The 40,830-nt window shown below is 59.0% G+C and carries 28 protein-coding genes and 1 tRNA gene (1 of these 29 only partly in view); 13 read left to right on the top strand and 16 right to left on the bottom strand.

The genetic code is table 11. From position 1 onward, the window contains the following. Nucleotides 1-400: 400 nt before the first annotated feature. From J5N58_RS21545 to J5N58_RS21510, 8 genes are all read right to left on the bottom strand, one after another. Nucleotides 401-2,497, bottom strand: coding sequence for a 3'-5' exonuclease (locus J5N58_RS21545; RefSeq protein WP_244712983.1), 2,097 nt, complete (start codon nt 2,495-2,497; stop codon nt 401-403). Nucleotide 2,498: 1 nt separating this feature from the next. Then, a complete protein-coding gene (locus J5N58_RS21540; RefSeq protein ID WP_244712980.1) occupies nt 2,499-2,723 on the bottom strand; it encodes an HTH-like domain-containing protein in 225 nt (74 codons plus the stop codon). 888 nt (nt 2,724-3,611) lie between these two features. Next, nucleotides 3,612-4,025 carry a hypothetical protein gene (locus J5N58_RS21535; RefSeq protein ID WP_244712978.1) on the bottom strand — a complete coding sequence of 138 codons (414 nt, stop codon included), beginning with the start codon at nt 4,023-4,025 and terminating at the stop codon, nt 3,612-3,614. A gap of 1 nt (nt 4,026) precedes the next feature. Further along, the gene (locus tag J5N58_RS21530; RefSeq protein ID WP_244712976.1) at nt 4,027-7,002 is read right to left on the bottom strand and encodes a site-specific DNA-methyltransferase; all 2,976 of its coding nucleotides are present in this window, start codon (nt 7,000-7,002) and stop codon (nt 4,027-4,029) included. 14 nt (nt 7,003-7,016) lie between these two features. Then, entirely contained in the window at nt 7,017-7,355 is a 339-nt protein-coding gene (locus tag J5N58_RS21525; protein WP_244712974.1) for a hypothetical protein, read from the bottom strand. Nucleotides 7,356-7,394: 39 nt separating this feature from the next. Next, entirely contained in the window at nt 7,395-9,308 is a 1,914-nt protein-coding gene (locus tag J5N58_RS21520; protein WP_244712972.1) for a GmrSD restriction endonuclease domain-containing protein, read from the bottom strand. Further along, complete coding sequence (locus J5N58_RS21515; protein WP_244712970.1) at nt 9,308-12,340, bottom strand: BPTD_3080 family restriction endonuclease; 3,033 nt, start codon at nt 12,338-12,340, stop codon at nt 9,308-9,310. The genes J5N58_RS21520 and J5N58_RS21515 overlap by 1 nt, the downstream gene beginning before the upstream one ends. Before the next feature lie 217 nt (nt 12,341-12,557). After that, on the bottom strand, nt 12,558-12,782 hold the full coding sequence (locus J5N58_RS21510; protein WP_244712968.1) for a hypothetical protein: 225 nt from the start codon (nt 12,780-12,782) through the stop codon (nt 12,558-12,560). 307 nt (nt 12,783-13,089) lie between these two features. Here J5N58_RS21510 and J5N58_RS21505 point away from each other — a divergent pair, with 307 nt between their 5' ends. The 7 genes from J5N58_RS21505 to J5N58_RS21475 all read left to right on the top strand — a co-directional run bounded on the left by J5N58_RS21505 (nt 13,090) and on the right by J5N58_RS21475 (nt 22,225). After that, a complete protein-coding gene (locus J5N58_RS21505) occupies nt 13,090-14,268 on the top strand; it encodes a hypothetical protein (protein WP_244712966.1) in 1,179 nt (392 codons plus the stop codon). A 361-nt stretch (nt 14,269-14,629) separates the two neighbouring features. Next, nucleotides 14,630-15,718: a hypothetical protein gene (locus J5N58_RS21500; RefSeq protein ID WP_244712964.1), complete on the top strand. Its 1,089-nt coding sequence runs from the start codon at nt 14,630-14,632 to the stop codon at nt 15,716-15,718. A 125-nt stretch (nt 15,719-15,843) separates the two neighbouring features. Next, nucleotides 15,844-16,203 carry a hypothetical protein gene (locus J5N58_RS21495; protein WP_244712962.1) on the top strand — a complete coding sequence of 120 codons (360 nt, stop codon included), beginning with the start codon at nt 15,844-15,846 and terminating at the stop codon, nt 16,201-16,203. Nucleotides 16,204-16,294: 91 nt separating this feature from the next. Beyond that, the gene (locus J5N58_RS21490) at nt 16,295-18,064 is read left to right on the top strand and encodes an AAA family ATPase (RefSeq protein WP_244712960.1); all 1,770 of its coding nucleotides are present in this window, start codon (nt 16,295-16,297) and stop codon (nt 18,062-18,064) included. Nucleotides 18,065-18,072: 8 nt separating this feature from the next. After that, nucleotides 18,073-18,876 carry an ATP-dependent metallopeptidase FtsH/Yme1/Tma family protein gene (locus J5N58_RS21485; RefSeq protein ID WP_244712958.1) on the top strand — a complete coding sequence of 268 codons (804 nt, stop codon included), beginning with the start codon at nt 18,073-18,075 and terminating at the stop codon, nt 18,874-18,876. A 275-nt stretch (nt 18,877-19,151) separates the two neighbouring features. Then, on the top strand, nt 19,152-19,685 hold the full coding sequence (locus J5N58_RS21480) for a hypothetical protein (protein WP_244712956.1): 534 nt from the start codon (nt 19,152-19,154) through the stop codon (nt 19,683-19,685). 218 nt (nt 19,686-19,903) lie between these two features. Next, nucleotides 19,904-22,225 (top strand): hypothetical protein, encoded by a 2,322-nt coding sequence (locus tag J5N58_RS21475; protein ID WP_244712947.1) that lies wholly within the window; start codon nt 19,904-19,906, stop codon nt 22,223-22,225. A 21-nt stretch (nt 22,226-22,246) separates the two neighbouring features. Here the strand turns inward: J5N58_RS21475 and J5N58_RS21470 are convergent, their stop codons facing one another. The 4 genes from J5N58_RS21470 to J5N58_RS21455 all read right to left on the bottom strand — a co-directional run bounded on the left by J5N58_RS21470 (nt 22,247) and on the right by J5N58_RS21455 (nt 26,124). Continuing rightward, complete coding sequence (locus J5N58_RS21470; protein WP_244712992.1) at nt 22,247-24,370, bottom strand: site-specific integrase; 2,124 nt, start codon at nt 24,368-24,370, stop codon at nt 22,247-22,249. 243 nt (nt 24,371-24,613) lie between these two features. After that, nucleotides 24,614-25,144, bottom strand: coding sequence for a hypothetical protein (locus J5N58_RS21465; RefSeq protein WP_244712945.1), 531 nt, complete (start codon nt 25,142-25,144; stop codon nt 24,614-24,616). Between the two features lie 63 nt (nt 25,145-25,207). Continuing rightward, nucleotides 25,208-25,699, bottom strand: a complete 492-nt coding sequence (locus J5N58_RS21460) for a hypothetical protein (RefSeq protein ID WP_244712943.1) — start codon at nt 25,697-25,699, stop codon at nt 25,208-25,210. Between the two features lie 107 nt (nt 25,700-25,806). Further along, nucleotides 25,807-26,124, bottom strand: a complete 318-nt coding sequence (locus J5N58_RS21455) for a hypothetical protein (protein ID WP_244712941.1) — start codon at nt 26,122-26,124, stop codon at nt 25,807-25,809. A gap of 533 nt (nt 26,125-26,657) precedes the next feature. Between J5N58_RS21455 and J5N58_RS21450 the strand changes: the two genes are divergently transcribed. After that, nucleotides 26,658-31,031: an NACHT domain-containing protein gene (locus J5N58_RS21450; RefSeq protein ID WP_244712931.1), complete on the top strand. Its 4,374-nt coding sequence runs from the start codon at nt 26,658-26,660 to the stop codon at nt 31,029-31,031. Between the two features lie 200 nt (nt 31,032-31,231). Here the strand turns inward: J5N58_RS21450 and J5N58_RS21445 are convergent, their stop codons facing one another. Then, nucleotides 31,232-32,362, bottom strand: coding sequence for a PGN_0703 family putative restriction endonuclease (locus tag J5N58_RS21445; protein WP_244712929.1), 1,131 nt, complete (start codon nt 32,360-32,362; stop codon nt 31,232-31,234). A 376-nt stretch (nt 32,363-32,738) separates the two neighbouring features. Between J5N58_RS21445 and J5N58_RS21440 the strand changes: the two genes are divergently transcribed. Then, nucleotides 32,739-33,605, top strand: coding sequence for a hypothetical protein (locus tag J5N58_RS21440; RefSeq protein ID WP_244712919.1), 867 nt, complete (start codon nt 32,739-32,741; stop codon nt 33,603-33,605). On the opposite strand, the gene J5N58_RS21435 is transcribed toward J5N58_RS21440, so the two are convergent. Together J5N58_RS21435 and J5N58_RS21430 are read right to left on the bottom strand one after the other, a co-directional pair. Next, complete coding sequence (locus J5N58_RS21435) at nt 33,602-35,341, bottom strand: tyrosine-type recombinase/integrase (protein ID WP_342346013.1); 1,740 nt, start codon at nt 35,339-35,341, stop codon at nt 33,602-33,604. The genes J5N58_RS21440 and J5N58_RS21435 overlap by 4 nt on opposite strands. Nucleotides 35,342-35,446: 105 nt before the next feature. Continuing rightward, nucleotides 35,447-35,520: transfer RNA gene (locus J5N58_RS21430), tRNA-Gln, on the bottom strand. Between the two features lie 265 nt (nt 35,521-35,785). Between J5N58_RS21430 and J5N58_RS21425 the strand changes: the two genes are divergently transcribed. Genes J5N58_RS21425 through J5N58_RS21415 form a run of 3 tightly spaced genes read left to right on the top strand, consistent with a single transcriptional unit; the run spans nt 35,786 to nt 38,521 of the window. Then, nucleotides 35,786-37,381 carry a Ppx/GppA phosphatase family protein gene (locus tag J5N58_RS21425; protein ID WP_113442119.1) on the top strand — a complete coding sequence of 532 codons (1,596 nt, stop codon included), beginning with the start codon at nt 35,786-35,788 and terminating at the stop codon, nt 37,379-37,381. A 4-nt stretch (nt 37,382-37,385) separates the two neighbouring features. Beyond that, nucleotides 37,386-38,129 carry an RlmE family RNA methyltransferase gene (locus tag J5N58_RS21420; RefSeq protein WP_112828349.1) on the top strand — a complete coding sequence of 248 codons (744 nt, stop codon included), beginning with the start codon at nt 37,386-37,388 and terminating at the stop codon, nt 38,127-38,129. A gap of 8 nt (nt 38,130-38,137) precedes the next feature. Continuing rightward, nucleotides 38,138-38,521, top strand: a complete 384-nt coding sequence (locus tag J5N58_RS21415) for a VOC family protein (protein WP_113442164.1) — start codon at nt 38,138-38,140, stop codon at nt 38,519-38,521. 13 nt (nt 38,522-38,534) lie between these two features. Here J5N58_RS21415 and J5N58_RS21410 read toward each other — a convergent pair whose 3' ends face one another. Beyond that, nucleotides 38,535-39,944 carry a DHA2 family efflux MFS transporter permease subunit gene (locus tag J5N58_RS21410; protein ID WP_113439287.1) on the bottom strand — a complete coding sequence of 470 codons (1,410 nt, stop codon included), beginning with the start codon at nt 39,942-39,944 and terminating at the stop codon, nt 38,535-38,537. A gap of 203 nt (nt 39,945-40,147) precedes the next feature. On the opposite strand from J5N58_RS21410, the gene J5N58_RS21405 reads away from it, so the two are divergent. Continuing rightward, nucleotides 40,148-40,830, top strand: the 5' portion of a protein-coding gene (locus J5N58_RS21405) for an MBL fold metallo-hydrolase (RefSeq protein WP_425314481.1). Its footprint extends 295 nt past the window's final position; the window shows 683 of its 978 coding nt (coding positions 1-683); its start codon is at nt 40,148-40,150; the stop codon falls past the right edge of the window.

Genomic DNA, 40,830 nt, shown 5'->3' with positions numbered 1-40,830 from the left:
TACCTCAGCCGCAGACGCTCTCCCGCGCAGCGGGTTCGTTCTCCGGCCCCGTTGCGGTCATTGATCGCGGGTCCCCAGCCAATTTTCCTAGCCGCCTTCGAACAAGGAGGATGGTCCAAGGAACTGCGGCCAAAATCGCTAACATCTTGAGATGACGCGACTTTTCCGTGCAGGAGATAGTCTTGCAAAAGCGCTGTGGCCGCCCGGCACAATGGCAGCTCCCCATTTCGACTTCTTGGAAGCCGCCAGCGCGCTACCAGCCCCAAGACAGCCACTTGCTACTAATGTGTCACGCGGACCTCAGTTTTGCCCACAGACACTGACCGACAACGCATGCCATCGTCGGCCTCGTAATACTCGTTTTATGAGACACTCAATCGGTAATTATTTCCGCCGGTATTCACCTGCCGATCAACTCGTCCAGAAACTCGGATCCCGGCGCCACGCCCGAAATAAACAGGTGATCCCGTGCGCGGGTCGCTGCCACATACAGCAGTTGACGTTCGGTCGCGACCACCTCGTCCAGTTCGAACTCATCGGCAACCTCGGCAATTCTGCTGGAAAGAGGCAACACCCCCTCATCGCAGGCAAGGATGATGACAGCGCGAAATTCCAGCCCCTTCGCAAGATGCATCGTCCCGATCAGAATGGCATCGTTCAACCGCTCGCCTTGAAGCGAGGAGGCGGTCGGCAATGCGAGAGCCTCCGCCACGCGTGCCGCGCGTGCCATCTGTGCGTTCGAGCGGCAGAAGATGCCGATTTCGCGCAGCGGCATGCCGGCATCGAGCAGGCTCTGGAGAAAGGCGGTTGCGGCGCCCGTCTCTCCGTCTTCGTCAGGTGCGACCACGATGACCGGCTCGACGCCTTCGAAGACGGAGATTGTCCCCTTGCGCTCATCCTCCTCGCCATCGACGTCACGGACATTGGCCGGCAGCAGAAGGTCAGCCAGGCGTCGTATCTGCTGTGATGTGCGGTAATTCACCTTCAGCGTGAAAGAGCGGCCCCGGATATCGATGCCCAGTCCCTTCCATGAAAAGGGCTGCTGGAAGATCCGCTGGCCAATGTCGCCCGCGAAAAACAATGCATCCCCTCGATCCGGAACGATGGATCGCAGGAAGCGGAGTTCCGCCACGCCAAGATCCTGGGCTTCATCCACGACAACATGGCTATAGGGCTTTTGATCGCGGCGCGTGAAGTGTTCGGTGACGGCGGTAAACAGGTCCGCGGTGGTCATCAGCGCCTTGGCGCGGATCTGCCGGCGCACCTCGCTGAAGATCGTCCACAATTCCTCGCGCTGTTTCGCCCCGAGACGGTTCTTGCGGCCCATGCGCGGCACGGCCGCATAGGCTTCGGCGCTGTCGATCTGCCAGGCATCGATGACATGCTGCCATTCGGATAACAGGAATTGCGGTGTGTAGCGCGTCAATCCGACGGCACTGGCTGCATCGCGAAGAAGGCCGCGCAATGTCTCCCGGCTGATCAGATAGGTCTGGCGCCCGGTCATCAAGGCGTGCAGGTCGGAGGCGGCCCTGTCGAAAGAAGAAACGGTCACCCGGTCGAGAAGAGGAGAGTGCGTGCCGAACAGAATGGCCAGTTTCCGCGTCAGCGCCTGCGCAAGCGGTTCGGAAAAGGTTGTCAGCAATACACGCGCTGCGGGATCTTCGCGAAGAATCCGGGCGACGCGGTGCAGGGCCACAACCGTCTTGCCGGTCCCGGCAGACCCGATGACACGGACGGGGCCGGAATAGTCCTTCTCGACCAGAGAACGCTGCGATGGATGCAGGAAGACGGCCCATTTCTCGAAAGGCTGATCGAGCGCGGCTGCCAGTTCCTCGTGCCCCTCGAGAATGCGGAACCGGCGTTTTGCATCCGGGTGGTCCACAGGTGCCGCAGCGGCCACGGGCGCCGGCTTCAGAATGCCCGTTGCTGCATAATCCAGCAGGGCTTCGGCGGCCTCCTGCGGCAGATGGTTGGCCAGGGCAAAGAAACGCTCCTCGCTGGCGCTCCGCACATCTTCCACCCAATCCGCCGGCACCCCAAGCGACAGGATCTCGTCTGCGGAGAGTTTTGCAAACAGTGGAAGGTTCGACGTGACGGGAGCAACCGGTATCTGAAAGGGGAGGTCCGGTTGGCGTGGCGGTTCGGCGGGCGCCGTAATCTGCTCAACCAGCTCGCGCACCTCGACGATCTGCAGAGCCCCCGTGCGCGGGTGCGCCTCGATGCGTCGCCGCTCCGCCCAGGCATAGGCATCATCGTGATGATCCACATAGGCAAGCATCACGCTGTCGCCTGTCTTGTGAATGATGATCCGGAGATCGCGGTTGACCCGCACTGACCAGAAGTTGGGGTCCTTGGATGCCTCGATCCGATGCATCTGCAGGCCGGGACGATCCGGATCGGTCTGCAGATCGAACGCCGTCAGCTTCGCTTGCTTCTGCTCGTCATTGGTCAGCTTGGCGAGGGAGGCGGTGAAGCTGTCGGCGAGGATGGTGGTCATATCAGTCCCGCACGGTCACATACTGTGCTAGTTTCATGCCCTTGCGAATTTCGGTGGCGTACGAAGGCCGCATGCCGGCTCTTTCCAAAATTGCTGGGACGGACAGCGCAGCGAGTTCTTCCGCATATTTAATGCCGAATAGGTGAATGGCGGTCACCTGTTCGCGCCTCGCAATTGCTTCGTTGTAAGCTTCCGAGAGAAGTTGTGCTGCTTGTGCTTCGTTCATAAAATACACTCTCATCTTCAGTTACTGAGACACCGGAAACGTGACTCGGTTTTCCGCACATAAAGTCAGCATGAGCTTTATCGCAGACCGTTCAACGAGGCTGTCACTCCGGCTCAGACCAATCAAGCAGTGAGATGTTAAGAAACCATTCTGGGTTGTGTTGGCAATCCTCAGCATTTCGATGTTCTCGTTGAGTAGGAAACTGCTTACGTCAGGGGTCTTCATAGCAACATGTGATTCCGAATGCGCCGGGGCTATTGCTGTACATCGAGACGTTCCCGTCGGTTGTTACCAACCAAACTTCAGATGCGGGATTGGCTGGGACGTAGGTTACAGAACTGCCCGCAGTGTGAGCTAGAATTGACGGGCAAGGAAAATGTAGCAAGCTGAGCTCCCTCCTGAGGCCAAGCATTCCCCTGATAACAGCCTTGGGGAGCGACACGACCGCCTTGCACTCCACAGCAAGAGCGACATCAGAATACGCAGGCCGTATATTGTCTAGTCCGTGCCTGAAGACGCCAATATCAATCTCGTGGTGGGCACTGAGATCAGGACTTACAGTGTGAGCGCCGAGAGAACTGCCCAGTGTCTGGAATTCTACGTCTACATAGATATCGAAAGACGGACGGTTACCGGGTAGAGAAACGGAAAAATGAGGATCGCTCGCCTTCAAAAGCCCCGGACTTGACTTGAATTGCACAGCTCCGCGAGGGTGAGAAAAACTGATTGTGTATCCCAGACGCCGAAGATACTGGATCACCAGCGTCAAGACATAGAGCTCATAGACCTTGCCACGCGCATGAGAGCTGGCTCCCGCTGGTATAGCTGACCTTCCAATACCATATCTTCCGAAAACGGAATTGATTGCCGCTTCTGCATTCACCCTATTCATTTCAGCCCCCTTGTCGGCGACGGCTCGAAATCCTCACCTCTCAGCGCAATAATCAAATCATCAAGCTCTTTACGAAGAGGACCAAGTGCTGGGAGTTCGGTGAGGTAAACGCGGCGGCTGTCCCCGCGATCCGGGAGCTCCATAAATGCGTTTTCCGGAGCTTCCTCAACGGCTTCGGAAAGACGCTCTAGGCTGCGCTTCACCGTGTCCACATCAGTCCACTTGAGATGAAGTTGGAATGCTTCCAGCAGCAAGATCAAATGCTTCTGGGGCGGGGGAAGCTTGGAAACCCCCTCGGTAAGCAGGTAAGGGTCTAGGAAATTGCTGTCGTCCGCCAAGTCGGAAAGATCATATTCCCGCATGTAGCCTTTGACGATTTCGATCAGGTCCTCGTAATCCTTCTCCTCCATCTCAAACCCCAAACACCTTCAACACCTCGTCCCCGAAGTGGTTGATCACCTTCACCGCGATCCGCCCCGTGCTCGGCCGCGGGAAGGGCCGGGAGGTGTCGGAATACAGCGTCTCCCAGGCATCCGGGTCGATCTCGGCCTTCAGCGCCGTCTTGAGCGATTTGTAGGGGTCGTTCGCGCCGAGGAAATAGGCGTGGCGGACGAAGAAGCTTTCCTCGTCGTAATCGGTATCGATGAACCAGGCGGCGATGCCTTTCACGTCGTCGGAGCGGATTTCGCCGCTGGAGGGGTCAAAGACGTCGACACCGTGGACCTTGACCTTGATCTCGCCGCCGGGCGCATCGAGGATTTCCACGTCCGGTTCGCCGAAGACGACAAAGAGGTTGCCCTTGCCGGTGTTCTTCAGGTCCTCGGCCATGTGCAGGTCGGGGTTCATCCGGGCCTTGAGAATGGCGAGCGGGCCCAACCGGTTGAGGTCGGTTGCCTGGGCGTCGAAGTTGAAGGCGCAGGCGATCAGCACGTCGAAGCGCGCATCCGATGCCTCGCGAGCAGCAGCCGTGATCTGACTGCGGGTCAGCGTGCCGAATTCCGGGCCGATCAGGATCGCGGCCCGTTTTTCCACCGCGCCGCCATCGGCATAACGGCCTTCGGCGGCGATATAATTGCCCGGCCAGGGGGTGATGGCGCTGAAATGGATGGTGTCGCGCTTCTCCTGCTGGTGAACGCCGGCGGTGCGCAGATGCGAAAGCACCATCTCGCCGAAATCCGCCTCCGGCATGTTGGCTGGCGTGGAGGCGCGTGTGGTGATCGCGCCGGCGGCCGCTAGCTCTGCGCCCAGCGTATCCTCGCGGGCGGCGACGACGCGATGCGGCGACAGGCTTTCGACGGTGAAGGGACCGGCGACGCGCACCTTCGTCTTGTCTTCATAGGGGCGATCATAGAGTAGTTCGACATCGGCGGCGCGGGCAATCGAGGCGTCGATCTCCTTTTGGCGGGCAATACGGCCCTCCCACCAGTCGGCGTGCAGTTTGCGCGCTGCTTCGGTCACCAGATGCGCCTTGGCCTGTCCGTCTTTGCTGTCGAGCCAGACGTCAAGATCGCGGGGGATTTCCCATTCCTCGAATGTGGTGGAAAGGGCATCGTTGAGCCTCGCCCTAAGCGGTTCCACAACCGCCTGCCATTTGTCCCAGATCACGTCGATCTCGGCATTGTTTGAAATGCTCTTGAGTTTAATGTGCGGGGCACGATCATAGACAAACCCCTGACGCACATCAGCGGATGTCGTAGTGGATGGCGCGACACGACCTGTAAGGAACTGCTCTTTAGCGCGGCCCTCAGGGCTGTCGGACAGGATATAATAGGGATATCGTGCACTCATAAGGCGTGTGCGGGCGAGAGCGAGGGCTACACGTGAAGTGTCGATGGTGATCCATCGCCGTCCCCATTGCTCAGCGACATATGCCGTAGTGCCAGAGCCGCAAGTTGGATCGAGTACAAGATCACCGGGGTCAGTAGTCATGAGTATGCAACGCTGGACAACCTTTAATCCAGTTTGCACTACGTACGCCTTTTCCCCTCCAAATTGGTTCTGACCGACAGTGTCCGTCCACACATTAGTTATGGGGTAAACATCAAAGTCTTCTAAGAAGCGCATATAACTAAGTCCGCCCGAGGTCGCCCAGACTCTGCCTGCTTTGATGACCCTCGGCATTCCCACCTCACCGGTGCTCCAGAAACGCCTTCCGGGATGGTATTTTTTTCCCTGAAAATGGATATCAAAACTGCCCGGCGGGCGAGAGGAGGTAAGATCACCAGTGCCTGCTACTCGCCACCCCTCAGGAACCAATTCAGGGTTGGCCTTTTCGGCAGCCGTAAGTGGGCGCTTCTCATTATACAAGGACACTGCCGAGGTGAACGCGGTGCCCCCTGTGCCGCCAATTATCTTCTTTTCGAGTAAAGGCCGTGCTTTTACCTGAGTTGCATCCTTCGAGTACCAAAGCAGAAAATCCAGAACTGAGGGTGTAAAGTCACCAGACCCAGTTGAGGTCTTGGAAAACGCGATCTCCCGAACAAAGTTTTCTGGCCCGAAGACTTCATCCAAAACCGCCCGCACGCGATGCACATTCTCATCCCCGATCTGTACAAAGACGGAGCCGGTGACGGATAACAGTTCCCGGGCCACCATAAGCCGGTCGCGCAAGTAAGTCAGGTAGGAGTGGATACCGTCCTTCCAGGTGTCGCGAAAGGCTTTCACCTGTTCCGCTTCACGGCTGACATCTTCCTTCTTGCCGTCTTTTACGGCAGTGCTCATTGTTGAGACCTGCCAATTCGAGTTGAACTTGATCCCATAGGGTGGGTCGAAAAAGATGCACTGCACCTTGCCGCGCATCTCCTCCCGCTCGGCCAGGCTCGCCATCACCTGCAGGCTGTCGCCGAGGATCATGCGGTTCTGCCAATGCTTGGTGTGCTGGTAGAATTCGGCGCGCGCCTCCGGATCGGCAATGCCGTTGAAATCGGCAAACAGATCAGGCGCATCGGTGTTTTGCTGGCGGGTGCTGGTGGTTCGGCGCTTCAGATCGTCGATGATCGCCTTGGGATGCACCTTTTCCTGAATGTAGAGCGGCGGCGCATTGACCACGAGGTCAGACCAGTCCTGCCGATCCTTGCCGCGCCAGACAAGCTGCGCATCGCCAATCTCGATCTCGCCGGTCTCGGCAAGCTTGCGCATCTGCTCAGGCGTGATCTTGATCTTAGCGCCGTTCCAGATGATCTGCGGATCGCGGTCCATATCCCTGTCGCGCACCTCGCCGTCCGCCAGCGGCCGATTCCGCGGCACCCGCATCTCGCGCTCCGCCTCGCCCAGCATTTCCTCCTGCTGCTCATAGAGCGACGCCATCTCGGCGGTGGGATTGTTGAGCCGGACGGCCTTGTCGTGGGTGAGGGTAGACACGTCTTTTTCGCGCGGGGTCTTGGCCATTTACTTGAAGTCTTTCAGAGGAATTTCTTGATCAGAAAGTGATACACGGCGACAATCTCGGCATCATATTCCCGTTCGATGCCTTTGATGGTGTAGTCGGAGACTTTGCCTCTGACTGTCCCGGCTCCAAGTGTGCTTCCGGTTCTTACGACCCCATCTTTGACGTTACCGATGGCATTACCCGATCCCGGAGTCGACCCGTCGCGAATTATGCCGCTTTTAACATTTCCCAGGGCTCGGCCTGAACCAGCAGTCGATCCATCGCGGATAACTCCGTTTTTGAGATTTCCGAGCGCCTTACCTGCTCCGAGAGTGCTGCCGTCCCTAATGACGCCATCCTTATAGTTCGCCATGTTTTCCCTCCGCTTGTTTCACTATGCCCGGCATAATCGTCATTGTGCAGCCACCGTGAATTCAGCCTCCTCCTCGTCCTCATCCAACTCTTCGGAATAGTCGCCGGTGCTGGCAATGGCTGCAGGCGACTGTTTCCCCATCGCATGCTCAATCAGGTTCAAGAGGGCTTTCTGGCGCGCATCCATGAAGGCGGCAAAATCGTCAGCACGAAGAAGGGTCGGTTCGATCAGGTGTGACGTCAGAAACCCGTCGAGCTTGGCAGGATCGATGGCCGAGGCATCGGCACTGCCTGTCTCCAATTTGGAAAGGTAGATCGAGGGTGCCACACCACCGATGATGCGGTTCGTTCGATAGGACAGGGGGGTCTTGTTGATGATGGAGTCATAGATGTCCGATTTGATGCCTCTGTCCTCGCACCATTTCTTCGGGAAGATGTGGTGGATATCGACACTTTCGCCGAAGAAGACTGTGTGGTCGAATTCCTGGCCGGAGCGAAAGTCCTTCGCCTTTTCCTTCATCAACAGCGCATTCACGCCCTTGTAGGCAGCAGAAAGACGCATGCGCATCGTTTTCAAGCGCTCAGGCCGGAATGATGCTTCGGACACCGTCGCAGGCGCTTTGCCACCGGCAAGCCAGGCCGGCACTTCCAGAAAATCGCGCGATATGCGGGTCTCGACCGCCGAGCCATAGAGCTCGCCTAGGACGCCGCACCAATACCACTTTTGCAGCTTATCGCGGTTTGCCTCAAGTTCCCATGCATCGCCTATATCAGCAAGGATGGCAGCGAGGGGGATGATCTGCGTCTGGTAGGGCAGATCAAACAGTCGGTAGACCCGTTGGGTGAAGAGAAACTTTGCGGCCTTCAGGAATCCCTGCTCTGCCAAATCCTGGTACTGCTCGTAGGCAGTCAGAGGCAGATTGAGGAGCGCCTCTCGCTTTCCAGTGACCTGAGGAAGGTCCTTGCCCTCCTTACACAAGGCTTCGGCTGCCCGCCTGAGGTCACGGGTGTAGAACAGCGAGACGACATGCAGGAAATCGGTGTTGGCGACGTTGGCCAATATGCCTTTTTCGGCGTCGGCCAATTTCTGGGCATTCACGAACCGGCCGTGGCGGCCTTTGTTGTCACGTCCGTCGCCGTACCAGTCTTTCCGCAACTCGTAGCCATCAGCGGCATAAATGGCGGTGACGAGCTCGAAGGCATCAAGCGGCTTGCCTCCCGTGTTGACCTTCTCGAAGACTGTGCAGACCGCTTCTTTCGTGGTGGTCTTGTCGAGCGCTATGACGGGCACCTGATAGCCCGTGAAGTTTGCAAGGACATCATTGTAGAACTGCTGGACAACAGGCCAGAGTTCCTGCATGCGCCCGTTGGCATTCGCCCAGGTGACAAACTCCATCTGCCAGGCCATGCCATCGAAGACACGGGAAAGTGGGAATACCAGATTCTCGAATTCTCTCTCGGTGGTGGAATAGTCGCTATCGATATTACGGTTGAAGTCTGACCGGATGATCTTGTCCGCTGGCACCGAGAGGATTGCATCCTCTCGATCCGAAGAGGCATCCAGCGATTTCCTGATGTCGATAAAAAACCACCGCTCGACCGGCTGCTTCTTCGGTGTGATGGTCTTCACCACCTGACCGCGAAGGGTGACCTGGTAAAGTGAGGTCATGCGTTGCTGGCCATCCAGCAGCAGCTCTGCGGGCAAAATCTTGCTCGCGGCTTCCGGCGCACCCTCGATCGTCCTTGGTTTGAAGTTGACGCTGCCGCCAGTTTCCAACGTCATGAGCGCACCGACAGGGAAAGCGCGGGAAATAGAAGCGATCAAGCTCTTGATGCGATCTTCGTCCCAGACCCAGCTTCTCTGGAAGTCGGGTAACTGCAGTTTGCCGTCGTTGCAGCTTCTGAGGAGGTCGTGAAGCGAAACTGGGTTCGTTCGAAATGTTGAGCCGGCCATTATGCGACTTCCTCTGCCACCGTCAGAAACGATGCAATCAATTTCTTGTATTCTTCTTCCATAGCGAAGGCGTCGCGGAATTCTTTAAAGGCCCAGCGGCCGTAGCTCTTCAGGTTGTTAACCCCCGGCACCCACATGCTTTCCATGGTCTGCGCCTTGATTTGCGCGTCCAGCCCCCGGAACCCCTTCACCTCGATGATCAGGTTCAGCGGGTCCTCCGGACCACGGCCGTCATCCACTTGGATGATGAAATCCGGCAAATAGCGACGCGGCACGCTGCCTACGCGGTAGGGCACTTCGAAACCAAGCGCTTGATTCTTGACGTAGGAGATGGTGGAGGGATGGGCTTCCACCACGCGCGCAAACTCCGCCTCCCAATCGCTGTCGCAGACCACGTAGTTCACCTGGGACCGGCTGGTGCGCCAGAGGTTCTGCTTGGTGGTGATGAAGGAAACGAAATCCGTATAGCCGTGCGGGTTATAGGGATCGAGCATGGCCTTCACGACGCCGGTTCCTTCCTCGCCCGCACTGCGCACGATCGCCTGGTAGATCAGTTCGCAGGCCTTCTCGGCCAGCTCCGCATAGGTCAGCATGCCGGCCTTGGTGCCGCCGGTCAGCTTCAAGCATTCATTCACCCAGCGCCGGGTGATTGGCTGGAGCTGGTTATAGAGGTAATAGGGAACGTCCTGGTCGGTTTCCCGGAAATAGAGCTCAATCAGTTTCTTCGTCAGGTGGATGGCGACCGTGTTTGGCCGCATGTCGTTCAGCGCGTCGGGCGAAATGTCATGGCCTTCTCCGACCAGACCCTCCAGCCGGACCTTGCACGGACCCACGAGCTCCGGCGTCAGCGTCAGGACGGAATCCTCGTTGAAGCTTGCCGAAAAGCGATCCGACGGCAGTTCGGTACGGTAACCAGCGACGCGCGGGAAGCGGATGGAAAGGTTCGCCCGCTCCTTCATTGCGTGAACCCGAGTGACGGGCTTCGGCGGCGTGCGAACCACCTCCTGCGGTTCGGTGGCGAAATCGAAGGGAATGCCGAGGATATCGGCATATTCGGTGTTGAACAGGCCCTTGTCATTCAGCTCGTAGGACTGCCGGCGCAGGCCGCGGCCGATGACCTGCTCACAGAGAAGCTGCGTGCCAAAGGCACGCACGCCGAGAATATGGGTGACGGTGTTTGCATCCCAGCCTTCAGTCAGCATCGAGACGGACACCACGCAGCGGATCTGCTCGCCGAGCCGTCCCTTCTGGCCGACGGTGTTCATCACCTCGCGCAGGATTTCCGTGTCCGAGAGCTTGTCAGCCTCGGCGGCTCCTTCGCGCTCTGCCTTTTCGCGACGGAAGCGCTCCAGTTCGAGAGCTGCAATCTCGCGGAAATTTGCGTCGAGCGCCTCGCCGGATTCCAGTTGCTGGCTGTCGATCAGCAGGGTGTTCATCCGCGCCAGGGGATTGCCGTATTGATCGAAATTGCTGAACAGCTTCAGGTGGCCCTTGTGCTTGTTCTGGCGCTCGCCCTCAACCTCCCGCTCCCAACCGGAAATCCACTCATAGACAAGCTTGGAGCTGGCCGTGTTGTTGCACACGACGATGAAGACGGGTGGCACACCGATACCGGCCTTTTCCCAGGCCTCATATTCCTTCTCGTAATGGGAATAGAGCGAATAAAGCGCCGTTTGCAGCGGCGACGGCATCTTGAACGGATCGAGATCACCGGATTTGCCAGCACCCTTCTTCGGCATGTCCTTACCGATATGGTCCCACAGATTGCGGTAGACTGGCATCGCCGAGTTGACCGAATTATCGGAGACCGGCACGCGCGGCAGCTTGACGATGCCGCATTCGATGGCATCGACCAGCGAGAAATCGGAGACAACCCAGGGAAAGAGCGTGCCCTCCTCATAACCCGAGCCGCGCAGGAAGAAGGGCGTCGCGGAAAGATCGTAAACCGCCCGCACGCCGACCTTGCGCTTCAGAGCCTCGATGCCGGAAATCCAGAGACGCGCCGCCTCGTTGTTCTCCCTGGCTTCTTCCTTTTCCTGCCCCTTCAGCTCATCCTCTTCGTTGGTATTGGGCCTTTCGCGGTAGCAGTGATGGGCCTCGTCGTTGATGACGACGATATTCTTGAGCTGGAGGAGGTCGCCGCAGGCGCGCTGCAGCATCGCCCCCTCGGTTTCCAGTTCCTCGATCTCCTCGTTCTTCCAGCCTTTCATCAGACGCAGGCCGACGGCATTCAGCTCATGCGCCTTGCGGCGCTGGAAGACATGGTAGTTGACGATCTCGATCTTCGCCTTGTTCAAGTCCGGCATCATGTCCTGCGGCACCAGCTCGCGCGTGCGGTAGTAGCTGCTAGTGTCGGAGGGTTTGAGGACGCGCAGACGATCCTTGATGGTGATGCCGGGGGCGACGATCAGGAAGCCGCGGGAAAACAGGCTGGAGTTCGGCTGGCGCGCCGCATTGATCGACTGCCAGGCGATCAGCATGGCCATGACAGTGGTCTTGCCTGCACCGGTGGCCAGTTTCAGGGCAATGCGGAAGAGATCCGGGTTGGCGTCCTGGTTGGCCTCTTCCAAATGGCGGAAGATATGCGCGTATTGCTTTCGGTTGCGTGCGACCTCTGCAAGCCAGATCGCGGTCTCGACGGCTTCAACCTGGCAGAAGAACGGCCGAGGTCCTGAAAAAGAATGGTGGCGCCAGTGCTGAAGCAATCGCTGGGTTGTCGGGGTGACGCCCCAGTCGGCCGGATTGGGAAGCCTTCGCCAGCTCTCGACATGCCCCCGGATCTCGTTGATCAGCTTGGAAAGATTGTAGCGGGCGGCATTCGCATCCTGCTGATCGAGATCCAGGCTCGTCTGCTTCTGTGCAGACGCCTTGGAGCGGCGGCTCTTAGGGACAGGCGCTATGTATTCCGACCGCCGCCTTCCCTCGATCGGAGGATGGTCAAGCGGTTCACCGCTGGCCGACAGTGCATGGTGGCGCGTCGGAACTTCATAGGGCGAGTTGAGAATCGGCTCGGCGTAAAATGGCTTGGTCATGCTTCCCCCAGAATCGGAAAGGACTATTGCCCTTAGGCCCATTCCTTTCAACCTTGGATGTCAGAGAGTGCAATTTATCCGGAAATAATTTCCGCCTCTTCAGCCTTAAATTTCTCTCGATGAAACGGTGGGAACAGCGAAGGCGGTCATCGGCGCGACTCGAAACAAGCAGGCGCTACCAAAGACTCAGTGCTCGAGTCTAATGAGAGCACCGGCTCTAGACGGATCCTCGATGATATCTGTGATCCTGGCTGCGGCGAAATGGCTGCTTGCCTCCCGTCTTCATAAGATCGCCGCTTGGCCGCCGGGGCTCATAGTAGACGATCCAGTCACCGCGTGCAGCCTCGACCTGACGCAGATAGGTGCGCCGGAAATGGTACCGTTGCTCCGGAAGGTCGTCGTAGGTCGGGTCGACTTTCGTCGTCAGGACCGCTTTTGACATCGTTGCACCTCTATGAATCGTTCTGGTGTTACCAGGTCGGCCGGTGTTCGAAAACACGCACACGCGCCAGATGTTGCGTCCTAGGGTTGTGTATTGTTACTTGATGGAATGGAAAATAAAATTTCTCAAATTTGATGAATGCGAGGATTAATTAAGTAGTAATCATTGTATAGCCGAGACTTAATGAAGTAAATTCTCGATACGCAACTTTCGATACGCCTTGTCTTGCTTTTCGATCAGAGGGATAATGTATCCATCAATTGCGTGAATGCAGTTGATGAGTTTGCAACGTGCAAGGATCTTTGACATGACGAACAAGACAGCAAAACGGGCACCCGCCCGCTTTGACTACGGCGCGGCCGACATCGACGCCCGGAGCATGAAAGCGTTGGAAGCGACAGCCGCTGACATTCAGGCTTTGGGGCGCCGCTCCACGGACCAGGCGTTCGCACTAGGTGACCTGCTGGAGCAGGCGTCCGAACTCGTCGAACCGGGGACGTTCGAAAAATGGGTTTCGCAGCGATGCGACATCTCCTCGAAGACGGCACGGAATTACCGGGCCGTTGCTCGAAACCTTACCGCCTACCGTGAGCGTGCAGTCGAGCTTGCCATCAGCCCCACAGTGCTTTTCCATCTGGCGTCCGCGCCAGCGGAAAAGATCGAAGCCGCCTTTGCCCACGCGGAGGAGAACGACGGTATTCGAGTCAGCGAGGTGAAAGCTTTGCTGACGGACGGTTCCGAAGCAGCCTCCGAGGAAGTCTCCGCAAAGGAGCTTGCCGACGTCGGCGGTCTATCCGGACTGCGGGCGCTGATCGACCTCAAGACGAAGAGTGGTGTTGCCGCTTTCGTTGAGAGTGCGGCAGCTCTTGCCAAGGCAGTGGAAGACATTCTCGAAAGCAAACCGCAGGGCAAGCGTCTGCAGAAGAAGGCTGTCGTTCCGGTGCTTGAGCCCTTGGCCCGACTGGCCAAGCGCAGTCTGGGAAACGTCCTGCTTCTGGATGCGCCGGGTGACATCGACGTCCGCAAGCTCACCGCGACTGAACTTGTCCCCGGAAGCCGCTGGCACCAGGTCTTCGAGACGCTCGACGACGTGGGCGATCGGGAAGCCTGGCCTGAGGCCAAGGAGCTAGAGGTGTGGCTCAGCCAGTCGGTGCTGCCGCTCCTCGACTGGGCAACGTCCCGCACGAAGCAACCCGAATGGCCGCTTGCGACCGCGGATGCCTCGAGCTCACCGGACACGGTGATGCGCAGTGGGTTGGAGGCGCTGGGTGGCATCGTGCGGGTAGAGGCGCCGAGCATCGATCCGTCCGAAGACGCAGATGAAGCTCTGGAGGACTACGTGCCGCCAGCGATGTTCGCCCGGAGTGGGGGAGCCTCGGAGAGCGGTGAATCCAATGTCCTCCCTTTCGGTTTGACCGAGGGGCAGTCTGGACTGCGGAAGCCGAAGGCGCTGGTGCGCAAACTCGCCGGGGCGTCGGCGGACTGAACATAAGAAAGGGGCTTTTGAGCCCCTTTCTTGATTCCGATTGTCCGTTTGGCGCCGTGCTTATCGCGCTTTACTGCTCGTTTACCATCGAGTGCAAACCGAATTCGGACATGAGCCCGCTGTTAACCGTGTTCCGGATCCGTTCTCTTTTTGCCGTGGGGATCCTTGAGATCCGGTCCGGGTCCTGTCAGGACTAGGTGGCTCCACCAGAGAGGAGCGAAACGGCCCAAGGCAGCGCGCCAACGCTACCAAGGGCCTGACCCTCAAGCCTTGTACTAGAAGGAATCGGGCTTTGACCAACTTACACGCTTCATCCCCCGCCGGGGAAGTTCTGCGCGGCGCGCATGCGGCATCCCCCACCATGTCTTTTGCCGCTGGCTCGGCGTCCCGGCGCCACTTCGGTGAGCGTGCCGCTGTTCAGGCTGAACCGCCCGTGCTGCGGCGCCACCTGCATATGGTGCGTTACCCCGACGTCGAGATCGACTTCGACGTGCTGATCGAGAAGGCCATCGCCGCGATTGCCGACGGCGAGCCGGTCGAGGACGAAATCCTCGGGCACTATGTCAATGTCGCCTCGCTGGTCAGGGCGGTCTCGTTCCGCGAAGGCAAGCTCCTGGAGCAGGCCGTCGAGCGGCTCGCCAAGGTGAATCCGAATCTCGTCGTCCTGATGCAGTCGATCAAGCTGCCACTGGTTAAAGCCGCGATCGAAGCGGTGGCCGGCAATCACTGGCGCCAGCTCGAGGGCGTCCGTCTTGACTGCGAAGCGCCGGCCAAGGGCAGCTACACGCCGGATCTGATCGTCGTGAACCGCGCCAGGCGCGCCGCCTTCGTTCTCGACCTCAAGCGGTCGCTCGCGTCCTATGGCGACACCAGTCGGCTCGAAGAGCTGAAGCTCAAGATGTTGGCGTCAGCCATGGTGCTGCCGGACTGGCTCTACAAGACGCAGAAGCGGATGATGGTCGAGACGGTCGGTGTTGCGATCGTCGATGGCGCCAGCCGTCCGAGCGATCATGCGGCGGGCGTCTGGGCGCTGTCGGAAGTCGACGACCTTCTCGAGATCGATGGGGCGGCGGCTTGCATGGCGGAACTGCGCCTGCGTTTCGGGCGCCGCGTGCAGCAGCTTCTCGAAGCAGAGGCGCGCCGCGCACTCGGTTTCCCGGCGACGCCAGCCGTGACGTCGGTCCCGGCTTCCGAACCAATTATGCCTCTGACGTCGACATCCGCGCGTCGGTTCGGTGTGCTGCGGGCAATCCCGCGCGTCATGGTCTGCGACGACGTCACGAACGGTATCGAGGAGCACGAACTGGGATGCCGTTGTGGCTCCTGCGAAGCCCCGACCTTCGATGATGACGATGGCCGCGATGATCCAGAGTCACTGGCAGATGACCCTGTCTCCTGGCCGCCCGAGCACATCCGCATCGGCTTTGCCCGGCGTCTGCTCGACGCCTGACACTACCGAGCCTTCGCTCGAATGAGGCTATGGCCGCGGCGCGTGACGCCGCGGCAGCCTCTTCCCGTTCCCGTCATCCTCTGAAGACGCCGTCCATCAACGCTGGACCGGCGAGGAGATCCTGCATGTCCGCAGACATCATTCCCGAAACATCATCATCATCGACATCTGCCCGCCTCAAGCGGGGCAGCTCGGAGGCTCCCGAAACCAGTCAGCCTCCCGTGGCTCCGCGTCCGCAGGACGACCCGGCTCTGATCATCGGCCTCACGCTTGCGTTTGCCCGGCAGCGGCAGCGGGACAGGCGCACCATTCCCTCCGTGCTGCTCGACCGGCTGCGCCACCTGGCACGTTCAGGCGAGCCAGCCTGCCGCCTGGTTCTCGACTGTCTCAACAGGAGGGCCGGCGCCAATCATCGGACGGCCGCTCGTCAGGGCGTGCCGCCGGAAATTGTTTCCGTTCTCCCAGCCATGAAGGAGGATCGCTGATGGATCGCCTGTCCTCCTTTCTCATCCGCCGCCTGCATCATGTCGAGCGCCGGGCCGTCGGCGTCTGGCGGTCCGCAACGGCCTGCTGACAATGAGGACCGCGACCGTCGACGGTCATGTCGTCGGCCGCTTCAGCCCCGCCTTCGATCCCTCCCATCTCACTGGCGACCTGAAGCAGGACCGGCAGTGGATCCGCGATCATCTTGCGGGCTTTCTGATCGATGCACCGCAGGACGGTCACGGCCGACCCGTTCTCGTTCCGGCCGTGCCGGCGTGGCCGGCGCATGTCGCGCGGCGTGCAGCGAACGAAGCGGGCACCGACCCGGTCGCACGTTCTTACGCAGTCCGCGTCGTTGCAGAGGCTGGCTACAAACCCAGCGTCAAACCCATGGCCACTCTGCTGCTGCTTGCCGCGGCAATGGAACAGTCCGGCGTCACACTGCGCGATCTGGTCGCGCTTTTGCGGCAGCCGGCACCCGTCTTCTCTATCCAGATCCTCGCCGACGGCTTTGAGCGGGCATTGCCGCAGCTTATCGAAAACACCGGCATCGTGCCGTATGGGCCGTACAATGGCGCGGCGGTGGACTTTGCCTTCAACGACGATCTCTGGCGTTGGGTAGACAGCGAGACCAGACGCGTGTTCCTGCAGGTCCCGGCTGGCGAGACCAACCGCCCGAGCCGGGCCGCACTGCGCGGACAATTGCTGCGGGCGCTTGCGGATGGGACACCGGTGCTTGCCGTGTCGGAGACACACAATGGCGTGCCTGACCAGGTCGATCTGACATGCGATATCAGACTGACGGGCGCCGGGATCGATCGCCTGCTGATCGCCGACCTGCTCGAAGCGATCTACGGCAGCGAGGCGGTCATGCGTCATGACAGCAGCATCGCGAGGATCGACGCAGAGGCGCTGACGCTCGACGATCTAGCTATCGCAATCAGGCCCGGCCGTCCGATCCTGTCGAGCCTCGATGCGCTCACCGGACTGGCGGCGCTGAACCGCGACGATAAGAAAGATGGGAACGACGGAGACAAGGCGGCCTCCTCGCGGCGTCTCATCACGCAAAGCCCAAGCGAGCGCAGAGGAGAGAACTCGGGGGATGGCTGCGGGTCCGACGGTCGCACATCGACGTCGTCGACCTCGGCGTCAAATGACAGAGACAAACGCAAATCAAAAGCCAAGCCCACCGGCTCTGAAGTGATCCAGCCGGAGCCCATCAAGGATACGTCTGCGCTGACCGCGCTGCGAGTGGAGACGCTGACAGGTTATGGTGCGGCAAAAGACTGGGCGCTCGGCCTGAAAACCGATCTTGCGGATTATCTCGGCGGCGAGCTGGCGTGGTCACAGATGAGCACCAAGCTTCTTTTGTCCGGACCTCCAGGGACCGGTAAGACCACCTTCGCACGGGCGCTTTGCAATTCGCTGCAGGTACCGCTCGTCGCCACTTCCGTCTCGACCTGGCTGCAAGGCGAATACTTGCATGATGTGCTGGGCAGGATGGCAGATACTCTTGCCGAGGCCCGGCGCCAAGCGCCCTGCATCCTGTTCATTGACGAGATCGACGGCATCGGCAAACGGGCTTCGGCGTCTCGGTCTTATTCCGACTACTGGAACGCGTGCGTCAACAAGCTCCTCGAATTGCTCGATGGCGCCGTGAAAACCGATGGCGTCATTGTCGTCGGCGCCACCAACCGGCCGGCCGAAATCGATGAAGCCATTCGCCGCTCGGGACGGCTCGAGACCCATATCGAAATCCCGCGGCCCGACATTCCGACACTCGCTGGCATTCTCGCTCATCATCTGGGGAACGACCTCGACGTCGTCACCGCGTCGGACGATCTCCTTGGAGGTCAGCGATGACAGGCAATATGAAGATCGACAGCTTCTCGGACGAAATCGAGATCATTCTGGAGGATGGCGCCGAGCGCGACATCGATAGGCCAGAGACGGTCGAGCAGGACACCTCGGTGCTCCAGGCGTTGCGACGTCTCGCAACACGAGCGATGGGCCTGACTGGCGCGGACATCGAACGCATCGTGCGCGAAGCTCGGTTGAAAGCACGGCGCGAAAAGCGCCGCCTTACTTATGCCGACATCGAAGCCGGCATCCGCGATAACCGCCCACCGGTCCCGTATGACGTCGGGCGGCGTCTTGCGATCCACGAATCCGGTCATGCTGTCGTCCATCACGCATTGCGGCTCGGATCGATCATGGCTCTTACGATCGACACTAAAGAGGGTGGCCACAACGCTGTGACCTTCGCCACCAACCATCCGGATACCGAAGACTGGTACGGGCGGCTGTTGGCGATGCTCATGGCCGGGCGCGCGGCAGAAGCCATTGTGCTGAAGACCGTCTCAGGAGGCTCCGGCGGCGCCGAACAGAGCGATCTGGCGCGCGCAACCCGTGTTGCGCTCGATGTGGAGCAGGCGCTCGGCTTCGGGGGCCGCCATCCGCTGCTCTACCTTGAACACAAGGATCCGACCGTAATCCTCAGCCGCGATGTCGATCTGGCAGAGCGGGTGCATCGGCGGCTCGAGTTCGCCCAGGCAAGGGCAACGGAAGTGATCCTGGAGAACCGGCAGGCCTTCGACCGGCTGGTCCGCGAGCTGTTCGACGCTCAGGCGCTTGATGGTCAGGCGGTCGATGCAATCCTCAACGCCTCGGCGTAGCATTCGCACGGTCTGTCGCCGTGCCGAGCATGGCGGCGGACCGTCGAAATGGCCCTTGGCCTCCGTGGCTTCAGGTTGCCCGCACATCGACTCGATGTACGTCGCGTTACCCGCAACCTGAGACAAATTGCGCTGATTGGATTCAGGACCACCGAGCAACGATTCAAAGCTGCAGGCGAACGATTCCATTCCCGAGATTTTTGTTTCCAATCTCGGAGCGACCGATTCCGAGTTCGAAAAATCCGATTCAGGCAATCAACCCGGACGGTGCAGCAGTGACCAGCGCCGCCACCCGCATGCTCGCCGCCGCGATCGATAAGTTGCCGACAACGGCATTCAACGTGCCCGCAACTCAAAACAAATTGCGCTCATCCGATTCGAAACTCCGGAATTCCGATTCAAAACAAAATGATTCCGTTTCAGCGACAAACGCCTTGCGCCGTGCCGCCGGTCCTCTGACCATCATAGTGCCATCGATGACAACAAGGGGAGAAAACATGGCACGACAGACCTTGGAAGAGCGGAACGCCAGGCAGCGGGAACGGCAGCAGCGGCTCCGGGACCGGCATCGGGCCGAGCGGCGCCCGGACCGGGACGACGTCGCGAGGACACTGCTGGTCTGGACGGTCAGCGGCTATATCAATGAAGGTCGCCGCGATCAGCTCGACAAGCTAGCGGATTACTTGGTCACGCTTTTGGTCAACCAGGGCTTTGACGAGCGGGCTTCTTACGAAGTCTTCGACGATCTCGTTGATCGCTATGCCCACGATGACCAGCCTTTCCGCCGCAAGGTTCACCTGCAGGGCTGATGATTCCTGGCCATCGCCTCTGCTTGTTTACCAACTTGTTGCAAACGGCGTTATCATTCAGGGACTTCGTCCCCCCGTTACTACATGAAACGCCGTTTGCAGATGAATCGCTTTTATAAAGCCTTCCTCTTCCGGTAACCCGTAGTTACCGGAGGTTAATGCCAGTCCCATAGCTCGCGTGCCCCGCATCTGCGGGAACGACAACAACAGCTATGTGAATGGAAATGAACGAATTTTCTACCAAAGCCTTTCAACGCAAGATCGATGCCTTCTGCCAACTACGGCTGACGCCGCTTTTGGAGGACGACGAACTTTCTCGGTTGAAGTGGTATATGCACACGCTCATTCAGACGGGGCGACCAGCGCCGCGAGCCAGCGGCAAGACGGACTGGGACGTCGTCGCAGCAGCCTGCAGCGTGGACGCCAAGCTCCTCGCGAACAATGCACGGCAGATTGATCCGGCTTTCGATGCTATCGCTCGGTGGATTCGAGACACGCGCCTTTCAGCCAGTGCAGCAAACCCGGAAGTCGGTCGAAAACGGAAGACACCGAGGGCCAAGGTGGCCACTGCAGTTGCCCTGCGGATGCCGAAGCAGCCACCGTCCTCGCGGCCGGCTACCGCAGCAAGCACCCGCGTACATCTGGAATTTCCAGAAGCCCTGTTCGATGTTTGGGAGGAACCGGCGGACTTCTCGGAGGCTTTGCAGCTTCATCTACGGCGCCATGGCGAAACCTACTGGACGCTCTATCGCGGCATCATCGGTCCAGATGACGTCACGGATAAGAATACGCTTTTAAGCTGGATCGAAGGTCGGAGAGTGCCGCGCAGTACCGAGAGCTTTGAGATCTTATCGCGGATCGAGCGGCGATACCGGCTCCCGGCCGGTTACTTCAAAGCCAAGCTTCCGCACCCCTCACGATCGGCGTCAGGCTTTGAATTGTCCGGCATTGAACCTGCCGAGCGGCGTCGCATCGCCTGGCATTTGCCTGAGGATTTTAACACGCTGTCCTTCCAAAAGAGGGAGGAGATCGTCGATTGGGTGCGGCGTGTGATCATCAGCGGCACGACCGACTACAGGAAATATCAGGCAGCCGCCGCCAAGCAACGCTATGCCATCCGTTTCCCCGGCGTCTCCTATGGCGGTCGAGCGCCACGCGACGGAAAAATCATCGTGCCCGCGAACTACGAGGAGACCTGGGTCGAGGATCCTGACCTGCTGTCAGGCGTGATAGAAGCGCCACCGGCACTTGCCATGGAAATGGCCGACCTGGTTCGCTTCAAGACGTCGGCTTTGACGTCGGTCGGTTTTCAGCGAAACGGGGTCTGGGGCGAGGAGACCGCCTCTCAGAAGATCGAGCATCTCGGGCTAATGTTCGGCGCCCTTGCTGCGGCGAAGGATGGAGAGGTGAAGGGCTATGGGGTACCGCTTCGGCAGTTGACGTTCGGCCTTCTCATTTTTCCTGGCGTTTGGGATTGGTACCTGCAGTGGCGGGAGACACGCCGCGGCTTCTTCACTGCTTGGGAGGTCGACATGTTGCGGATCGCCTTGGCGATCACCAAGGAGGGCACGGGGTGGCTTCGACAGCATCCGGAGCTTTTGGCGCGGGTTCAACCGGTCGCCGGCCTCGTCTCACAGAATGAGATCGATTACGCCAACGCGGACTGGCACGGTGCCTGCGATGACTTCCACAAGCATGCAGCCCACCGCGTCAAGGAAATCCAGCGGATCGCTCGTGTCCATCGCGATCCATTCGAGCCGATCATGCCGGTCCTTGAGGCGGCAAGCCCTGTTGGCGAGTATCGCAAAATCACGGAGGAGATCATCCGCCTGATGCCGGATGAACATCGTTACCCTCGGCCGGCTGCCGAAGCGGTGCGATCATTTCTGATGCTGAGGCTTGGCTTGCACCTGGGGCTTCGCCAGAAGAACCTCAGGCAACTTATGCTCAATCCGAAGGGATCGATGCCGCGTTCGGAACGCGCGCTGGAAAAGATGAAGCGCGGCGAAATCCGTTGGAGTGATCGGGAAGGCGGCTGGGAGGTTTTCATTCCTGCCGTCGCCTTCAAGAACGCGCATTCGTCCTTCTTTGGCGACAAGCCCTTCCGGCTCGTGCTTCCGGACCTCCTGGATCTCTACAAGTACATCGACGCCTACGTCGACCGGCACCGCTCGGTGCTGCTACGGTCGGCCGCGGATCCCGGCACATTCTTCGTCAAGACGGTCAAGACGACGAGTACCGACGCGGCTTACGACACGACCAGTTTCTACGAGGCGTGGCGTCTCACGATCCAGCGCTACGGGATTCACAACCCCTATACCGGACGAGGCGCAATCAAGGGGCTTTTGCCTCATGGTCCGCACAACGTCCGCGACGTGCTGGCGACCCACATTTTGAAGCAGACCGGCTCTTACGAGCAGGCGAGCTACGCGATCCAGGACACCGCCGACATGGTGGCCAAGCATTACGGGCGCTTCTTGCCCCAGGACAAGGCCGCACTTGCCGCGCGCATCCTCAATCAGGTCTGGGAAGCCGCCTAATGCAGACGGAGACGTCGGAAATTATTTCCGGCGTCTCGCCTCGCTCTTCGCCTCGCGCGCCCACGGTGGTGGCAGCCGCTTTTCGACCCATGGGAGCAGTTTGATCGGCTTGGGTTCGATCCCGGCGGTGATGATCGGATACTTGCTGAGAGCATCGCGCATTAACGGCAAACCAGCGGGGTTGGTGTAGCGAAGGCTTGTCTCGCTGCCCTGACTGAGCCGTCCCGAGATGTCGTCGATGACCAAGGGCGGGACGCCCGCCTGAAGTAGGGTATCAGCCATGCCGTGGCGTAGGGCGTGGAAAGCTCGATCCCACATTTTCTCTCCCAAGGCCTGTTTCATGAGCGGGAGGAAAACGTCGTAGAAGCGGTCGCCAGGATCATTCAGCGTCTTGTCGGAAAAGAGGTCAGGGAATACGGCCTCATATCCCAGGTCCTGGAGCGTTGCACAGTAGTCCACGAAGCCCAAGCGAACCAGCTCTTCCGGCAGTGGCAACAGCCGCTCTGATTGCTCGGTCTTCAGCCGCCGGAATTTGTTTGTCCGCAGGATCAGCACGAGGCCGCCATCATCTTCAGCGATGTCGTCCAGTGCAAGACCAGCGAATTCGCGCCGCCGGGCTCCGAGGTAGGAGAACATGATCGGCAAGAAATAAGCCGCGTCATGAAAGACATGCGGTCCCGGCTTTTTACGGCCTCGATCGTGGTTCAGCGAACCAGTATAGATCGGGCTTGAAAAAATCGGTTTGATTTCGTCGGGCTTCGGCTTGTGCTGTTGTTTGCGAATACTGCCAAGCTTCGGCTTTTTCGGCCTCAAGCCGTCGAAGGTCCAATCCTCGACGTCAAACCCGTGGCCGCGGACATGTTTCAGGAAATGGTTCAAATTTCCGAAGTGTTTGCGGATGGTGGCTGCCCTCAAGCCCACGGCCGCCTCTTTGCCCTCCGTCTCGGCCTGCTCGCGCAGCCTCTCGCCCTCAGCGCGAAGCTCGGGTGCCGACATCGCCCTCATTCTGGCGCTCTTTCCCCAGCTAACGGGAATTTCATTGAAGTGCTGGCGAAGCTTGCCGAGATGGTACTGGGTAATCTGGCCGGTGTGTTCAACACCGTGTTCTTCGAGCACGCCCTTGAAGATGCGAACCAGCGCACGAGCGTCACGTGCGGTAGTCTCATCCCAAGCGTCCTTCATGTTCTTCACGAGCTTTTCGCACTCGGCTTCGAAATCCGCGAGACGAATGACGGGTCGGGTCTGTTCCTCAACCGGCTCTTTGAGGGTCGACCGCGGCAAGGGAGTGAGATCAAGCTCCCTGATCGACATTGCTTCGAGCGTAGGGGGCGCGACAACGTCATCGGCGGGATTTGTGATCTCCGACAATGGCTGCGCCGTTTTTAGAGCGGCAACTTCAACGATTGCAGGCTGCGTCCTCGAAGCCGAACCGCCCGTGAGTTCGCTGAGGTCGCGATCCGCGAGCGGATGCCGTTCTGCGACGTCGAAGAGAGCCTCTGCCCGCCCATTGAAATAGGCCTTCATGGCCTTTTCCTCGTTGAGCGGGTGTGGACTGATTTCGAAGAGGTGCATCAATCTTCGAATGCCTTCCTTGAAGCCGCGCGAGTTCGCCTCTTGTAGAAGTTCGACATAGTTCGAGTTGATCGCAAAAATATGGGACGCGGGCACCCCTTGTTTCCGGAGATAGATGAAGCCGGGGCAATTGGCCTTCAGCGTCAGGTGATGGGTTATGCCGAACATACCGAGCAGTCGGTAGGCCCATCCATTTTCCAGATCCATTTCCAGCTCTGAAATGTCGGCGGGACGGCCATAGCGCCGCGCTGCCATCGAGACATCTTCCAGATGCAGGAGCATCATGTCTCGTTCGTGTTCGCAAAGCTTTTGGAGCTGCGCCTTGGACATGGGTTCCTTCTGCTTCAACTTCACTTCGGCAATCAGCATGTTCAGCTTGCGGCCGATCGCCTGCGCTTTCTTATGATCAGAACAGTGAAGGCTCAATGAAAGCCGGCTGCCCGGTCGGCATTGCCCGAAGGCGCTTGGGACGCGCGCCCGCCAATAGAAGATATTTCCGCGGCGGATCAGATTCTCGACCTCGTGGCGCACGGCCATGACGAATGCCCTGTCTTTTGCCCAGGGCCTGTCCACCGCGCTCAAGCGCCGTGGGCATCACCTTTGGGCATCAGTTCTGGGCATCAGGTCGCCAATGATGCCAAAACGATATCCGGCACGACTGGAAAATCAAGGAATTAAGGGCTTTTAGGGAGAATTGGCTGGGGAACCTGGACCCTGCACCTGGCTGCCTCCCCAACCAATAACCTAATCAATTCAACGGCTCACGGTCTAAATCGGGCTATGTTTTGTAGCAAGAAATCGTATCAGTGGTCTGCGTCAAAATGCTCCACGCCTGCGCAACAATTCAATCTCACTTTGGATTTGGAATAGCGCGTTTTGCGCAATCCTAGGGTCAACCATCTCAGCATTGATCGCCATGGCGGTCACTGCTATTGCGCCGGAGGACAAGGCGGGGTCGTGGTTCACAATCTCCGAGCGCTCGTAGACCTTCATTTGAAACGCGACACTGTTGATGACTTGAGTCATTGGATCGACACGTGTCGTCCGTAGTACGAACGCCCTGTCATTTTCGGGTTCCCAAGCGATCTCATTGTTGTTCAGCGTCAGGTACCGCTCAAGTTCGGCGAGCGTGGCGGTTAGGCTCAGCTGCGTCATGCCTTCTATCAAAGGTTTGCTTTGTAGATCAGCTGATGGTTTTCCTCCTGGAAATGCCGCTGTCGCCGGTCGTTGAGCAATTTGCGTCGCCAGATCGGGTCGGTTCACGACCTTGAAGCCAGTAACGAGAACTGTGATGCCTGCGGCAATTGCGAATGCAAATTTCCAGGATTTGAAATATTCGACGTCCAATGGGAAGCTCCATGCGACGCTAATGGCGTCCGTAGGTTGTTATCAGAGAGATGATTTGGAAGGTCAGACCTGGATCGGAGCCCAATTCTCAAGGGCGATCCAGCCATCGTCGGGCGGGCGCTGAATTGAAGCGGATCCGTGATAACGGACACCCTCTTCAGAGGTGGCAATGAAGCTATACGAGATGAGAAAATCGCCGCCGAGGTCGAGCAGGTAGGTGTCCAAGAAGCTGCCTGTGCCGCTGTCGATAGTTCCTAATGCACGAACATGAGCTAGTGTGTCTTCGTGAGTTTCGTTGAAATCGATGAAACCTGCATCGGATCCAAAAACACTGCACAATCGAGCGCCAGTTGCGTTCGCCAGATAGATGGGAACCTTCCTGGACGAGAGCTCTCCACCAAAGAACAGCGCCACGCCGGTCGCCTGCTGGTTGAGGGTTATCTTTTCCCGCCAGCCGTCACACTCGAGTTGGTGGCGACGATCATTCGATTGCAAAACCGGAAAATCGCAGTTCGACGTGCGTTTCGATCTCGATGGATTCTTGTTCGCTTTCATTGGGCCTCATCCTTCTGCATTCAGACGCGGCCGTCTTCGCTAGGAGCAGGTCGCCCCTAGTATTCATTTCAGGCCCTCAGAAATTGCGCCTTTTTCGGAATAAATTTTTATTGTTGCCGAACCGCCACAGACTGGCGTGTTGGAATACCGATGGCTCGGACCCGCCCGCCAAGCTGATTTTCTAGCTTTTCGAGGTGCTTCTTCCATGCGGGATCATCACGCTGCGCCTTGTCGAACCCAAAAATGAGAAGGTGAGGTTTGGCGTCAATTACAGGGCGAGTGCTGTTCTCTGCGATCTGGCGAATGGCCTCATTGAGCACGGGGGCATCATCGTTGCGAGCAAGGCCTTTCATGGCATTGATGCGTACGAGTGCCTTCGCAACCTCGACATTGCCTTCCGCCAGTGAGGGTGCATACCTCGTCAACGCCTTCTCGTAGTCCTCGATCTGGCCGATGACGGCAGGTAGGTTGCCACCACTGGCGCGAAGTTCCCATTAGTGAAGTGCTTCGCCTCGCAGAAGATGATTTCCGGCCGGTCGGGGTATTGCGGATGACGGCAGCGTCAAGTCGATCTTGCTGATGCACAGTCGTCTCTTCCGTCGCCGTCTGGGTCAGCGCGATCTCTGCGTCGATAATGGCCGGGTCACCAACGAGATGAAGCCCGGCCTTTTCAGCCCCTGCAAAAGGCGTTGCCGCCAGCATCATCTGACGAAGGGTTTCCGCCCCTTCATAGCCTTCCCACCTCGACGCTGTTGCCGGATATTGAAATCGGCCGTCGATAAGGGGCACGCGCGCACGCATTCCCATTTTGATAGATACATTGAAAGGGCCTTGCGTGGTAAATGCCGGAGATGCTGCAATTGTCGGCAGCAAGCTGCGGATTTTGTCTACGAAGCTGCAAATGAGATAGATTAACGCCTAGGTTGTCGTTATGTTCTGCCCCCTGGGAGAAAATTCAATGGCAACCGACCCTAGTGCATCTCAAATTCAACGAGTCTTTCAGGATATCCCCGCAGACAAGAAATCCGAGGCGGACCAGACGGCCTTTCTCATGGATTTGGGCTGGCACGACGGCGCGAGCTGGGAAGATCTCTTACGATCGAAACGCATTCTCGTCATATCCGAAGCTGGTGCTGGCAAAACTTTCGAATGCCGAGCGAAGCAGCGGGAGCTGTGGGCTTCGGGTGATCCCGCCTTTTATGTTGAATTGGCTGACCTTGCACGCACAAACCTCCGAGACCTTCTTTCCCATGAGGAGGAAGTGCGTTTCGACGCCTGGCATGCATCTCAATCTGATATTGCTACGTTCTTTCTCGATTCAATCGACGAATTGAAGCTTAGCCTAGGCTCTTTTGAGCATGCGCTGAAGCGTCTGGCCAAGGCAGTTGCAGGACAATTGGGGCGGATCCGTGTGGTGATCACATCCCGCCCCATTCCCATCGACGAACAGCTTTTCCGACAGATCTTGCCGGTACCCGATGAACCAGAAGATTCTCCAACCGGAAAGGATTTCGCGGATGTCGCTATGGCGCGGCAATCGCAGAAGTCTACGGGGGAAAAGCTTGCACGGGATTGGCGTAATGTTGCACTGCTGCCTCTATCCACTGCTCAGATCAAACAGATGGCAATCGCAGAAGGGGTAGACGACCCCGATGCGTTGCTCGCAGATATTCGGCAGCGAAACGCCGAGGAGTTTGTCCGCCGTCCGCAAGACCTGATTGAGCTGTGTGCCGATTGGCGAGTACATCGTCGTATTCGCTCGCATCTTGATCAGGTGGCTAGCAACATTTCCGTGAAATTGAAGCCAAGGCATGACAGCAAGGAACGAGCCGCTTTGTCTTCCGACAAGGCATTGGAAGGTGCTCGTCGACTGGCTCTGGCGGCAGCCCTCAGTAGAAAGCTGACGTTGCGCCATAGCGCCGAAGCGGATCGCGAAGGCGATCCGGCAGAAGCGCCGCTAGATCCTTCATTGATTTTACATGATTGGACGACCGACGAACGCACGACCCTTCTGGAACGAGGGCTTTTCGGCTTTGCATCTTATGGACGTGTACGCTTCCACCATCGCTCGGTGATAGAGTATCTCGCTTCCGAGCATCTTCTCGCGCTAAGGGAGCGTGGGGTCTCTTCCCGATCGATCAAGCGGATCCTTTTTACGACCACTGCGCAGGGTGAAAAGGTGCTGAAGCCATCACTACGCCCGGTATCCGCTTGGATGGCGCTACGAGACGACGAGATTTTCGATGAGGTACTAAGGCGAGAGCCGGATGTTCTGCTGAATTTCGGTGATCCTGAGTCACTTTCTCATGCGAAGCGCCAGCTGGCACTGCGCGCTTATGTGGAACGCCATGGCGAGGGCGGCTGGCGCGGACTACGCGTGCCAAGCATCCAACTCCATCGCTTTGCTGATGTCGCACTTGGGCCGGAGGTCAAACAGCTATGGGATCGCGGGATCGAAAACCCTGAAATTCGCGAAGTCCTGCTGAACCTGATCGGTCTGGGGCAGATGAGTGAGTGCGCGGATATTGCCTACGATGTCGCGACAAACGGCGCCGCACCCGATGACGAGCGGATCGACGCACTGGAGGCGCTGATACAACTCGTAGATCCCCGTCTTGCCTCCGTCAGCAACAGCGTCGTCGAACACCCGTTGCTCTGGCCAAACCGCCTCGCACGCGCTGTGCTGGTACGCTTGTTCCCTGGCCACCTTTCTGTTCAAGACCTCCGCAAGGTGCTTGCACGGGTTACGGAAAAAAGGCGCTCGGTTGGGGACATTTCCTGGCAGTTCCCGCGTCTCATCGAGCATGCTGAATTACCACCAGATCAGCTCGATGCTCTGCGTGATGGACTTACCGAACTAGCAGTCGAAGGCGTCGTCTGGAACCAAAAGAAGTGGCCTCATCTCGTGAGCAAACGGCAGTTCCTTTTGCCTGCACTGGCCTCCACCTGCCTCCGCCAGCTTCAGGGTGGTGTCGCGACACCCGAAGTGCTGAATTCCGTCGCCGTCGCCTTGCGAATGGCGGAACGCGAATACGATCATACCGAGCCTGCGAAGCAGTTGGCAGCTGCAATTGTCGCCTTACCATCCGATACACGTCGTCTCATGTTTGAGGCAGATGACAAGTTGCTGCAAACCTATTCTCCGCAGAGTGATCCGGGTCGCCGTTACGCTCGCGTGGCGTTTTACGGTGGAGTTATGCGGCTAGATGCTGCGGATACCGATTGGATACTTGCATCGCTTGCGGATCGCAGCCGTTCCACCGATGATCGAGCGATGCTGCTTGAGGCGGCGATCCGCACCCGTGGTGAAAATATTGAATGGGTGGACCATCTAGCGGCGCTAAGACCGCACGTTTCCGATGTGCCGGCCCTGCTTGAGTCACTTGAGCAGCTTGCCAAGCCGCAACCGCGTAGCCCTGAAATGCTCAGGTTGGAACGCGAGGATGCGAAGCGGCAGAAACGTGAACAACGCAGTGAAATGAAAGCGCATGCCAGTTGGATGATGTTCTGGAGCGAAATCGTCAATAACCCTGATGCAGTGTTTGCCGATGATCGTTCCGACAACACCGCCTGGAGTCTGTGGCGTGCGATGGAATGGAGTGGCGATGAAAGCCGGGCCTCAGGATGGAGCCGACGTTTCATTGAGCGATATTTTAATAGAGATGTTGCTGACCGGCTCCGCCTAGCCATGATGGCCTTTTGGCGCAAGGATCGTCCTACGTTGCGGAGCGAACGGCCTCAAAAGGAGAAAGGCACCTATCTGATTCGATGGCAGCTTGGTTTGGCGGGCATCGCTGCAGAAGCCGAAGATCCGAATTGGGCCAAGAAACTCAGTCACGATGAAGCCGAGTTGGCGCTACGATACGCGCCCATAGAGCTAAATGGCTTTCCAGCGTGGCTTGAAGGTTTGGCAGATGTACATCCGACCGCTGTGGATGCTGTACTCGGAACGGAGTTGACAGTTGAACTCTCCGACTCGGCGACTGCCCATTCCGGTATGTTGCAAAACATCCGGCATGCGCCCCCCTCTGTCGCACAACTGTTCGTGCCGCGTCTGCGTGCTTGGTTAGATGAAGGCAAGTGGCGCCTCGGGCACAACGATGACCAGGCGGCGCGTGCGAGCCGGCTAAGGCAGGTGGTCAAAATCCTTGCCCAGCACGGCGACGCTGCTACTGTCGCAAACATCTATGAACTGGCGAAGGCCGAAGTGGCCGATGGCGCGAAAGACGCTGTGAACGGTATCTGGTTGCCGGTTCTGATGCGTCTCAACCCGGCAGACGGAATCGATGCACTCGCCAACACCATTAAGGCCCATCCGCCTGCAAGATTCGGCCCAGCGACAGATTGGTTCAGTTCGCTGTTCGGCAACGCACATGATGATGGTGAGGCCTATCTGTCTGCATCCGGTTTCACCCCTGAGCTGTTGTTGCGGCTAGCACGCCTGGCCTACCAGTATGTCCGTCCGTCTGACGATATGAAGCGTGAAGGCAGTTTTACTCCCAATGAACGTGATCACGCGGAACGCGGACGCAGCAATATTGTAAACGCGCTTCTGTCATCGACCGGCCATGAAGGCTGGGCGATAAAACTCCAATTGGCTCAAGATCCACTCTTTGCCGACTTCAAGGATCGAGCACTAGCTATGGCCCGCGAGCGTGCGGCAGAGGATGCGGATGCTGCTGCGTTTACTGAGGCCGACATCAGGGCATTGGACCGTTACGGTGAATTACCGCCACTGACACGCGACGAAATGTTTATACTGATGGTCGATCGGCTGGATGACATCGACGACACACTGTTGCGCGACGACTCTCCCCGAGCGGCTTGGGCGCTCATCGGAGACGAGAAGATTATGCGCCAGCAGATCGCTCGCGAACTGCGCGCTGGTGCCAAAGGTGCCTATACGGTTGACCAGGAAGCGGTGACAGCGGACGAAAAAGAGACCGATATCCGCCTGCGCTCAACTGGCTCTGCGCATGAGGCTATCATCGAACTGAAGATCGGCGAAAAAGATCGCTCTGCAGCTGACCTGAGGGCGACGATAAAAGACCAGCTCGTTGCCAAGTACATGGCGGCGGAGAACAGCCGAGCCGGCTGTTTGCTCGTAACCGTAAATTCTCCTCGAAGATGGCAACACCCCGATACCGGCGCGGCACTAGACTTGGCTGGTCTTGTTGACATGTTGAATGCCGAGGCTGTTCGGCTTGAGGAGGAAATGGGCGGCAGCCTGCGATTGCTTGTGCGCGGTTTGGATCTCCAGCCGCGCTTGCTGACGGAACGCGCAAAGTCTCGGAGCCTTCTACGCAAGGAGTCTTCGAAAGAGCCACACTAAGGATACGTTGATAGAGGGAAATAGCCGAACGGTGATTGCAGTGACGTCCCCGCCCCGGCTGTTTTAGCCAGGGAGGGGCGGAAGCAATGGAAACAGATGAAGTTTGGGAGCCAAAGCCTGCTATTGAGGGAAATCGCAGTCAATAGAGAAGCATTTACAAAGGTTTATGAGAGAGGAGTGGTACTGTTTTGCAACAGCGCTCATGCCGCCTCGGCATCCTCCGCCCCTGATTTTCCAGCATATACGAATGCCGACTTCATGAAGCCTTCGGAATCGCACCCCGAGGGCTCCTCCAGTTGCAGTTCCCCGTCAATCAGCCACCAGTCGCAGTATCGGCGATGAAGCGCCCGTGCATGGCCAGGCGTACCGACATCGGCGAGAACTTCGATTAACCGCTCCAGTGTCAAGGCCATGAACGGCAGCTTTCCGTCCTGCGGTGATGCGAGGTGCCGAACAAAGCTCGTAGCGACGTTCTGTGCGGGCGCATTCAAGCCGGGAGCGATGAAGAGGTGCAGGCCTTCATCATAGAGCCCGGTTTCGATCATCGTATGGGCAAGGCACATTTGGCGGAAAAGCTGCTGGGCTGGATTTGCCCGAAGGGCGGGGGCCGCCGCATCGATGAATAGGCCGGAGCTCGGAGCGATTTCGTCATAACGTCCGGAGAAGCGCGGCAGGGGCTCTTGCCCACTCTCGCTGTATTTCACTTCGATGGCGATGAAGCGCCGCTGCCTAGCCGGGCCAAAGCCACGAACGAGAAGATCGAACGCCGTTCCATCACCGCTGAAACGAAGGTCGCCACGGCCTGGCGAGTGTTCAAAGAGGATCTCGGTGACTTCAGGCATGAAGCCTGGCGCGAGCGCCTCGAAGACTGCCGTTGCTGTGGGAAGATGGAGTTTCAGGGGGGCGAAGAGATTGAAAACTAATGGCTGGGACGAAAGCAGATTGGTCCAAAGGCGAATGTCATCATACGCCGCGCCTGCCTCGCGATAGATCATTTCGCGCTTAGCAAGTCGGGCGATTGCGGGATGAATGAAGTTCGCCCCGGTCATGCCAGCTGACATAGCGATAGAGGATCCAAGCCGGCGGGACTTGCCTTCTCGGCCAGGATGAATGCCGCCGATGGGCAGATTGCGGTCTTCGCGCCATAGGGCCTGCAGGAGCCGGGCGGCGGCTCGGAAACGGTTGTCAGTTGGTATGAAGGCCCGGTGCCGGCGCAGGATGGTGTCCGGAACGAAGGGCAAGCCAGGGATCGAGCCTAGTCCGGCAGGATCGAGAGTTGGGTGCTGCTGGGTGCGAGCTACGGCGATTGGTGAAGCTGCGTTCGATGTCATCCAAGTGTTCCCGTTGGCGACCGCAGGAGTGCGGTCCCGGAGTGCTTCGCGGATGAGCGAGAGAAGTTGACAGACCGGACGCGGAGCGCGTTCCGCGAGAGTGCAGAGTGCAGAGTGCAGAGTGCAGGTCTGGAAGGGAAGAGTGAGGAAAGGAAGAGGAGTGCGTTATCGCACTGCGGGAGTTGTATGTGTATTCCCGGAGAGGGGTATAAGTGAATATCGGTGGCCGACCAGCATGTTAGCAGGCCATCGAACGGCATCTGGTATAGCGTTGTGGTCACTTGAAACGCTCGCGACCGAATCCCGAAGTGGTACAGACGTGATGGCCCGTCTTCTATAGGAGCCAATTTCGGCTCCCCCACATAAGGAGCCACACATGTTTGCCGCGAATGCCCCCTACCATCAAGATTTCGCCTCCAAGTTCGACCCCGATCTGATCTATGAACCACAGGGCGCGCGCTGGCGTGAGACAGCGCTGACAAACGAGACAATCCAGCTTTATGAGGCCATGTCCTTCCTGACATGGCGGTATGGAGAATACTTCAACACTCACATAACCCTGTCAGGTCGGGTGATGGGACTTTCCGATCATCGCTGGTTTACAGAGCTGCTGCCGGTCTGGAACAAGGAAATGGCGCGATGGCTGGCGGTATCGAACGAGACACCACGCAAACGCTGGCGAAAGCGGGCGCGCACCGCGATACCGCAGCAACATCGTTGGATGTATGTCATCGAGCACGGGAGGTACAACGGTATACATGCTCACCAGCTCTGCATCGTTCCATCTGAGCAGGTAAAGGCGTTTGAGGAGCATACTAGGAAATGGTGGTCTCGTCAGATCCATTGGGACATGGACCCGGCGGCTATTAACGTGGCGCACTACCGCAAGTCGTTGGATGTCAATCTGTCTCGCCGGCAAATCGAATGGTTCCGCTACATCGTCAAAAGCACAAAACGTGATTGCGGGATTGCGGACGAATGGGGCGTATTCCATCTCCTGGAAGAGGTTTTCAAACTCAAGCCTCATTGGAACACAGAGCCGGTTTATGCGCCTCGACTCTTCGGAATATGCCGGGCTTTACAGCCTGCGGCACGGGCGACTCCCGTCTGGAACGGGGATCTCTATGAAAATTTCAATTCCATGGTGGCGCAAAACCGCTTCTCAGAAGTTTATAGCGGTTGGGAGATCGAGGCGTGGCGCAAGCGCCAGAACGGCTTATTCTTCGCGAACGCTGAAATCTAGGTTTCCAGAAGCTTCTGGTCATACAATTTACGGAAATCCAGCGGTGGCCGTATAGTCTCAACGGCTGCCGCCAACTGGCTCAAAGCCGACCCCTTCGTATAGCGGGCGGTTTCGCCCGGTGTGCTATGGCCGGTCAGGTGATCGATAACCATTGTGTTCACGTCTGCTCGATGCATACACGTTGTTGCCGTGTGGCGAAGCGAATGAAAATCCAGGTTCTTTTTGTAGACGCCGATCTGCTGCCGATAGCGGGTGAACCACTTTGAGAATGCATGACCAAACTTATTGTCCGCTCCGCCCGGCTTGAGTTGCGGAAATAGCGAATGAGAGCGCTCCCCGAAGCCCTCGGCATAGCGGAGAAACCCGAGACGTATCAATTCGGAGTGGATTGGTACTTTTCGCACCGCGTTTTTGTTCTTGAGTTGGCGAGGCGGGCGGTCATTTAAGTCGAAATAGGCAATGCCGTCTTCCTCACGAATATCGTCGGTCTGAAGCTGGCAGATCTCTTCTAGCCTCATTCCACTGAGCAGCGTAATGAGCGGAACCCAAAATTTTTCATCCCGAATTATCTTGTCACCTTTCTCTTGTCGCTGGCGGCTGTTTAGGCAGCCTGTCCACACGGGCGACGAGAATAGGGTTTCAAGCTCGTCGGCGTTCCACATAGCGCGTTCGTCGATGGCTCTTTTCGCAGTCGAGAATTTGAAGCCGGTGAAAAGGTTCTCAGAGACATCCCCATCTGCCAGGGCCTCAGACCATAATTTAGACAATGCGGCAAAATGCCGTTTGACGGTCTTTTGAGTCAACCGCTCCGACTTTTCATTTGGGGGTGTCGCCTCAAATTTCTCAATAATTTCAAACGGGTTTAAGCCTTTGTAGATCGCGGCCTTTCCGTAGTCGTAAGGCATTCTTTCGATTGTTTTGCGGAACGTAGCAGCATCGGTGCGGCGATAATCTGGGATGGGACGGTCGCCGCATATTGCTATGAACAGACGATAAGTTGCCTTCGCCTGAGCAGCCATCTGCTGCCGCCAGTCCTTACGATCGACCTGTCTTTTGATGAAATCTAGATAGATGTCAGAAAGGGGGAGTGTGCCTGGAACAGCTGGCTCTGTCTTTGGTCGCGACGGTGTGGTCGGGACGACTACATCGTCACGAAGAGCGCGAGTCAGCAGTTTGTCCTTCGGCTCGAAATTGAAGTCGCCTTCATATCGGGCAGCTAAGGCATTCGAGAGGTCGATGCCGGCGCGGTGAACTGCCTCCGCGCATTGATGCCTTTCCTCGATCGCTAGGTCTGGCCACTTCAAGCCTTGAAGTCTGGCGGCTTCGATCGCAGTCCAACTTCCATCGTGCAGCCGGTTCGCCCCCAGGGCCTTACGAATCTCCTCAGCCATGTGACGCCAATATCCTGCGCGGGCGACGCGTTGCTCCTCGGAGACAACTCGACCGTTCGCTCGAATGGATTTTTCCTGTCGAAGCACAAGGGCATAGAAGTCCTGGACAAGGCGGGCGAGTTGGTCGTCTGAGAGCATCGGGTTTTGGCGAGCCAGTTCAAAGAGATTTTCCGACTTTGCGTATAGCCGATCTGAAAGCAAGCGGGCAGTCTTCGCGTCGCAGCTTCCGAGGCTGCACACCAATTCACGCCTACCGATGCGTTCCCGAAGCTCAACCGGCACGGCCCGCCGAAAATGATATATTCCGCCACGGCGGACAACGTTCGATATTGCCAAGAGGTCCACCAGCCGCCGTGAAGCGGGTTTGTATCAGCGGATTGTAGCAAAAAGCCTGGCTCCGCCAACGTTGGCGCGAGGCATTTGAACGATTTCAGTGGGTTAAGAGGCCGTTGGCTGGGGAACCTGGATTCGAACCAAGATCGACGGAGTCAGAGTCCGCTGTTCTACCATTGAACTATTCCCCAACGGAGCGAAGCGCCTTGGGCGGTCCGTCGGTGAGCGGGCTTATAACCAAAAAGATCGACGCTTGCAAATACCCGTTTTGAAAAAAACTTCGTAAAAAATGATGCCGGTGGCGATGGCGTGGGCAGGGTCTGGCAGGCGGCGGCAAAAACAGTTTGGCGAATGGGCCGCTCGCTGATATCATTTTGCCAACGGAAATCGAGAATGCGCCAGCAGCATGACTTCGGATGACGACGAAGCCTTTGCGCGGTGCAATGGACAAGATCAGTGACAGACCCCGATCGCGGCCAGAGGCCGCCAAGCGAGGGGGCGTCGACGGGTAAACGCAAAGGCGGGGCATCCCGCCGGCGCGGCAAGGCCAAGAGGAGCGCAGCGCCGCAGGCGGGCGCGACCGTTCAGGCTTTGGAGCATGCCGCAAATCAGGCGGCTGCAGCAACGCGACGTTCCGATATCGACGTGGCCGATGGCCCTGTCCGCAAGCGCAAAAGGCGGCGACGCAACCGCTCGGGCCATGCCAAGGGTTCCGAGACTGCTGTTGTGGCATCGCCGGAGCAGGCGTCTCCCGAAAAAACCGCGACCGAGGCTACGCCCGCCGTCGACGGCCGCGCGGGCAAGAAACGCCGTCGCAACCGTAACCGGCGCGGCCCGCAGGTGAGGCCGCTTGCCCCGGCGGGAACGCCGCCGCAGGCCGAGTCCGCCCGCCAGCCGGCGCCGGATGCCGTCTCTCCCCAGCCGCATCATCATCATCCTCGCCCGCATCATGCCCACGAGCATCATCATCATGCGGGCCGCCGCCATCCGCCGCAGGCTGCAGAGCGGGGACGAGGTCAAGGCGGTCATGAGCAATGGTCGGACGAGCTTTACGCGGCGCTCGATCTTGGCACCAACAACTGCCGCCTGCTGATCGCCCAGCCGACGCGGCCGGGCCAGTTCCGCGTGGTCGATGCGTTCTCGCGAATCGTCCGTCTCGGCGAGGGACTGGCGGCCAATGGCCGGCTTTCCGCGGAGGCCATGGATCGCGCCGTCGAGGCATTGCGCATCTGTGCCGGCAAGCTCGCCGGGCGTGAGATCAAACGCATGCGGCTGATTGCGACCGAGGCCTGCCGCGCGGCCGAAAACGGCGAGGAATTCCTTGCCCGCGTGACGGTCGAGACCGGGCTCAACCTCGAAATCATCAACCGTGAGACGGAGGCGCGTCTGGCGGTATCCGGCTGCTCTTCGCTCGTCGGCCGCGAAGCCCGTTCCGTCGTGCTCTTCGACATCGGCGGCGGTTCCTCGGAAATCGCGGTCATCCGCATCGGAGAGAATCGTTCGAGCCGGCTTGCCAATCATATCACCCACTGGACCTCGCTGCCGGTCGGCGTGGTCACCCTGTCCGAACGCCACGGCGGAAGGGATGTGACGCCCACCGTCTTCGAGGCGATGACCCGTGAGGTGCAGGCTATGCTGGACCGGTTCGACTGCCCGCAGCCATTCGGATCGGAGGCGGGAGAGGACGGTTTCCACCTGATCGGCACTTCCGGAACGGTGACGACGCTCGCCGGCGTCCATCTCGATCTTCCCCGTTACGACCGCCGCAAGGTGGATGGCCTGTGGCTTTCCGACGCCGAGGTTTCGGCCATGCAGGCAAAGCTCCTGTCGTGGGATTATGCCGGCCGCGCCGCCAATCCATGCATCGGCCCGGATCGCGCCGATCTGGTGCTGGCCGGCTGCGCCATCCTCGAGGCGATCCGCCGCCGTTGGCCGGCAAGCCGTATGCGCGTCGCCGACCGGGGGTTGAGGGAAGGATTGCTGACCGACATGATGGCCGATGACGGGGTGTGGCGGCGTGGTCGCCCGCGCCGGCCCCACAGGGAGCGCTGATGCAATGACGAAACCACCCGTGAGCGGCAACCGCACCGGCCGTAAGCTTGGCCAGAAGGTCAAGAAGGGCAAGCTCAAGGCTTCCTCCCGCCGCTGGCTCGAACGCCACATCAACGACCCCTATGTACAGCGGGCGAAGCTCGAGGGTTACCGCGCGCGCGCGGCCTTCAAGCTCCTGGAGATCGACGAGAAATACCAGATCCTGAAGGGCGCGAAGCGGATCATCGACCTTGGCGCGGCGCCGGGAAGCTGGTCGCAGATCGCGGCCAACGTCACGGGGTCGACCGACGAGGACATTCGTGTCGCCGCGATCGATTTCCTGGAAATGGCGCCGCTGCCCGGCGTCAGGGTTCTTCAGCTCGACTTCCTCGACCCTGAGGCGCCGGCAAAGCTGATCGAGGCCGTCGGCGGCACGCCGGATCTGGTCATTTCCGACATGGCGGCGCCGACCACCGGGCATCAGAAGACGGATCACCTGCGCACCATGCATCTTTGCGAGGTTGCAGCGCATTTTGCCGTCGAGGTTCTCGCGGAAGGCGGCCATTTCCTGGCAAAGACCTTCCAGGGCGGCACGGAGAAGGAACTGCTCACCATGCTGAAGCAGAATTTCCGTCAGGTCGTTCATGTGAAGCCGGGCTCGTCGCGTGCCGAATCGGTGGAAATGTTCCTGCTGGCCAAGGGCTTCAAGGGTCGCCGTGCTGCCGAGCCGCAGGATGCGGGAGACGAGACGGCTGAAGCTGACGAATGAGCCATCGCATGCTGCTCTATGTGACGATCGGAACCAACGATCTCGCCCGCGCCATTTCCTTCTACGATGCCGCACTCGCACCGCTCGGCCTGAAGCGGCAGCGGACGGAGGAGGTGGAGGCCGGTTACGGGGCGGATGACGACGTGCGCTGCCGTCTCTGGGTGACAAAGCCTTTCGACGGAGAGCCGGCCACGCGCGGCAACGGCTCGATGGTCGCGCTGGAAGCGGAGAGCCGTGCGGCGGTCGATGCCTTTCACGCCGCGGCCCTCGCGAATGGCGGCACGGACGATGGCCCGCCGGGCCTTCGGCCCTTTCACGCAAATTTCTATGCAGCCTATGTGCGCGATCCCGACGGCAACAAGCTGTCCGCCGTCTGCGAACGGCCGCAATAGGCTGTCATCGACCCTATTTGACGGGTATATCCTCGCCCACGCCTGCCGGCCGGCGATGGCCGGAAACGGCGGCGCCTGCGTCGCGTGCCAGGCCGATGAAGGGGATGACCGCCAGCAGCGAAAGTGCGGCGACGATGGTGAAGGCCAGATGGAAATCCGCGAGCGATAGTTCCCGGCCGTGAAGCGCGATATTGGCCTCAAGGATCGCCGCGGCGACGGCGACGCCCAGCGCAAGGCTGACCTGCTGCATGACCGAGCTCATCGATGTCGCCTGACTGGCCTGCTCGTCCTCGATATCGGCATAACCCAGCGAATTGACGCCGGTGAAGAAGAACGAGCGGCAGAAACCGGCGACGAGCAGGAAGCCCATGATGACGATGTGAGGCGTGGCCGGGGTGAAGAAGGCATTGGCCGCCGTCATCGCCGCGCCGCCCAGCGCAGCAACGATCAGCACGGTGCGAAAGCCCGCTGCAGCGAAGACGCGGCGCGCCATGAACTTGGTGGTGATCGCTCCGATCGCCCCGATGAAGGTGATGAGGCCGGACTGGAAAGGCGTCATGCCGAAGCCGAGCTGCAGCATAAGCGGCATCAGGAAGGGGATGGCTCCGGTCGCGATGCGGAAGACGGAGCCGCCGGTGATCGAGGCGCGGAAGGCCCTGTTGCGGAAGAGTTCGAGATCGAGGAGCGGAGTGCTGTGTTGCCTTGCATGGCGCACATAAAGGGTGCCGCTGATGAGCCCGATCGCAACTGCGCCGAAGCCGACCTGCAGCGGCAGCGCCGGCAGGCTGATAACTGACAGACCGAACACCACGCCGGAGGTGGCGAACGCCATGTAGAAAAACCCCTTGATGTCGATCGCAGGGGTCGATGTAGGCGGCACTTCGGGAAGGTAGATCGTGGAGAGCCACACGCCCAGAACGCCGATCGGCACGTTGATGAGAAAGATCCACTGCCAGCTGAAATAGGTGGTGATGAAACCACCGATCGGCGGCCCGGTCAGCGGGCCGACAAGGGCGGGAATGGTCAGGAGCGCCATGGCGGAAACAAGTTCGCTGCGCTTGGTCGTGCGAAGCAGCACGAGACGCCCGACCGGCGTCATCATCGCGCCGCCCATACCCTGCAGGAAGCGGGCGCCGACGAAGGTGAGAAGCGACTGCGACATTGCGCAGAGGATGGAGCCGGCAATGAAGACGAGAATGGCCGCACGGAAGATCTTCTTCGCGCCGTAGCGGTCCGCCATCCATCCGCTGACGGGAATGAAGATCGCCAGCGCCACCATATAGGAGGTGAGCGCCAGCTTCAGCGTGATCGGGCCGACGCCGAGGTCGGTCGCAATCGCCGGCAGAGCCGTGGAGATCACCGTCGAATCCATCTGCTCCATGAACAGCGCAACGGCGAGAATGAGAGGGGTGATGCGGTTCATCAGGCGGGAATCCTGCACGGCTGGGAGATGGCCAGGCGATGCCCTTTTAACCGCAGTGGCGGCATCTGCCAATGGCATCGCGGCTCGACGGATCACGTCTGCGTGAAGGTGCTTCTCACGGCAACGACATGGCCTATCTTGCCCGCCATGGCCGCCGTTGGGCGGTCGCCAATCGGTTGGAAGAGGAGAAAGCTATGACGGCAATGAATAGGCGCATGCTGCTTGGGAGTGCGGGTTTTGCCGCGCTGGCTGCCCCCATGGTCATGACCCGCGCGGCGCTCGCGCAGCAGGCCGATACGTCCATGGATATCAACCACGCCATGCCGCCGGAAACCCATCGTTTCAAGATGGGCGGTTTCGAACTTGTTGTCGTCAAGGACGGGTCGCGGCCTTCGGCCAATCCCGGCGAAACCTTCGGCACAGACCAGCCGGTCGAGGCGGTCGGCGAACTGCTCGCCGACAACTTCCTGCCGACCGACCAGTTCGTCAACAGCTTCTCGCCCGTGCTGGTCAATACTGGCTCGGATATCATCCTGTTCGACACGGGCCTCGGGGAGGGCGCCCGCGCCCAGGGCGGCGGCCGCCTGATCGAGGGGTTGACGGCCGCAGGTTACAAGCGCGAGGACGTTTCCATCGTCGTGCTCACCCATATGCACGGCGACCATATCGGCGGTCTGATGGAAAGCGGCAAGCCGGCCTTCCCGAACGCGCGTTATGTTGCAGGGCGCGCGGAATACGATTTCTGGGTCGATCCGGGTCGGGCGGGAACCCCGGCGGAGAACGGGCACAAGGGCGTACTCGCCAATGTGAAGCCGCTGGCGGAGAAGATGACGTTCGTGGAAAGCGGGGCCTCGGTTGTTTCGGGCGTCACTGCCGAGTCCGCCTT

Origin of the sequence: Paenirhizobium cremeum (assembly GCF_022884085.1) — a bacterium.
In the GTDB taxonomy this organism is placed as follows: Bacteria; Pseudomonadota; Alphaproteobacteria; order Rhizobiales; family Rhizobiaceae; genus Allorhizobium; species Allorhizobium cremeum.
Note: the sequence above shows the minus strand (reverse complement) of the source record. Positions and strands in the feature narration are given on the sequence as shown.

What these genes read in the sequence shown, in the direction of transcription:
- J5N58_RS21545 (WP_244712983.1), bottom strand. Translation starts at nt 2,497, where the DNA reads ATGACCACCATCCTCGCCGACAGCTTCACCGCCTCCCTCGCCAAGCTG.
- J5N58_RS21540 (WP_244712980.1), bottom strand. Translation starts at nt 2,723, where the DNA reads ATGAACGAAGCACAAGCAGCACAACTTCTCTCGGAAGCTTACAACGAA.
- J5N58_RS21535 (WP_244712978.1), bottom strand. Translation starts at nt 4,025, where the DNA reads ATGGAGGAGAAGGATTACGAGGACCTGATCGAAATCGTCAAAGGCTAC.
- J5N58_RS21530 (WP_244712976.1), bottom strand. Translation starts at nt 7,002, where the DNA reads ATGGCCAAGACCCCGCGCGAAAAAGACGTGTCTACCCTCACCCACGAC.
- J5N58_RS21525 (WP_244712974.1), bottom strand. Translation starts at nt 7,355, where the DNA reads ATGGCGAACTATAAGGATGGCGTCATTAGGGACGGCAGCACTCTCGGA.
- J5N58_RS21520 (WP_244712972.1), bottom strand. Translation starts at nt 9,308, where the DNA reads ATGGCCGGCTCAACATTTCGAACGAACCCAGTTTCGCTTCACGACCTC.
- J5N58_RS21515 (WP_244712970.1), bottom strand. Translation starts at nt 12,340, where the DNA reads ATGACCAAGCCATTTTACGCCGAGCCGATTCTCAACTCGCCCTATGAA.
- J5N58_RS21510 (WP_244712968.1), bottom strand. Translation starts at nt 12,782, where the DNA reads ATGTCAAAAGCGGTCCTGACGACGAAAGTCGACCCGACCTACGACGAC.
- J5N58_RS21505 (WP_244712966.1), top strand. Translation starts at nt 13,090, where the DNA reads ATGACGAACAAGACAGCAAAACGGGCACCCGCCCGCTTTGACTACGGC.
- J5N58_RS21500 (WP_244712964.1), top strand. Translation starts at nt 14,630, where the DNA reads ATGTCTTTTGCCGCTGGCTCGGCGTCCCGGCGCCACTTCGGTGAGCGT.
- J5N58_RS21495 (WP_244712962.1), top strand. Translation starts at nt 15,844, where the DNA reads ATGTCCGCAGACATCATTCCCGAAACATCATCATCATCGACATCTGCC.
- J5N58_RS21490 (WP_244712960.1), top strand. Translation starts at nt 16,295, where the DNA reads ATGAGGACCGCGACCGTCGACGGTCATGTCGTCGGCCGCTTCAGCCCC.
- J5N58_RS21485 (WP_244712958.1), top strand. Translation starts at nt 18,073, where the DNA reads ATGAAGATCGACAGCTTCTCGGACGAAATCGAGATCATTCTGGAGGAT.
- J5N58_RS21475 (WP_244712947.1), top strand. Translation starts at nt 19,904, where the DNA reads ATGGAAATGAACGAATTTTCTACCAAAGCCTTTCAACGCAAGATCGAT.
- J5N58_RS21460 (WP_244712943.1), bottom strand. Translation starts at nt 25,699, where the DNA reads ATGAAAGCGAACAAGAATCCATCGAGATCGAAACGCACGTCGAACTGC.
- J5N58_RS21450 (WP_244712931.1), top strand. Translation starts at nt 26,658, where the DNA reads ATGGCAACCGACCCTAGTGCATCTCAAATTCAACGAGTCTTTCAGGAT.
- J5N58_RS21445 (WP_244712929.1), bottom strand. Translation starts at nt 32,362, where the DNA reads ATGACATCGAACGCAGCTTCACCAATCGCCGTAGCTCGCACCCAGCAG.
- J5N58_RS21440 (WP_244712919.1), top strand. Translation starts at nt 32,739, where the DNA reads ATGTTTGCCGCGAATGCCCCCTACCATCAAGATTTCGCCTCCAAGTTC.
- J5N58_RS21420 (WP_112828349.1), top strand. Translation starts at nt 37,386, where the DNA reads ATGACGAAACCACCCGTGAGCGGCAACCGCACCGGCCGTAAGCTTGGC.
- J5N58_RS21415 (WP_113442164.1), top strand. Translation starts at nt 38,138, where the DNA reads ATGCTGCTCTATGTGACGATCGGAACCAACGATCTCGCCCGCGCCATT.
- J5N58_RS21410 (WP_113439287.1), bottom strand. Translation starts at nt 39,944, where the DNA reads ATGAACCGCATCACCCCTCTCATTCTCGCCGTTGCGCTGTTCATGGAG.